Annotated in this window: 41 protein-coding genes (1 of these 41 running past the window's edge); 23 read left to right on the top strand and 18 right to left on the bottom strand. The window is 64.2% G+C overall.

From position 1 onward, the window contains the following. On the top strand, positions 1–1,023 hold the 3' portion of the coding sequence (locus H163_RS0118610; protein ID WP_026356042.1) for a maleylacetate reductase. Its footprint begins 45 nt before the window's first position; 1,023 of the gene's 1,068 nt are visible here — the last part of the coding sequence; its start codon lies off the left edge, out of view; its stop codon occupies positions 1,021–1,023. A gap of 17 nt (positions 1,024–1,040) precedes the next feature. Then, entirely contained in the window at positions 1,041–1,880 is an 840-nt protein-coding gene (locus H163_RS0118615) for an intradiol ring-cleavage dioxygenase (protein ID WP_019966131.1), read from the top strand. Positions 1,881–1,974: 94 nt separating this feature from the next. On the opposite strand, the gene H163_RS0118620 is transcribed toward H163_RS0118615, so the two are convergent. Continuing rightward, the gene (locus H163_RS0118620; RefSeq protein ID WP_019966132.1) at positions 1,975–2,541 is read right to left on the bottom strand and encodes a nuclear transport factor 2 family protein; all 567 of its coding nucleotides are present in this window, start codon (positions 2,539–2,541) and stop codon (positions 1,975–1,977) included. Between the two features lie 518 nt (positions 2,542–3,059). Between H163_RS0118620 and H163_RS0118625 the strand changes: the two genes are divergently transcribed. From H163_RS0118625 to H163_RS0118660, 8 genes are read left to right on the top strand one after another with little or no spacing between them, the layout of a single operon-like run. Next, a complete protein-coding gene (locus tag H163_RS0118625; RefSeq protein ID WP_019966133.1) occupies positions 3,060–4,223 on the top strand; it encodes an amidase in 1,164 nt (387 codons plus the stop codon). A 2-nt stretch (positions 4,224–4,225) separates the two neighbouring features. After that, positions 4,226–5,365 carry an acyl-CoA dehydrogenase family protein gene (locus H163_RS0118630; RefSeq protein WP_244296128.1) on the top strand — a complete coding sequence of 380 codons (1,140 nt, stop codon included), beginning with the start codon at positions 4,226–4,228 and terminating at the stop codon, positions 5,363–5,365. Positions 5,366–5,401: 36 nt separating this feature from the next. Then, entirely contained in the window at positions 5,402–5,767 is a 366-nt protein-coding gene (locus H163_RS0118635) for a hypothetical protein (protein WP_019966135.1), read from the top strand. 47 nt (positions 5,768–5,814) lie between these two features. Continuing rightward, complete coding sequence (locus tag H163_RS0118640; protein ID WP_019966136.1) at positions 5,815–7,077, top strand: aromatic ring-hydroxylating oxygenase subunit alpha; 1,263 nt, start codon at positions 5,815–5,817, stop codon at positions 7,075–7,077. Further along, complete coding sequence (locus H163_RS0118645) at positions 7,074–7,568, top strand: aromatic-ring-hydroxylating dioxygenase subunit beta (protein WP_019966137.1); 495 nt, start codon at positions 7,074–7,076, stop codon at positions 7,566–7,568. The genes H163_RS0118640 and H163_RS0118645 overlap by 4 nt, the downstream gene beginning before the upstream one ends. Beyond that, on the top strand, positions 7,568–8,329 hold the full coding sequence (locus H163_RS0118650) for an SDR family NAD(P)-dependent oxidoreductase (protein WP_019966138.1): 762 nt from the start codon (positions 7,568–7,570) through the stop codon (positions 8,327–8,329). The genes H163_RS0118645 and H163_RS0118650 overlap by 1 nt, the downstream gene beginning before the upstream one ends. Next, positions 8,326–9,306 carry a PDR/VanB family oxidoreductase gene (locus H163_RS0118655; RefSeq protein WP_019966139.1) on the top strand — a complete coding sequence of 327 codons (981 nt, stop codon included), beginning with the start codon at positions 8,326–8,328 and terminating at the stop codon, positions 9,304–9,306. The genes H163_RS0118650 and H163_RS0118655 overlap by 4 nt, the downstream gene beginning before the upstream one ends. Positions 9,307–9,316: 10 nt before the next feature. Further along, on the top strand, positions 9,317–9,823 hold the full coding sequence (locus H163_RS0118660; RefSeq protein WP_019966140.1) for a flavin reductase: 507 nt from the start codon (positions 9,317–9,319) through the stop codon (positions 9,821–9,823). A gap of 24 nt (positions 9,824–9,847) precedes the next feature. On the opposite strand, the gene H163_RS23195 is transcribed toward H163_RS0118660, so the two are convergent. After that, entirely contained in the window at positions 9,848–10,348 is a 501-nt protein-coding gene (locus tag H163_RS23195) for a MarR family winged helix-turn-helix transcriptional regulator (RefSeq protein WP_115336582.1), read from the bottom strand. Between the two features lie 112 nt (positions 10,349–10,460). Here H163_RS23195 and H163_RS0118670 point away from each other — a divergent pair, with 112 nt between their 5' ends. Genes H163_RS0118670 through H163_RS0118680 form a run of 3 tightly spaced genes read left to right on the top strand, consistent with a single transcriptional unit; the run spans position 10,461 to position 13,302 of the window. After that, entirely contained in the window at positions 10,461–11,483 is a 1,023-nt protein-coding gene (locus tag H163_RS0118670; protein WP_019966142.1) for a TRAP transporter substrate-binding protein, read from the top strand. Further along, complete coding sequence (locus H163_RS0118675; RefSeq protein WP_019966143.1) at positions 11,480–12,016, top strand: TRAP transporter small permease; 537 nt, start codon at positions 11,480–11,482, stop codon at positions 12,014–12,016. Before H163_RS0118670 ends, H163_RS0118675 begins: the two co-directional genes overlap by 4 nt. Then, on the top strand, positions 12,013–13,302 hold the full coding sequence (locus H163_RS0118680; RefSeq protein ID WP_019966144.1) for a TRAP transporter large permease: 1,290 nt from the start codon (positions 12,013–12,015) through the stop codon (positions 13,300–13,302). The genes H163_RS0118675 and H163_RS0118680 overlap by 4 nt, the downstream gene beginning before the upstream one ends. Positions 13,303–13,470: 168 nt before the next feature. Here H163_RS0118680 and H163_RS0118685 read toward each other — a convergent pair whose 3' ends face one another. Both H163_RS0118685 and H163_RS0118690 read right to left on the bottom strand, forming a co-directional pair. Then, complete coding sequence (locus tag H163_RS0118685; protein WP_019966145.1) at positions 13,471–14,841, bottom strand: aminotransferase class III-fold pyridoxal phosphate-dependent enzyme; 1,371 nt, start codon at positions 14,839–14,841, stop codon at positions 13,471–13,473. A 98-nt stretch (positions 14,842–14,939) separates the two neighbouring features. Beyond that, entirely contained in the window at positions 14,940–16,388 is a 1,449-nt protein-coding gene (locus H163_RS0118690; RefSeq protein WP_019966146.1) for an APC family permease, read from the bottom strand. Between the two features lie 132 nt (positions 16,389–16,520). On the opposite strand from H163_RS0118690, the gene H163_RS23200 reads away from it, so the two are divergent. Continuing rightward, on the top strand, positions 16,521–17,597 hold the full coding sequence (locus H163_RS23200) for an AraC family transcriptional regulator (protein WP_040679220.1): 1,077 nt from the start codon (positions 16,521–16,523) through the stop codon (positions 17,595–17,597). 25 nt (positions 17,598–17,622) lie between these two features. On the opposite strand, the gene H163_RS0118700 is transcribed toward H163_RS23200, so the two are convergent. The 5 genes from H163_RS0118700 to H163_RS0118720 form a co-directional block, all read right to left on the bottom strand. Beyond that, on the bottom strand, positions 17,623–18,963 hold the full coding sequence (locus H163_RS0118700; RefSeq protein WP_019966148.1) for a TRAP transporter large permease: 1,341 nt from the start codon (positions 18,961–18,963) through the stop codon (positions 17,623–17,625). After that, complete coding sequence (locus H163_RS0118705) at positions 18,953–19,468, bottom strand: TRAP transporter small permease subunit (RefSeq protein WP_019966149.1); 516 nt, start codon at positions 19,466–19,468, stop codon at positions 18,953–18,955. The genes H163_RS0118700 and H163_RS0118705 overlap by 11 nt, the downstream gene beginning before the upstream one ends. Positions 19,469–19,542: 74 nt before the next feature. Further along, the gene (locus H163_RS0118710; RefSeq protein WP_040679242.1) at positions 19,543–20,583 is read right to left on the bottom strand and encodes a TRAP transporter substrate-binding protein; all 1,041 of its coding nucleotides are present in this window, start codon (positions 20,581–20,583) and stop codon (positions 19,543–19,545) included. Between the two features lie 319 nt (positions 20,584–20,902). Then, positions 20,903–22,003 carry an NAD(P)-dependent alcohol dehydrogenase gene (locus H163_RS0118715; RefSeq protein ID WP_026356045.1) on the bottom strand — a complete coding sequence of 367 codons (1,101 nt, stop codon included), beginning with the start codon at positions 22,001–22,003 and terminating at the stop codon, positions 20,903–20,905. Positions 22,004–22,075: 72 nt separating this feature from the next. Continuing rightward, on the bottom strand, positions 22,076–23,548 hold the full coding sequence (locus H163_RS0118720; RefSeq protein WP_019966152.1) for a benzaldehyde dehydrogenase: 1,473 nt from the start codon (positions 23,546–23,548) through the stop codon (positions 22,076–22,078). A gap of 274 nt (positions 23,549–23,822) precedes the next feature. On the opposite strand from H163_RS0118720, the gene H163_RS0118725 reads away from it, so the two are divergent. Continuing rightward, on the top strand, positions 23,823–25,574 hold the full coding sequence (locus H163_RS0118725) for a sigma-54-dependent Fis family transcriptional regulator (RefSeq protein WP_019966153.1): 1,752 nt from the start codon (positions 23,823–23,825) through the stop codon (positions 25,572–25,574). Between the two features lie 42 nt (positions 25,575–25,616). On the opposite strand, the gene H163_RS0118730 is transcribed toward H163_RS0118725, so the two are convergent. From H163_RS0118730 to H163_RS0118770, 9 genes are all read right to left on the bottom strand, one after another. Further along, positions 25,617–27,320, bottom strand: a complete 1,704-nt coding sequence (locus H163_RS0118730; protein WP_019966154.1) for an ABC transporter ATP-binding protein — start codon at positions 27,318–27,320, stop codon at positions 25,617–25,619. Positions 27,321–27,333: 13 nt separating this feature from the next. Then, complete coding sequence (locus H163_RS0118735) at positions 27,334–28,266, bottom strand: ABC transporter permease (RefSeq protein WP_051105427.1); 933 nt, start codon at positions 28,264–28,266, stop codon at positions 27,334–27,336. Between the two features lie 10 nt (positions 28,267–28,276). Then, the gene (locus H163_RS0118740; protein ID WP_019966156.1) at positions 28,277–29,248 is read right to left on the bottom strand and encodes an ABC transporter permease; all 972 of its coding nucleotides are present in this window, start codon (positions 29,246–29,248) and stop codon (positions 28,277–28,279) included. 66 nt (positions 29,249–29,314) lie between these two features. Beyond that, positions 29,315–30,946, bottom strand: a complete 1,632-nt coding sequence (locus tag H163_RS0118745; protein WP_019966157.1) for an ABC transporter substrate-binding protein — start codon at positions 30,944–30,946, stop codon at positions 29,315–29,317. A gap of 132 nt (positions 30,947–31,078) precedes the next feature. Next, a complete protein-coding gene (locus H163_RS0118750; RefSeq protein WP_115336583.1) occupies positions 31,079–32,071 on the bottom strand; it encodes a sugar-binding transcriptional regulator in 993 nt (330 codons plus the stop codon). A gap of 40 nt (positions 32,072–32,111) precedes the next feature. Continuing rightward, positions 32,112–33,413 (bottom strand): acetoin dehydrogenase dihydrolipoyllysine-residue acetyltransferase subunit, encoded by a 1,302-nt coding sequence (locus H163_RS0118755; protein WP_208975439.1) that lies wholly within the window; start codon positions 33,411–33,413, stop codon positions 32,112–32,114. A 17-nt stretch (positions 33,414–33,430) separates the two neighbouring features. Next, a complete protein-coding gene (locus tag H163_RS0118760) occupies positions 33,431–34,441 on the bottom strand; it encodes an alpha-ketoacid dehydrogenase subunit beta (protein WP_019966160.1) in 1,011 nt (336 codons plus the stop codon). Beyond that, a complete protein-coding gene (locus H163_RS0118765; protein ID WP_019966161.1) occupies positions 34,438–35,481 on the bottom strand; it encodes a thiamine pyrophosphate-dependent dehydrogenase E1 component subunit alpha in 1,044 nt (347 codons plus the stop codon). Before H163_RS0118765 ends, H163_RS0118760 begins: the two co-directional genes overlap by 4 nt. A 10-nt stretch (positions 35,482–35,491) precedes the next feature. Next, on the bottom strand, positions 35,492–36,826 hold the full coding sequence (locus H163_RS0118770; RefSeq protein WP_019966162.1) for an NAD(P)H-dependent oxidoreductase: 1,335 nt from the start codon (positions 36,824–36,826) through the stop codon (positions 35,492–35,494). Between the two features lie 313 nt (positions 36,827–37,139). Between H163_RS0118770 and H163_RS0118775 the strand changes: the two genes are divergently transcribed. From H163_RS0118775 to H163_RS0118810, 8 genes are all read left to right on the top strand, one after another. Then, a complete protein-coding gene (locus tag H163_RS0118775; RefSeq protein ID WP_019966163.1) occupies positions 37,140–38,696 on the top strand; it encodes an extracellular solute-binding protein in 1,557 nt (518 codons plus the stop codon). A gap of 9 nt (positions 38,697–38,705) precedes the next feature. Further along, positions 38,706–39,647, top strand: a complete 942-nt coding sequence (locus H163_RS0118780) for a carbohydrate ABC transporter permease (protein ID WP_019966164.1) — start codon at positions 38,706–38,708, stop codon at positions 39,645–39,647. A gap of 3 nt (positions 39,648–39,650) precedes the next feature. Next, a complete protein-coding gene (locus H163_RS0118785; RefSeq protein ID WP_019966165.1) occupies positions 39,651–40,493 on the top strand; it encodes a carbohydrate ABC transporter permease in 843 nt (280 codons plus the stop codon). Between the two features lie 5 nt (positions 40,494–40,498). Further along, positions 40,499–41,548 (top strand): ABC transporter ATP-binding protein, encoded by a 1,050-nt coding sequence (locus H163_RS0118790; protein ID WP_019966166.1) that lies wholly within the window; start codon positions 40,499–40,501, stop codon positions 41,546–41,548. Positions 41,549–41,556: 8 nt separating this feature from the next. Next, positions 41,557–42,558: a carbohydrate kinase family protein gene (locus H163_RS0118795; RefSeq protein ID WP_040679222.1), complete on the top strand. Its 1,002-nt coding sequence runs from the start codon at positions 41,557–41,559 to the stop codon at positions 42,556–42,558. After that, positions 42,530–43,234 (top strand): hypothetical protein, encoded by a 705-nt coding sequence (locus H163_RS0118800; protein ID WP_019966168.1) that lies wholly within the window; start codon positions 42,530–42,532, stop codon positions 43,232–43,234. Before H163_RS0118795 ends, H163_RS0118800 begins: the two co-directional genes overlap by 29 nt. A 1-nt stretch (position 43,235) precedes the next feature. After that, positions 43,236–43,847 carry a hypothetical protein gene (locus tag H163_RS0118805; RefSeq protein ID WP_019966169.1) on the top strand — a complete coding sequence of 204 codons (612 nt, stop codon included), beginning with the start codon at positions 43,236–43,238 and terminating at the stop codon, positions 43,845–43,847. Between the two features lie 315 nt (positions 43,848–44,162). After that, positions 44,163–45,178 (top strand): ISAs1 family transposase (locus H163_RS0118810; protein ID WP_026356049.1); only part of this gene is annotated, 1,016 nt, incomplete at its 3' end.

A 45,178-nucleotide genomic window follows, 5' to 3' on the forward strand; every position in this document is an offset into this window, starting at 1 on the left:
TTCGCCGATACCGCTCTTGATCAGCTGGACGCGGAGGCCGAGCGGCTGGGGGCAAGGCGGGTGCTGGTCATCACCACCCCGCGCCAGACCGGCCTGATGGACACCATCACGGCAGCACTCGGAGACAGGGTCTGTGGCACCTTTGCAGGCGCTGCGATGCACACGCCCGTCGATATCAGCGATCTGGCCGCCGACACCGCCCGCACCCGCAAGGCCGATCTGGTGGTGGCCGCAGGCGGCGGCTCCGCCATCGGCCTGTCCAAGGCGGTGGCACTGCGCACCGGCCTGCCGCAACTCGTCATCCCCACGACTTACTCCGGCTCAGAGATGACGCCTATTCTCGGCGAGACCCGCAACGGCCAGAAGCAGACGCAGGTTTCGGCCAAGGTGCTGCCGCAGACCGTGCTCTATGACGTCAGCCTCAGCCATGTCCTGCCGGTCCGTGTCAGCATGACCAGCGGCATGAATGCCATCGCCCATGCGGTGGAAGCGCTTTATGCCCGGGACCGCAATCCGGTCATCGGCCTGCTGGCGCTCGAGGCCATCGGCGCCATGGCCGCAGCACTGCCCGCCATCCACCGCACACCTGAGGATGGCGAAGCACGGCGCAAGGCGCTTTACGGCGCGTGGCTCTGCGGCCTGTGCCTTGGCTCCGTCGGGATGGCGCTGCATCACAAGCTCTGCCACACGCTGGGCGGCAGTTTCGCCCTGCCCCATGCCGAGACGCATACGGTGCTTCTGCCCCATGCGCTGGCCTATAACGCCCCGGCCATTCCGGACGTGATGGATCAGCTGGCCGGAGTTCTGGGCAGCGATCCGGCCCGCCGCCTTCAGGACCTTGCACGCGCCACGGGCGCACCGGTCAGCCTGGCTGAGATCGGCCTGCCGGAAAGCGGCCTTGAGCGGGCGGCAGACATCACCCTTTCCAACCCCTACTGGAATCCGCGGCCGCTGGAGCGGCAGGCCATTCTGGCCCTGCTCCGGCGCGCCCATGACGGGTCCCTGCCCCGGATGGACAGCTGACAGCAAAGGAGACCGCCATGATCGACTATTTCACAGAAGACCGGTCCGCCGAGCAGGTGAACGGCCGCATTGGACCTGCCACCAGCCCGCGCCTTGCCCATGTCATGACCTCACTCGTCAACCACCTGCATGCCTTCATCAAGGATGTTGAACTCACCGAAGAGGAATGGGCCGCAGCCATCAGCTTCCTCACCCGCAGCGGCCAGATCTGCTCGGACACGCGGCAGGAGTTCATCCTGCTGTCGGATATTCTGGGCGTGTCGATGCTGGTGGACGCCATCAACCACCGCCAGCAGGAAGGCGCAACGGAGACGACCGTTTTCGGCCCCTTCCACGTGGACGGGGCGCCGGAGCGGCAGATGGGCGACAGCATCAGCCTCGACGGCAAGGGCGAAACCTGCCTCTTCGAGGGCCGGGTGCTGGATCTGGATGGCAATCCTGTCGAAGGCGCGCTGATTGACGTGTGGTCAGACAATGAAGACGGTTTCTACGACGTGCAGCAGCCCGGTGTGCAACCGCCCTTCAACAACCGCGGCATCTTCCGCACGGGCGCAGACGGGCGCTATGCCTTCCGGGGCATCCGGCCCGTCTCCTACCCGATCCCCCATGACGGGCCGGCCGGGCAGCTGCTCGACGCCCTTGGCCGCCACCCCTGGCGGCCCGCCCACATGCATTTCATGGTCACCGCACCGGGCTACCGGCGGGTGATCACCCATCTTTTCGTTTCAGGTGATCCTTATCTGGAAAGCGATGCCGTGTTCGGCGTCAAGGCCTCGCTCATCACGCCTTTCGAAAGGGTGGACCGGGACAGCGAGACATGGCACGCAGCCTATGATTTCGTGCTGCAGGCGGAGTGAGGCGCGCAAGAGCATCCTGGCCCCCAAAAAGCTGAAGCCCCGGCGGTGACCGGGGCTTCAACTCGTACTGCAGGTGCCGGAAGGAGCGGCCCGCTCAGGGCCGCATCAGCACGGACTTTGACGGATAGTCCGAGGCCCAGGTGGACGGCAGCGGGGCAACGAAGACGTTTTCCGTGCGGGTGCGGGTGATCTTCCACACCCCGTCCGGCTCCTTGCGGAAGGTGTTGTTGAGGCGCGAGGAGCGCAGCAGCGCCTTGCCGTCGGAGAACAGCCACGGCTGCATATGCACCCACTGCCCGTCTGCCGTTGTCCCGCCCTCATGCACGTGGATCTGCTCGGAGGTGAGATAGTGGCAGTTGAGGATCAGGGCCGGATCGGTCTTGCCGCCCCAGAACCCCTCGAAATGCTTGCGGATGGCCGCCGCCCCCACAGCGCGGCCGAACTGGTTGTCGTAATATTCGCCAACGCCCTCCCACACTGCATCTTCCGTATAGAGCGCCATGATCAGGCCGATGCGCTCTGCATCGCTTGTCACGCCGAACTCCGGCATGGGTGTGTCGCACAGGAACATGTAACGGGCCTGAAGGCGCCGGATATCGGCTTCCGCTTCCAGCACCTCGATCCGCCGCACCAGTGCGTCCAGCCTTGTGGTCTCAGTCATGACTTCCCCTCTTATCGTTGCAGATGAACAGGCGCATGAGCCGTCAGATGAGCCGGCACACGCCTGCGCGCTGGCGCAAGGCTTGCGCCGTCCGCCCTCAGGGTCAAGCGGTAATATTCACGTAATACAGCGCAAAAGATGAGTTTCCAGCACAGGATTACTCACTGCCGCGTGCAAAACACCTTCAAAACCAAGAACCCTTGCAAAGGCCGCAAGGGCAAGCGGTGCAGCAGACATCACCGGCGCAAAACAGACTTTCAGAATACGCAACAATTCACGTGATTTTACATGTTACGCTCTGGCTGTCTGTATTTCGTTGAAATTGCGCCGAGTGTTCATTCCGCGCCTGAAGGGAACGGCACAGCCGATAGGGCTGGCGCCGCATTTATCGTTTATCTATTTGATTTCAAATAATTTTTTTGATCTTCATCAACGATTTTACGTTGACGGCTTTCCGATTTGCGGTAATTTTACCGTATCCAGAGGGAACGGAGCCGCAAGCGCTCCGCATAGAAAAAATGACAAATGACTCTTCAGCCCTGACCGGCGGCTCGCCGGTCTTTACGGCCACGCTTGCGCTTGGCCAGACGGGTCCGCGTGTTGCAGTAAAGGACTGCATCGACATCGCGGGCACCGTGACGCGCTGCGGCTCGGCGGCCTTCGACGCGGCCCCTGCCGCCACAGTGCATGCCGATGTGGTGGCGGCCCTGCTTGATGCCGGATGCCGCATCACCGCCAAGACCAACATGCACGAGCTTGCCTACGGCATGACGGGCGTGAACGCCCGCTTCGGCACGCCGGTCAATCCGCGCTGGCCGGACATCATTCCCGGCGGCTCGTCCTCCGGCTCTGCTGCCGCCGTGGCTGGCGGGCTTGTCGACTTTGCCATCGGCACCGACACCGGCGGCTCCATCCGCCAGCCTGCGGTCTGCTGCGGCGTTATCGGCTTCAAGCCCACCTTCGGGCGGATCAGCCGCAAGGGCGCAAGCCCGGCGCAAAGCTCGCTCGACTGCATTGGCCCCTTTGCCAGAAGCATGGACCGGATCGAGCAGGCGATGGCCGCACTCGACGGCAGCTTCACGCCAACACGCCTGACGGCAGCGCCAAGGCTCGCCATCACCGGCATGGATGCCGAGCCCGGCATTCTGGCAGCACTCGCCCCGGTGATCACGCCGCAGGCGGGCGCCCTTACGGCTGTGAACCTGCCCTCACTGGAAGCCGCCTTCAAGGCGGGCATGACGGTGATCGGCCGCGAAACAGCAGCAGCCTTCGGCCATCTGGTCACGGAAGGCGCGCCGCTGGGCGCAGATGTGAGGGCTCGCATCGCCGCAGCCATGTCCATCAAGGATGACGATCTGGCCGCTGCCGAAGAGGTGCGCGCCCGGTTCACGGCCGAAGTGGATGCCGCCCTTGCCAGCCATGACGCGATCCTGACCCCGGCCCTGCCGGTGGTGCCGCCGCGCCTTTCGCAAGCGGATGATCCGCAGCGGGTTCTCCCCCTCACACGCTATCTGCGGCCGTTCAACCTGTCGGGTCATCCGGCACTGGTTCTGCCGCTCCTCACGCCGGACGGGCTGCCCGCCGGACTTCAGATCATTGGCCGCAAGCAGGGAGATGAGCAGGTCTGCGCCATCGCCCGCTGGCTTTGCGAGACCTTCAAAGACTTCCAGGTGGAGGAATGACCATGGATGCCCTTTCCCAGTCCCCTGCGGACGTGACACTCGAAAGCCTGAAGGCGGAAATCCGGTCCCGCAGGCATGAATTTCATCAGCTGCGCCATATCCCGATTGATATCGTGCGCCAGTTTCAGGCCATCGGCGTCTACCGTGCCTTCGTGCCGGAGCGTTTTGGCGGCGACGCCCTGTCTCCGGCGGCCTTCTGCCGGCTGATCGAGGAAATCGCCAGCGCCGATGCCTCGGCCGGCTGGGTCGCCAGCTTCGGCGTCTCGGCCACCTATCTGGCGGCCCTGCCGAAGGAAACCTATGCCTCCATCTACAGCAAGGACCCCAACACAGTCTTTGCAGGCGGCTTGTTCCCTCCCCAACTTGCCAAGCGCGTGCCCGGCGGGCTGGAAGTCACCGGCCGCTGGCCCTGGGGCTCCGGCGTCATGGGCGCCTCTCTGGTCGGTGCCGGCATCAAGATCGAGGGCGAGGACAGCCCGCTGCCCCGCACCGCCGTCATGCCCCGCCATGCCGTTACCGTGGACGAGACCTGGGACACGGTCGGCCTGCGTGCCACCGGCAGTCACGACATCGTCGCGAACAAGGTCGTGGTGCCGGAAGAATGGACCTTCATCCGGGGCGGCAAGCCGGAAATGGACGACCCGATCTTCCACTATCCGGCTATGGCGCTCGCAGCACAGGTGCTGGCCGTCGTCGCCCTTGGCACCGCACGTGCGGCTCTCGACTGGCTGAGCGAGGACGCCACCAAGCGCGCCTCCATCACCGGCGCACCGAGCCCTGCGGCGCGCGGCTATATCCAGACCGGCTTTGCCCGTGCGGAAGGCCTTCTGTCCGGCGCAAGGGCCGGTTTCTACGACGCCATCGAGGAAGGCTGGCAGCAGATGCTCGAAAAGGGCGAGGTTGACCGCGCCACGCACATCCGCCTGCGCCACGCCGCCTCCAAGGCCGCTGAAGACGGGGCCGAGGCCGCCCGCCTTGCCTTCGTCATGGGCGGCTCGGACGCGATGATGAGCGGCCATCCACTCGGCCGCTGCATGATCGATGCGGCCTGCGTTGCCCAGCACGCCTTCATCGGCGCAGGCAGCTGGCAGGCGGCGGGCGCCGCCCTGCTCGGCCAGCCCGTGCCCCCCGGCTACCCGTGAGACACTCACTCTCATTTCCACTGAAAGGATAAACAAATGGCTGAAGCCAAACAGATCCGCACCCTGCTCTGCATTGCCGTGCAGCAGAACTTCTTCGATCTGCCCTTCGACAAGATCGGCAGCGTCTGGACGGGCTTTGCCACGTTCATGTCGAGCGTTGCCAAGATGGACGGTGTGACCGTGCTGGGCACCATAGATGACGACGAGACCATGGTCGGCACCTCGCCCACGGGCTTCCCGTGGACCTGCTACATGCTCTGCGACTTCCCCGACCGGGATGCCGTGGTCGCGGCCTGCAACCTGTTCCGCACCATTCAGGTCGGCGACGAGAACCATCGCCTGTGGCGCTACATGCGCATCGAGGCGCGCATGGGCCGTGCGCTGCAGATCCCGGATCTGTAAGACGCCGCCAACAGGGTCAAAGCAACAAACCAGAGGAAAGAGCTCAAATGACGATCGCCGCAACACAACCGCAACCCGGTGATCTGGTCGAATTCGACCGGGTCAAGACGCCGATGTACGAGGACGAGGCGCTTTTCGAGGAAGAGCTGGAGCGCATCTTCGGCCGCACCTGGGTGTGGGTCGCCCACACCTCCGAAATCCCGGACAAGGGCTCCTTCGTCCGCTCCTGGGTTGGCCGCCAGCCGGTCATCGTCGTGCGGGACCGCAAGAACGAGATCCACGTGATGGTCAACCGCTGCCGCCACCGGGCCGCAACGGTGTGCGAGGTGAAGAAGGGCAAGACCTCTTCCTTCCAGTGCCCCTATCACGGCTGGGGCTACGGCCTCGACGGCTCCCTGCGCGGGTTGCCCTATCCGGAGCAGTATGGCGAGGACTTCGACAAGGAAGCCCACGGCCTGAAGAAGCTGCGGGTGGAAAGCTATCAGGGCATGATCTTCGCCACCTTCAACGAGGAGATCGAGCCGCTGGAAAGCTTCCTTGCCGGAGCGAAGAAGTGGATCGACCTGTTCATGAAGCAGGGCGGCGGCTTCCCCATCAAGGTACTGGGCGAACATCAGTTCACCTTCCCGGGCAACTGGAAGATCCAGCTGGAGAACACGACCGACGCCTACCACTTCCCCGTGGTGCACAAGTCCTTCCTGCAGTCGCTGGACAAGGAAGCCGAAGCCACCTTCACCTTCCTTGAGGGCGAAGGCTTCGTGGAAGACCTCGGCAACGGCCATTCGGTGATGGTGATGATGCCGGAACTCGTCGACCTCGACGACAACCTCGACGCCGCCATTCCGCAGCGCTTTGAAGCGCTGGCGCAGGAACTGCGGGACGAAGGCTATCCGGAAGATCAGGTGCGCAAGATCGTGCGTGCGGTAGGCGGTGCAGGCTTCAACCTGAACCTCTTCCCGAATGTCTCCTTCTCCCTGTCTTTCTTCCGCGTGCTGCGCCCGATCAACGTGCGCGAGACCGGCATCCGCCACGTCGCGCTCGGCATGGACGGCGGCCCGGTGGCGGCCAACCGCATGCGCCTGCGCCTGCACGAACACTTCCAGGGCCCGCTCGGCTTCGGCTCTCCCGATGATGCGGAAGTGTGGGAACGCGTCCAGCGCGGCACGCTGGGCGGTGAGGATCTGCCGATCCTCGTCAATCGCGGCCTTGTTGACGAAGTGCCCGGCGAGCACGGCCCGCGCGGCCACGTGAGCGCGGAAACCGGCATGCGCGCCGCCTACAAGATGTGGAAGAGGATGATGGACCAATGAACTCGATGAGCACCATCACATCCGCAGTGACCCTGCAGGAAATCACCGAATTCGTCTGGAACGAGGCCGAGCTGCTGGACCGCAAGGACTATGACGCCTGGCTCGCCCTGTGGGCTGGCGAAGGCCATTACATCATGCCGATCAATCCGGACGGCAATTACGAGGACGAGCTGAACCTGTGCTACGACGACGCCAAGATGCGCAAGATGCGGATCGAGCGTTTTCAGGCCGGTTTCTCCATCTCCTCCGCGCCCCCGGCCCAGACCATCCGCACCGTCTCGCGCTTCGTCATCGAGGCCCAGGACGGGGAAACGGTGACGCTGCGCTGCGCCCAGCACCTGATCGAGGACAAGTTCGGCCGCCAGCGCGTCTTTGGCGCGAACCTGCGCTATGTGCTGCTGCGCACCGAAAACGGCCTGCGCATCCGCGACAAGGTGGCAACGCTGCTCAACTCTGACGGGGAGCTGACTGCGCTCAGCTATCTGTTCTGATGGCAGCGCCGCTTCCTGAAAAGATCCAGACAGCCGTCGTGACGGGCGGGGCCACCGGTTTCGGTGCCCTTGCCGTCCGGGCCCTGCACAAGGCCGGTTTCCGCGTCGTCATCACCGACGTGGAAACCGGCCCCGCCGAAGCGCTGGCGCAGGAGCTTGACCTGGCCGGGGAGACGGCGGTCACCGGCACGCTGGACGTGACGAAGCCGGACGACTTCCAGACCATCCTCGACCGCAGCGTCGAGCGCTGGGGCTCGGTCGAGGTGCTGGTGAACAACGCCGCCCGCACCGCCGTCCAGCCCGTGCTGGAGATCGATCCGGCCGACTTCAACGCCATCATGGCGGTCAATGCGGGCGGCACCTTCACCGGCTGCCAGATCTTCGGCCGCCATTTCCGCGACCGCGGCTATGGCCGGATCATCAACATGGCCTCGCTCGCAGGCCAGAACGGCGGCACCGCCACCGGCGCGCATTATGCCGCCTCCAAGGGCGCGATCCTGACGCTGACGAAGATATTCGCACGTGATCTCGCCCCCTTCGGCGTCACCTGCAACGCCATCGCCCCCGGTCCCATGGACACGCCGATGGTGCGCTCGGTGATCACCCCGGAGAAGATGGCCGGTGCGCTGGCCAATATCCCGGTCGGGAAACTGGGGGACCCGGATTTCGTGGCCGGGCTGGTCGCCCTTCTGGCCGGCCCTGAGGCTGCATTCGTCACCGGCGCCTGCTGGGACGTCAACGGCGGGATCTACATGCGATGAATGCGATCAGTCCGAACCAGACGCTTGAGCTGACCGTCACCGGGCGGATCGAGGAACCGGGCAACATCATCCGCCTGCGGCTGGCAAGCCCGGGCGGGGAGCCCCTGCCTCCGTTCACCGCCGGCGCCCATCTCGACATCCACCTTCAGGACGGCACCCTCGACCTGTGGCGGCAGTACTCGCTCTGCTCGGACCCTGCCACGAATACGGCTTACGAAATCGGCGTGCTGAAGGACCCCAAGAGCCGCGGCGGCTCGGAAGCGGTGCACCGGCTGGCAACACCCGGTGCGCGCTTCAGGATCGAGGGGCCGCGCAATCACTTTCCGCTGGAGGAAAGCGCAACCCGCACGGTGCTTTTCGGCGGCGGCATCGGCATCACGCCGATGCTGGCCATGGCCCAGCGCCTCCATGCCCTCGGCCGGGACTTCACCCTGCATTACTGCACCCGCTCGGCCGGCATCACGGCGTTCCGCAGCATGATCGCGGCAAGCCCCTGGGCGGACCGGGTGGTCTTCCATCATGACGATGAAGACGAGGCCCAGCGCCTGCAGCTGCCGCGTGACCTGCCGGAGCCCGGCGCCGGAACGCACCTTTATGTCTGCGGGCCGCAGGGCTTCATGGACTGGGTGATTTCCAGCGCCGAGGCGATGGGCCATGCCCCGTCGCACGTGCACCGCGAGTATTTCTCCGCCGATGTGGACACCACGGGCGAGAGTTTCGAGGTGGAGGCGCGCCTGTCCGGCGTCACCGTGACGGTTGGCCCCGAAGACACGATTGCCAAGGCTCTCGCCCGCGCGGGTGTGAAGATCGAGGTGAAGTGCGAGGAAGGCGTCTGCGGCACCTGCGTGACGGATGTGCTGGAGGGCACGCCCGATCACCGCGACCAGTTTCTGACGGACGGCGAAAAGGAAGAAGGCTCGATGATCTGCGCCTGCTGCTCACGCGCCTGCACCTCGCGCCTCGTGCTCGACATCTGAGGAGGAAGTCATGACCGAGACCCCAATTCCCCCGGAAATCACAGCCTTCCGCGAAGGCATGAGCCGTCTGGGGGCCGCCGTCAATCTGGTGACGACCGATGGCCCCGCCGGGCGCCATGGCATGATCGTCTCGGCTGTCTGTTCGGTGACCGACAGCCCGCCCATGCTGCTGGCCTGCATCAACCAGAACGCCTATGCCCATGACGCCTTTCTGGCCAATGGCACGCTCTGCGTGAATGTGCTGCGGCCCGGGCACCGGGATCTGTCACGCGCCTTTACCAAATGGACAGGCGAAGACCGCTTCTCGCAGGCCGGATGGGACACGCTGGAGACGGGCGCCCCCGTTCTTCAGGGCGCGGCCGTGGCCTTCGACTGCCGGATCATCGATCGCCAGCAGAAAGGGACCCATTCCGTGCTCTTCTGTGAGGTGGCCGCAACCCGGCTGTGGACCGGTACACCGGAAGGGCTGATCTGGTTCAGCCGCGCCTTCCATCAGCTTGAAGCCGCGGCGGGGTAAGCGATGGCAGGACCGGCAGCGCGCTCAGATCTCTCCCAGACCGTCGAAGACCTTCTCCAGAAGGCCGTTGAGTGCTGCCAGCTCCTCGCCAGAGATATTGATGAAGGAAGCGGCGAGGATCTTGTCTGCTTCCATCAGGGCACGGCGGCGCATTTCGTCGCCCTTGGGCGTCAGGGTCACTTCGGTGACGCGGCCATCCGTCGGACGGACACGGGTGGTGACCAGACCATCGGACAGCATGCGCTGCACGATCTTCGTGGCGGTGTTGAGCTTGAGCACGCTGTAGTCGGCAATCTCGGAAACACTGAGGTAGCCGTCCTCGTGCAGCGACATCAGCACGCGCCAGCGCGGCATGTCGAGATCGATGGGCTTCAGGCGGCGCTCCAGCACCTGCACGTAACGCCCGTTCACACGGGAAACCCAGTAAAACGGCCAGTTCCGCTTCATCCGCTTCACAGCCTGCTCGCCCTCGTTGAGAGCGGCCTCTGCGGCCAGAGAGACGTGAGCGGTGTCGGATGCAGTCATGGCCAGTCTTTCCAAGGTTTCGAGGGGCGCAAAGCCTCCGAACAGCGGCGGTCGCAATGAGCCGATTGCCGGTTGCATGCATAACAATACACCAGAGGGGAATTAGATGAAAATGAACGTGATCACAAGTTTTGCTCTTGCCGGCGCAACGGCACTTGGCCTGATGACGGGCGTGGCCTCTGCCCAGACCGTGCTGACCCTGAACAGCTGGCTGCCGCCCAGCCACCCGCAGGTCACCCAGCTGATGCAGCCGATGGCAGAAGACATCGAGCGCGTCACGGAAGGCCGCGTCAAGGTGCAGATCCTGCCGGCGCCGCTCGCTCCCCCGCCTGCCTCCTTCGACCTTGCCAAGAATGGCGTGGCCGACATCACCTATGCCGTCAACGGCTACACGCCGGGCCGCTTCAAGACTGCCGTTCTGGGCGAGATGCCGTTCCTGGGCGACAGCGCGGAAGCCGTGTCAGTCGGCTACTGGCGCACCTATGAGAAGATGCTGAAGGACGCCAACGAATACGAGGGCGTCAAAGTTCTTGCTTTGTTCACGCACGGTCCCGGCGCCATCTTCATGAAGGGCGGCGAACTGACCACGCCGGAAGCCATTGCAGGCAAGAAGGTGCGCGTCGGCAGCACGCTGGCCCATGACCTTGCCACCGGCCTTGGCGCCGTGCCCGTGGAAGGCCCCTCCTCCAAGGCCTACGAGCTTCTGTCCCAGGGCATTGCCGACGGCATTCTCTTCCCCTTCGAATCCGTCAGCTTCTTCAACCTGATCCCGCTGCTGGATCAGGGTCTGGAGTTCCCCGGCGGGCTCTACAACACCACCATGTTCATCGTCATGAACCAGGCGAAGTTCGACAGCCTGGACCCGAAGGACCGTGAAGCCATCGAGACCGTCATCGGCGAGCCGCTGGTCCGCCGCGCCGGCAAGATGTGGGATACCGTCGATGCCGCCGGCCGCAGCGCCATGGAAGGCAAGATCACCCTGCACAAGGCAACGGCGGAAGAAGTCGAGGCCCTCAAGGTCAAGTTCCAGCCGGTGATCGACAAGCGCATCGCGGAAGTCTCCACCAGCGGCGTCGATGGCGCTGCTGCCTACGAGATGCTGAAGGCGGAAATCGCCAAGGCCGCCGCTGAATGAGCACCTGCGTCCAGAAGACGCCCGTCATCGGGGAAAGGCCTGCGCGCAGCGCGGGCCTGACCTGGTTCCGGATGGGCCTTGCAGTCATCTGTGCCGTCATGCTGACCGCCATGATGCTGCTCACCGTGGCCGATGTGGTCGGCCGCTATTTTCTTGCATCCCCCGTTCAGGGCGCCACCGAACTGACCGAAATGCTGCTTGCGGCGGTGATCTTCATCGGCCTTCCCGCCGCAACGCTGGATGATGACCATGTGACCGTGGACATGCTGACCGCCCGTCTGCCCTGGGCAGTCGAAAAGCTGCGCAGGCCCGTTGCCGCACTCGCCTCTGCCGCCATCCTGTGCGTCATCGGCTGGCGCCTTTGGACCGCGGCAGCGCAGGTCGGCTCCTATGGCGGCACCACGATCAGCCTGCAGATCCCGCTGGCACCGCTTGGCTATCTCGTTTCGATCTTCACCGGGCTTGCCGCCCTCATCCTTGTCGCCAAAGCCATTGCCTGCCTCCTTCCGGAGCAGGCTGGGAGGCCCGAATGAACCATTGGGAAGTCGGCATCCTCATCCTCTTCGCCCTTCTGGCCGCCGGAATCCCGATCAGCTTTGCGCTGGCCGCCGTCGGCACCGCCGGAACGGTCGCCATCATCGGCCTCAACCCGGCCCTCTCCCTGCTGGGCCAGACCTTCTTTGACAACAGCCGCAGCTACTCCCTGTCGATCCTTCCCCTCTTCCTGATGATGGGCAACTTCGTCGTGCAGTCGGGCATCGCGCAGGATCTCTACAACGCCGCCTATGCCTGGCTGAGGCACCGGCGCGGCGGGCTGGCGGTGGCGACCGTCTTTGCCTGCGGCGGCTTCTCGTCCGTCTGCGGCTCGTCCCTAGCCACGGCCTCGACCATGGCGAAGATCGCCCTGCCCTCCATGCGCAAGTATGGCTATCCGGACGGGCTCTCCACCGCCTCCATCGCAGCGGGCGGCACGCTGGGCATCCTCATCCCGCCGTCGGTGATCCTCGTCTTCTACGGGATCATGACCCAGCAGGACATCGGCAAGCTGTTCCTCGCCGGCATCGTACCGGGCATCATCGGCATTCTCGGCTATGCGCTTGCGGTGATCATCTCCGTGCGCATCGGCAAGCTGGATCTGCCGGTGGAACCGAAGCTGCCGCTGATGGACCGCATCCGGGCGCTGAAGGGCATCAGCGGTGCCATGCTGCTGTTCGTCTTCGTCATGGGCGGCATCTATCTGGGCGTCTTCACCCCCACCGAAAGTGCCGGCATGGGCGCGGCAGGCGCCTTCCTGCTCGTCATCATCCAGCGGCGGCTCAACCTGCGCCAGACGGTCCTGACGCTCTACGAAACCGCCAAGACCACGGCCGTGATGTTCTTCATCCTGTTCGGCGCCCTGACCTTCACCAACTATGTCAACCTCTCCGGCATGACGCAGGACATTCAGGCGCTGCTCAATTCGGTGGGCAACCATCCGATGCTGATCATCCTGATGATCACGGCCATCTACCTGCTGCTTGGCTGCGTGCTGGAAGGCCTGTCCATGATCACGCTGACCATTCCGGTGTTCTACCCGATTGTCGCGGCCTCCGGCTTCGACCTCATCTGGTTCGGCATCTATGTGGTGATCGTCACCGAGGTCAGCTACATCACCCCGCCCGTCGGCCTCAATGCCTTCGTGCTGCGGTCGGTGGTGCGCGATGTCAGCCTTGGCACCATCTTCCGGGGGCTTGGCGTCTTTGTTGCGGTGGATGTGGGCCGCATTGCCCTGATCCTCGCCTTCCCGGCCATCGTCCTCTTCGTGCCGCGGATGATGTGAGACCAACTCCCGATGAGACTTACTCATCGGGAGTTGGTTAAGCCCGTGCGGCGCCTGAGCCATTTCAAGGCGTGATGCGTCAGCATCTTAAGCCTTGGCATGATAGGCCGGAGGTGTGAAGAAAAGGCCCCGCCGGATTGCTCCGGCGGGGCCTTTCCATTTGCAGGATCAGAGTTCCTTCTCGACCTTGGCAAAGGCCTTGCCGAGGGCGGCGACCAGGATGGAGATTTCCTCCTCACCGATGACCAGCGGGGGCGAGAGGATGATGGTGGAGCCGGCCGGACGGACAATCGCGCCTTCCTGACGCGCGTAGAAGGCCACCTTCTCGGCAATGCCGTTGGACGGATCAAGCGGCGCACGGGTCTTCTTGTCGCCGACGAGATCGATGCCGGCCATCAGGCCCTTGCCGCGCACTTCACCGATGATCGAGGAGACGCCTTCCAGCGGCTTCAGGCCATCGAGCAGCACCTTGCCCATGCGGGCGGCGTTGCCCGGCAGGTCTTCCCGTTCCACGATGTCGAGCGCCGCGAGAGCTGCGGCACAGGCGAGCGGGTGGCCGGTGGAGGTGTAGCCGTGCATCAGGAAGCCGCCCGGCGTCACATCCTTGTACCAGGCCGAGGCCACGCGGCGGTTCAGCACGGTGGCGCCCAGCGGCACATAACCGGCCGAAATGCCCTTGGCGAGGCACATGATATCCGGCTTCACGCCCCAGCCGCGCGAGCCGAACATGGAGCCCGACCGGCCAAAGCCGGTGACGACCTCGTCGGCGATCAGCAGCACGCCGTAGCGGTCGCAGATCTCGCGCACCTTCGGCCAGAAGGAGGCCGGCGGCACGATCACCCCGCCCGCGCCCTGAACCGGCTCGGCGATGAAGGCAGCCACCGTCTGCGGTCCCTGATGATAGATCTCGCGCTCCAGCAGGCGGGCGATGATTTCGGAGAGCTCTTCCGGGTCTTCCGTATAGGGGTTGCGGTAGGTCCAGGGCGTGTCGATCTGGGTGCAGCCCGGCAGCAGCGGCTCGTAGGCGCCACGGTAATAGGGCGAGCCGTTGACGGACACACCGCCGAAATGCACGCCGTGATAGCCGTTCTTCATGGAGATGAACTTGTAGCGGCCCGGCTCTCCGGCAAGCTGCCAGTACTGACGGGCGAGCTTCAGCGCGGTCTCCACCGCGTCCGACCCGTTGGCACTGAAGAACACCTTGTCCATTTCTTCTTCGGCAGCCATGTCGCAGACCTTGGCCGAGAGTTCGATGGAAGGCGGCGTGGTTGTGCCGGCGAAGGACGAGTAATAGGAAATGCGGTCCATCTGGGCGATGATCGCTTCCTTCACCTCACGCCGGTTGTGACCGACGTTGACGTTCCACAGGCCGCCGAAGCCGTCCACATAGCGCTTGCCGTCAATGTCGGTGACATAGCAGCCGTCACCGGCGACGATGATCTGCGGCGGATTGGCCTGCGAGATCAGCGGATGGATCATCGGGTGGAACTGGTGCCGCGTGTTGTTCTCGCGGATGAAGTTGGACGTTTTGTCGAGCATCGTCTGCTCCTCCTTTGGATGGATTCCGTTTTCTTGCTTTTGGGGATGATGCTGCCGGGCGGACAGGCTCTGTGGCAGAACCGCCCGGCAGAAAGGGATCACTCGAAGACAACCCCGAGGTTTTTGTAGAGATCCGGCTGGCGGGTCTTGATCCGCATGGCGAAGAGGAACCCGGCCAGGCCGCAAAGGGCGATGAGAACCGGGAAGGACTGCACCAGCACGCTGTCACTGCCCGACAGAAGTTCCAGATTGCTGCTGACCAGCAGGATGGCGCCGCCAAGACCCACGACCGACAGGGCCGGCAGGATGAGCGTCACAAGGATGCTGTGCTCATGGCCATGCTGGCGGCGGAAGTAGGCGATGATGGCCAGCGACACGAGGAACTGCACCATCAGGATGCCAAGCACGGCAAGGGCCGACATCCAGGAGAACACCACCGCATAGGCATCCGCGCCGCCGATGATGAAGGCGATGAGAATGCTGGCGGCAATCGCCGACTGAAGCCAGCCTGCGGCCGCCGGAGAGCCATGCGCGGCACTGACCTTGCCGAAGATCTTCGCAATCAGCCCCTCACGGCCGAGGGCGAAGAAATAGCGGTTCAGCGTGTTGTGGAAGGACAGGACGCAGGCAAACAGCGACACGATAAGCAGGATTTCCATGGCCGTGACCGACCAGGGGCCCAGCACATCGGCAGCGGCATTGAAATACAGCGTCTCGAGGCCGGCTTCTGCCGTCTGCTGGATCACGGACGAGCCGTAATGCTGCGCGATGGCCCAGGTGGAGAAGGCATAGAAACCGGTGATCAGCAGCACCGCAGCATAGGTTGCACGCGGAATGGTCCGGTCCGGATCACGGGCTTCCTCACCGAAGATGGCGGTTGATTCAAATCCAATGAAAGAACCGATCACAAAGACCAGCGCCACGCCCAGCCCCGGCGAAAACACGACGGACGGTGCGAAATTCTCAAGGCTGAGGCCTTCCGGGCCGCCGCCGCGCAGCAGGATGCCGACATCCAGCATCAGGAGGATGGCGATTTCCAGCACCATGGCGACGCCAAGGATCTTGCCGGAGAAGGAAATGTTGCGCTGGCCGCAGAGATGGACCACCACAAGGGCCGCCAGCGACCATGCCCACCAGGGCGCTTCCAGCCCGAGCCCGGCCATGGCGCCTGCCGTGAAGACGCCGAAGAGCGCGTAGACGGCAATCTGCACCGAACTGTAGGTCACCAGCGCCATGACGGCTCCGGCGACGCCCATCGGCTTGCCAAGTCCTTGAGAAATATAGGTGTAGAAGGCACCGGCACCGCCGACATGGCGGCTCATGGCCGTGAACCCGGCCGAGAAGATGATGTAGAGAAGGCCCGCCAGCACGAAGGCACCGGGAACTCCGGCCCCGTTGCCGAAGGCGAAAGCCACCGGCGAGGCCCCCGCTACAGCCGTCAAAGGCGCGGCTGCAGCCACCACAAAGAAGACAATATGCGCCAGCCCGACCGAGTTGCGGGCAAGCCGCACCTCTCCGCCGGCGCGAGTATTCGCGTCGTTCGTCATGTTTTTACCCCTGGAAGTTCATTTTTATTCTTCAAGTATGACTGCGCGCCGCGCCAGTCCCATTGCACTATGCGTCAAACTTCCGATAATATGCGCCACATTCCCGTAAATCTGCGTAAGGGAAATTCCGGCATGGCAAGAGCGCCTAAAATAAAGTCAGTGCGTGCCTCTGTCTTGACCCCGCTGCTGAAGCACATCGCAGATCAGGGCAGCAATATACAGGAGTTCATCGCCAAATATGGCATCACCCGGACGCAGCTTTCCGACCCCTACTCGGTGCTGCCGCTGGGCCGCTATGTCACCCTGTTCGAGGCGGCTGCCGTCCATCTGAAGGATCCAGATCTGGGGTTGAAGCTGGCCATGCGGGTGCAGCCGGCGGACATGGGGCCAATGGGCGTCCTGTTTTCCCTGTCCCCCAGCATTGCGGCCGGATTCCAGCGGCTGGCGAGCCACGTGATGGCCCTGCAGAGCGGCACCCAGTCCAACATGTTCGAGGTCAATGGCGATCTGGTCTGGACCTACCGGCTGCAGGACCCGGTCATGTGGCCTCGGCGGCAGGATGCGGAATACACGCTGGCCGCCTGCGCCCAGCTGGTGCGCTCCTGCTTCTCGCCGGAGTGGAAGCCGCTGGAAGTGCATTTCGAGCATGCTGAGAGCGCCAATCCGCAGCTTTTACAGCGGATTTTCCGCGCGCCCGTGCTCTACCGGCAGGCCAGCAACCGGATCATCATGGGCCGGGATGATGCGACGCGGATCTACCGCAGCGAGGACCGGGAGCTTGTCACCATTCTGGAGCATCACCTTGCCGACCTGATCGGCGACGAAAGCGATGAAAGCCAGACGATGACCGACCGCATCCGCAACCGGATCAGCCTCTATCTTGGCCAGAAGCCGGTGACGCTGACCGCCCTTGCGGCCGAACTCAACATGTCGGCGCGCAGCCTGCAGCGGCGGCTGGCAGAAGAAGGCACCTCGCTGCGCGATCTCGTCAGGGAGCACCGCATCCAGCTGGCGGCCAATCAGCTGACACAGAAGGATGCCCGCGTCACCCAGATTGCCCACAGTCTGGGCTATGCCGACGGCACGGTCTTCTGGCGCGCCTACCGGGGCTGGAAAGGCGAACCGCCCAGCGCGGCCAAGGGGCAGCGCCGGGCGGCACAGGACGCAAGCGGCGATGACGGTGAGGAGTGGATCACCGGCGGCGCGTAGGCTTTGCCTACCCCCCCTCCCGGTGTCACTTCATGCCCGCAAGCCCCAGCACCAGTTGCGGCCAGATGAGGCAGGCGGCAAGCACCGCCATCTGCAGCAGCACGAAAGGCACCGCCGCCCGGTAGATGGTACCGATGGCCGCATCCGGAACCGTGTTCTTGAGATAGAACAGCGCCATGCCCACAGGCGGCGTCAGGAAGGACGTCTGCAGGCAGACTGCCATCAGGACCGCCACCCAGGCCGGATCATGGCCCATGGCGGTCAGCACCGGCATCACCAGCGGCGCGATGATGAGGATGATCTCCATCCAGTCGAGGAAGAAACCCAGCAGGAACAGGATGAAGAGGATCAGCAGCAGCGTGCCTTCCGGCGGCAGCGGAATGGCATGAAGGGCATCGGCAATCACCTCGTCCCCGCCATAGCCGCGCAGCACCACCGAAAAGCAGGAGGCACCGAAGATCAGCGCGAAGAGAAAGGCCGTCGTCAGCCCGCTTGCCTCACAGACTTCGACGAACCCCTTCCAGCCCAGCCGCCCGGAGCCGATGGCGAGCAGCGTTGCCCCCGCCGCGCCGATACCGGAGGCCTCCGTCGGCGAAGCAATGCCGAAGACGATGGAACCCAGCACGGCCACAACCAGCAGCAGCGGCGCCACCAGAACCCGGGCCAGCTCGCCAAAGGTCACCTTTGCCGCTTCACCGGTCTGCCCCTTGGGGGCCCTCTCCGGCCAGATCAGAGCCACGGTGACGATATAGACCACATAGGCACCGGCGAGCAGCAGGCCCGGCACAATGGCACCCTTGAAAAGGTCCCCCACCGGGATCTGCAGCTGGTCACCCATGACCACCAGCATGATCGACGGCGGAATGAGAATGCCGAGGCATCCGGTCGCGCCAATGGTGCCAAGGCTCAAACGGTCGTCATAGCCTGCCGCCCGCATAGCCGGCATGGCGATGGTGGCGAGCAGCACCACGGAAGCACCGATGATGCCGGTCGAGGCCGCCAGCACGACGCCGATCAGCACCACCGACACCGCCAGCCCGCCCGGCACCTGCCGCAACAGCCCGTGCATAGAGGTGAGCAGCTTTTCGGCAATGCCCGAGCGGTCGAGCATCAGGCCCATGAAGATGAACATGCTCATGGGAATGAGCGAATAGCTGGACAGCGTGTCGAAGGTCCGGTTGGCGACAAAGCCCAGCATGCGGATGGAGGCCATGTCCGCATCAAAGGCAAAGGCATCCAGCACGCTGCCGAGCACGGCAAAGAGCACGCCGACCCCGCCCAGCACAAAAGCCACCGGATAGCCGGAGAACATCACCACCATGAAGGTGGAGAACAGCAGGAAGACGAAAACCGCATCAACGCCCATCGGCGGACCTCCCGGGGCGGATCAGAACGGCAAGGGATTTCAGGAGCACGGAAAGCCCCTGCAGGAAGAGAAGGGCAAAGCCTGCGGCCATGACGCCCTTGATGATGTAGCGGGCCGGCAGGCCGGAGGGCATGGGCGAGCCTTCCCTGAGACGCCAGGAATATTCAAAGATCTTCCAGGAGTTCAGGGTGAGGAACCCGGCGAAGGGCAGCAGCAGGAAGAGAACGCCGAGCACTTCGGCCAGTGCCCTGCCCCGCTCTCCCATGCGCCCGTGCAGGGCATCCACCCGCACATGCATGTCGCGCTGGTAGGCCCAGGCAAGACAGCACATGACCACGACGGCATTCATGTGCCACTGCAGTTCTTCAAGCTCGATCATGCCGAGATTGAACACATAGCGCAGCAGCACATTGCCCAGAATGGTGAGCATCAGCAGCGGCTGTACCAGCGCCCCTGCAAGCCCCACCGACCGGCTAAGCCGGTCCACCAGTTCGACGAAATGCATGAGGATGGCCCCGTTGCAGTGAAGGCGGACGGGCGGCAGGCCATCTGTGCCCCGCCACCCGCGCAATCCTCGTGTTACTGACGGGCAGCCCAGGCTTCGGTCGAGGCGCGATAGGCAGACACGGACTCCCAGACGCGCTTGAAGTCGGCGTCCTTCCCGCTCTGCTCCTTCATCACCTCATCCACCTTGGCCTTGATGGCCTCCAGCACCTCCGGCGGGAACTGGCGCACCTGCACGCCCTTGGCCTCAAAGCCCTTCACCGCTTCCGCATTGGCGGTCTGGGTGGACATGACGGAGCGCAGGTTCGTCGCCTTGCAGGCTTCCTCGATGGCCGTCTTCTGGGCCTCGTCCATGCTGTCCCACTTGGCCTGATTGATGATCAGCTCGTTCATGGCTGCAGGCTGGTGCCAACCCGGCAGGTAGTAGTTCTTGGCGACGTTATCGAGCCCGACGGTAACGTCGATGGCGGGCATGGACAGCTCGGCGCCGTCGATCACGCCCTTCTCCATGCCCGGATAGATCTCACCGGTCGGCAGCAGCACGATGGAGGCGCCGAGCTTGACCATGGTCTCGCCCGCAAGCCCGGCAAAGCGCAGTTTCTTGCCGCTGAAATCAGCGACAGAATTGATCTCGAAAGAATACCAGCCGCCCGCTTCCCGCTCCATCAGGCCGCAGGGAATGGTGACGACGCCCTGCTTGGCATAGATCTCCGACCAGATCTCCCGGCCGCCGCCGTTATAGATCCAGGCCGCGTGGGTCAGCACATCCGGACCGAAGGGGATGCCGCCGAAGAGCTGCACGGCCGGGAAGCGCCCGGCCACATAGAGCGGCGAGGTGTAGCCCGCATCCAGCGAGCCCTGCTGCACGGCGTCGAAAATCTGCAGCGGCGGCACCAGCTTGCCGGCCGAATAGACCTTCACCTTGAGGCTGCCACCCGACAGGGCATTCAGCTTCTCCGCCAGATATTCGGCATTCTGGCCGCTGGCCGGCATGGTCAGGGGCCAGGCGCTCTGCAGATCCAGAGAAACGGTATCCGCCTGCGCTGGCGCGGCTGCCACAAGTGCCGTTGTCAATGCGAGGGCCGCCAGACGCGGCAGAGAACGGGTGAATTTCATGATGAACCTCTGGGCATGGGCCAGCATCGGGAGAAAATTACTTTTTTCCCGCGTGGATCTTGTTGTTTATCGATGGGATCACCTGCCGGTGAAACATGCTGCAAGGTCAGGCTTGCACTTTGATCTTCCGGAATAAATCGCGCATTCCGGAAAACTCTGTTGCAGCCAGCGCAAGAAAGCAGCGCTTGCCCCGCATCCCGCCCGCAAAGATAAGCCGGGCGGCGGAAGCGGACGCCCCAGCCAGATGCAGAAGGCCGCCTTCACGCGCATGAAGACGGCCTCAGGGTTTCATCTCACATCCAACGAAATAAACTATTCCTCACGCCATCCGCAGGACAGGCTTGATGGCAGAGCCCGTTTCGGAGGCATGGATGGCGGCGTTGATTTCGTCGAACTCATAGAAGGTGATGAGCTTGTCGAAGGGGAAAAGCCCCTTCTTGTAGAGCTCAACCAGATGCGGGATGAACACATCCGGATCGCTCTCGCCTTCCACGATTCCCATCAGCCGCCGCCCGCCGCTCATGAAATGCATCTCGTTGATCTGCAGCTCCGCCTCCGGCCCGGACGCCCCGAGAATGCCGCAGGTTCCGGCGTTGGCAAGCGCCATCACGGCCGAGCGGATGACCGGCGGCAGGCCCGTGGTGTCGAGGGCATAGTTCACGCCTGCACCGGTGAGGGCGAGGATCGCCGCCGTGGCATCTTCCGCCTTGGGATTGATGACATGGGTCGCGCCCAGTTCCTTCGCCAGTTCCAGCCTGTCCGGATTGAGATCCACCGCGATGATGGTCCGCGCTCCGGCCACCTTGGCCGCCATCACGGCGGAAAGGCCAACAGACCCGGCACCGAAGACGGCAAAGCTCTTGCCCTCTCGCACCTTCAGCGCATTCAGCACCGCTCCCGCTCCGGTCTGGATGCCGCAGGCGAGCGGCCCCAGAAGCTCCAGCGGCGCGCCCTCCGGCACCTTCACCACATTCCTTTCATTGCAGATGGCATGGCTTGCAAAGGAGGACTGGCCGAAGAAATTGCCATGCACCCGCTCGCCGTCCTTCGACAGAGCCGTCGAGCCGTCAGCGCGCGTTGCAAAGAAGTTGCGCGGGAAGAACTCGTAGCAATAGGACGGCTGATGCTCCTTGCAGGTTTCGCAGTAGCCGCAGGAGTTGAACGTCATGACCACACGGTCGCCCGGCTTCACCTTGGTAACGGCACTGCCGGTGCTGCGCACGATGCCGGCGCCTTCATGCCCCAGAACCACCGGCATCGGCGTCGGCAGCATGCCGTCCCGCACCACGATGTCGGTGTGGCACACGCCCGTGGCCACCACCTCCACCAGAATTTCATCTGCCCTCGGCTCTTCCAGATCCAGCGTTTCCAGAACGAGATCCGCCCGCGTCTCGCGCGCGACGGCTGCCTTGATTTTCATGATTGCCTCCAGCAACGGAAAGGGCCGGACACCGGCGGGCACAAGGCCAGCCAGCGTCCGGCGGAAGGGATGTCAGAACGGATAAGGCTGGGCCTGATCGCGGACGGTCACCCATTGCCACTGGGTGAATTCCTCGATGTCGGCAGGCCCGCCGATGCGGGTGCCGTTGCCCGACTTGCCGAAGCCGCCGAAGGGCGCAAAGGGCCCGCCGTTCACCGTCTGGTCGTTGATATGCAGCATGCCTGTGCGCAGCTGATTGCCGATGGCCATGGCGCGCGACGTGCTGGCCGAGAGAATGCCGGCGGACAGGCCGTAGTCATCGTCCTGCGCAATGCGGACAGCTTCCGCATCGCTGGCAAAACTCATGATGCAGGCCACCGGCCCGAACAGCTCTTCCCGGAAGGCCAGCATCTCCGGCGTGATGCCCGCCAGAACGGTTGCCGGATAAAACAGGCCATCCGCCTTGCCGCCCGCCAGAAGCCGGGCGCCCTTGGCAACCGCATCATCAACGATGTGCTGGATCGTCTCGACCTGATTGGGGGAAATGACCGGCCCCAGCGCCACCCGGCCGGAGGCAGGATCGCCCACCGGCAGATGCCGGGCCTTGGCCGCGATCTTCTCCGCCAGCGCCTCCACAATGCTTTCATGTGCAAGGACAAGACCTGTCGCCATGCAGATCTGCCCCTGATGCAGGAAGGCGCCCCAGGCGCAGTTGGAGGCGGCCACATCCACGTCCGCATCATCCAGAACGATCAGCACGTTCTTGCCGCCCAGTTCCAGCTGCACCTTCTTGAGATGGCGTCCGCAGACTTCGCCCACCTTCGAGCCACCCGCCGCCGAGCCGGTGAAGGAAATCATGGCAATGTTCGGGTCCTTGCACATGGCCTCGCCCGCATCCGCGCCGCCCGGCAGCACATGCAGGACACCGGCGGGAAGGCCAGCGTCCTCGAACAGCCGGGCGATGATGATGCCACCGGAAATGGGCGTGCGCGGGTCGGGCTTGTGCACCACCGCATTGCCCACCGCCAGCGCCGCAGCGATGGCACGCACCGACAGAACCAGCGGAAAGTTATAGGGCGAGATGACACCCACCACCCCATGCGGCAGGCGCCGGGCGTGGCTGCTGCGGCCATCCATCGTGGGCAGAACCAGCCCCATGGGCATGGTGGCCAGCGAGGCGGCATGGCGCAAGAACTGGGCGCCGTGCTCTATCTCGATGCCCGCCTTGGCCTCGATCGAGCCGCTTTCGCGCATGATCCAGGGGATCAGCTCCTGCCCGTTCTGCTCCAGAAGATCAGCAGCCCGGTTCAGGATCGCGGCACGCGCCTGCGGCAGCATGGCAGTCCAGGCCTTCTGCCCAGCAGCGGCGGCCCTTGCTGCGGCGGCAACCTCCTGCGGCCCGGCGAGGCCCGTTTCGGCAAGCACGTCTCCGGTCGCAGGCTCGCGCACGGTCAGCGTACCGGCGGCAGATGCAGACCAGCTGCCGTCAAATATGCGTCCGCTCCAGCTTCCCGGCTTCAGAAATCCGGCATGCAGCATGTTCATGATCAGGTCCTCCCTTTGGCCGGAGGCGCCGCAGTTTGCCCTGCCGCACCGCCCGTGCCGTCCTCCTCTTGGCAGCTTCCGCCGCCAGACCATCTCCTCAAATGGCCGTAGTTTCCCTTAGGCAAGCGCCGTGCCACAACGGGCCTGCGCCGGACATACGGGGCAAGCCACTGAAGAAAATGGACTTTTCAGCAAGGGACAACGGGCGGGCAGCCATGCCGCATTCCTCAGGGTTTCAGAATTTCATTGAATGATCTGTCATTTTCATAAAAACATGAAACTCATGAACACACCCGGCACCCCTGACCATCTGATTTCCCTGGCCGAAGCCTCGGCCCGCACGGGCCGGATAATCAGGCGCGGGGCCTTCAGCGAGCTGCCCACCGCCGCCCCGCCAACGCTGGATGACCTTGCACATTCGCTGCTCTTTGCTCTCGGCGACGGACGTATCTGGCTCAACGACCAGCGCATGGTGCTGATCCAGTCGCAGGTGCTGGGCGCGCTTCGGGCGGAGCTGATCGACACGCTGGGCATGGAACGGGCCAAGGCGCTGCTGATGCGCATCGGCTATCTGCAGGGCGTAAGGGCGGCGGAACTGGTGCTGGACCGCTTTGCCGGAGCCAGCATCACCCAGCTTCTGGCCGCAGGTCCACGCGTTCACACGCTGGAGGGCTTCGTCAAGGTGACGACCCGCCACTTCGAGTTCGATGCGGACAAGGGAACCTATCACGGAGAGTTCGTCTGGGAGGACTCCTCCGAGGCAGCAGAACATCACGCCAGCCATGGCCTTGCGCAGGAGCCCGTATGCTGGATGCAGACCGGCGTGCCCTCCGGCTACACCAGCCGCATTCTCGGCCACCCGGTGTTCTTCCGCGAGATCGAATGCGCCGGCATGGGCGCGCCGCACTGCCTTGTGGTGGGACGCGATGCTGCGGCTTGGGGCAAAGACGCGCCGGAGCAGGAATATTGCGGCCTGTCCTGGCGCGGGCGCAGCGCCGCCACCAGCACCAAAGGCCCGTCAGCGGAAACGGCCGCAACAGAGCCTGCTGCCCACGGCCCGAGTGGCATGGTCGGCGTCTCCGCCAGCTTCCAGCGCGCCAGCCACCTACTGGAAAAGGTCGCCGCAACCGATGCGACCGTGCTCTTCATCGGCGAATCCGGTGTGGGCAAGGAGCTGTTTTCCAGCCAGTTGCACCAGCTGGGCCGGCGCAGCAAGGCCCCCTTCATCGCCATCAACTGTGCGGCCATTCCGGACAATCTGGTGGAATCCGAACTCTTCGGCGTCGAAAAAGGCGCCTATACCGGGGCGGTTGCGGCCCGTCCCGGCTATTTCGAGCGGGCTGAGGGCGGCACGCTGTTTCTGGACGAGATCGCCTCCCTCACCTTCTCCGCACAGGGCAAACTGCTGCGCGCCATTCAGGAGCGCACCATCGAGCGGCTGGGCGGCACCCGCTCCATTCCAGTGAATGTGCGCATCGTTGCGGCCAGCAATGTGGATCTGGCGCAGGAAGTCTCTGCCGGGCGCTTCCGGCGCGACCTTTATTACCGCCTCAACGTCTGCCCCATCCACATCCCCCCGCTGCGGGAGCGGCGCGATGACATCCCCCTGCTCTGCGCCCATTTTCTGGCCCAGTTCCGGGAGAAGCACGGCAAGGCCATCACAGGCTTCAGCCGCAGCACCATGGACGCGCTGCTGGCCTATGACTTTCCCGGCAACATCCGCGAATTGCAGAACCTTGTGGAGCGCGGCGTGGTCTTTGCCGATGACAACGGCCTGATCGGCCTGCACCACGTGTTTCAGGGCAGCGAACGGCCGACAGGCCCTGTGCCGGTGCTGCGCACGACGCCCGGCACCGCCCCGCTTCCAGCCCGCAGCGAAGGGCTTGGACAGATCGAGGCACAGGAACAGGCGCTCTACAGCGATGCGCTGACGCAGGAAAAAGGCAACATCTCCGCAGCCGCCCGCCGCCTTGGCCTGACACGGGCACGGCTGGAATACCGCCTGCGCAAGCACGGGCTGATCTGAGGGCACTTGGGCCAAGGCCCGGATGCCGCTCGGCGTCTGGAGTTACAGGCTGGGCATCAGGTCCAGCAGGTGCCGGGCATAGGGGCTGGCCGGGGCGGTGAAGAGCTGTTCGGTCTCCGCTTCTTCGACGATCAGCCCCTCCTTCATCACGATCACCCGGTCGCACATCTGGCGCACCACCGGCAGGTCGTGGCTGATGAACAGCACCGTGAGATCCAGCGCATCACGCAGGTCCTTCAACAGGTTCAGGATCTGCGCCTGGATCGACACATCAAGCGCCGAGGTCGGCTCGTCGCAAATGAGAAACCGGGGCCGCGTCGCCAGCGCCCGGGCAATGGCGATGCGCTGGCGCTGGCCGCCGGAGAATTCATGCGGATACTTGTCCGCAGCCGCCGCCCCAAGCCCGACCGCCTCCAGAAGATCCGCCACGATCCTGCGCCGCTCGGCAGATGACGTGGCAAGGCCATGGTGGGTCAGCGGCTCGGCAATGATCCGGCCCGTGCTCATGCGCGGGTTGAGCGAGGAATACGGGTCCTGGAAGATCATCTGCACCTGCTGGCGCAGGGCCCTGTCTTCCGCCCGGCTCGCCGCCCCGCCCACGGTCTTGCCATCAAAGCTGATGCTCCCGGACGTGGGCCGGTAGATCTGCACCAGCATGCGGGCGAGCGAGGACTTGCCGCAACCGGACTCGCCCACCAGTCCCAGCACCTCGCCCTGCCGGATATCGAGGCTGACGCCGCGCACGGCCTCGAAATAGCGGCGGTTGGAGGGCAGCAGCGCCGCCTTCGTCTGGAAGCGCAGGCGCACATCGCGCACCTCGATGAGGGGCTTGGCGTCAGCCGCCTTCACGCCGGCCTCCCGCCCTTCCGTCAGCCACTGCAGCGCCGGGCTGTGGTCTGTGCTGAGCGGAGCGTCCTCCGCCTGCGGCGGATAGGTCAGGCGCGGAAAGCGGTCCAGCTTGCGGTCGCCGCGCGGCACGGCGCCGATGAGGCTGCGGGTATAGGGATGGGCGGGCGCATCGATGATCTGCCGCACCGGCCCGCTTTCCACCACCTCGCCCCGGTACATCACCACCACCCGGTCTGCCGTGCCGGAGATGACGCCCATGTCGTGGGTGACGAGAATGACGCCGATGCCCCGCTCCTTCACCAGCTTGCGGATGAGATCAAGGATCTGCGCCTGCACGGACACATCCAGCGCCGTCGTCGGTTCATCAGCAATGATCAGGTCAGGGTCGGAGCACAGCGCCAGCGCAATCACCACACGCTGGCGCATGCCACCGGAAAACTGATGCGGATAGGCCGCAATGCGCTCTGCCGGATTGGCGATGCCAACTTGCGCCAAGAGGCCAATGGCCTTCTCCCGCGCTTCCCCCTCGCTCATGGGCTGGTGAATGCGGATGGTCTCGATCAGCTGCGCCCCGACCGTCATAAGCGGGTTGAGGCTGGTGAGCGGGTCCTGAAAGATCATCGAGATGCGCTTGCCGCGAAGGCGCCGCATGGTCTTTTCGCTGGCCGGATCGATCGCCTCACCGTCAAAGCGGATTTCGCCTGCCGTCACCCGGCCCGGCGCTTCCAGAAGGCCCATCACGGCGCTGCCGATGGTGGACTTGCCCGCACCGGACTCGCCGACGATGCCCACGATCTCGCCGCGCCCAACCTCGAGGCTGACATTCTGCACGGCCACAAAAGTGCCGAGGGGCTGCGGGTATTCCACCCTCATGCCGGAAATGGAGAGCAAGGACATGAAAGGCCTCCAGTCAGCGCAGCTTGGGGTCGAGGACGTCACGCAGCCAGTCCCCCACGAGGTTGACCGACAGCACCAGCAGCGCCAGCGTCATGCCCGGAAACACCACCAGCCAGCGTTCACCGGAGAACAGGAAGTTGTTGCCGATGCGGATCAGCGTGCCGAGCGAGGGCTCGGAGGCCGGAATGCCGACACCGAGAAAGCTCAGCGTCGCCTCACCCAGCACCGCAACGCCGAGGTTGATGGTGGCAATCACCAGCACCGGGCCCATGACGTTGGGCAGGATGTGGCGGACGAGTATCCGCGGCGCGGAAATGCCGGTCACCTGCGCGGCCAGCACAAAGTCCTTGTTGCGCTGAACCAGCGTCGAGGCGCGCACCGTGCGGGCCACCTGCGGCCAGATCGACAGGCTGAGCGCGAAGATGATGACGAACACCGCAAGCTGATCGTGCTGTTCCGGCGGCAGGATGCCCCGGCTGACGCCATCCACCAGCAGCGCCACCATGATGGCCGGAAAGGTCATCTGGATATCGACGACACGCATCACGATGGCATCCGTCAGCCCGCCGAAATAGCCGGCCAGCAGCCCGAACAGGAGACCAAAGAAAACCGCCGCAGCCACCGAAACACCGCCCACCATCAGCGATGTGCGGGTGCCGTAAAGCAGTGCGGAAAAGAGGTCGCGGCCCTGATCGTCCGTGCCCAGCAGAAACTCCGGGCTACCGCCCTCCTGCCAGACCGGCGGCAGCAGCGAGTTGAGCAAGTCGAGCGAGGCAATGTCGAAGGGATTGTGCGGGGCAATCAGCGGCGCTGCGATGGCGGCAAGGATCATGACCCCGCCGATCAGAGCAGCCAGAACCGTCAGCGGTGAAGCCAGAAAGCGGTAGAGCACCGGGCGCCGGGCGACCCAAAGGCGCAGACCGGATGGCGTGGCAGTAGCAGGCATCCGTTTCCCCTCAGCTGGCGCTGGCGCGCAGGCGCGGATCAACCGCATAGTAAAGCAGGTCCACCACCAGGTTGACCGTCACGAAGATCACCGCCACCAGCAGCAGGTAGGTGGAGATGACAGGGATATCGACCGTCGAAATAGCCTGCAGGAACAGAAGGCCGATGCCCGGCCACTGGAACACGCTCTCGGTGATGATGCCGAAGGCGATGATCGAGCCGAATTGCAGCCCGGCAATGGTCATCACCGGCACCAGCGTGTTCTTCAGCGCGTGGCGGAAGTGGATGCGCCGCGCCGGCAGGCCACGCGCCTTGGCAAAGCGGATGAAATCCATGCGCATCACCTCCAGCATCTCTGCCCGCACGAGGCGCATGATGAAGGTGAGCTGGAAGAGGCCCAGCGTGAAGGCCGGAAGGATGATCGAGAGCCAGCCGGAGCGGGTCAGAAGCCCCGTTGTCCAGAAACCGAGATCCACCGTTTCGCCCCGGCCAAAGGTCGGCAGCAGGTTAAGCTCCACGCCGAAATAGACCATCAGCATCAGCCCGACAAAGAACGTGGGCATGGAAATCCCGGCGAGCGAAAAGATCATGATCGCCCGCGCCAGCCAGCTGTCCGGCTTCAGCCCCGCCAGCACGCCGAGCGGAATGCCCAGCGCCAGAGCCAGCGAGAAGGCAATGACGCTGAGTTCGATGGAGGCCGGAAGCCGGTCGGCGATGAGGCGGCCCACCGGCTGGCCCATCTGGTAGGACAGGCCGAACTCGCCCTGCACCACCCGGCCAATGAAATGGCCAAACTGCACCAGCACCGGATCATTCAGCCCCAGCGCCTCACGCAGCGCCGCCCGGTCGGCCAGCGTCGTTTCCTCGCTGACCAGTTGCGACACGGGATCGCCCAGATAGCGGAACATGACAAAGGCCACGAGCGCCACGACGAGCAGCACGATGCCTGCCTGAAACAGGCGGCGGAGCATGTAGAAGATCATAGCGCCCACAATCCCAAGCTTGGCTGCGGCACCGGGAGACCGGTGCCGCAGCTTCTGACAGCGAGCTTACTGCCCGATGGTCACATGACGCCAGTCGAAGACGTTGTCGGCACGCCGTTCCAGCTTCACGTTCTTGCCCGTGCCCCACGCAGCCCAGGTCTGGTGCAGCGGCACATAGGCCACGTCCTTGGTGGTGATGGTCCAGGCCTCGCGGATCAGCGCATTCCGCTTGTCCTGATCAGCTTCCTTCAGGATCTCACCCGCCAGGCGGTCCACCTCCGGGTTGCAGTAGCCGGCGAAGTTGGACTTGCCGGCGACGATCTTCGTCAGGTCATCCTTGTCCCACAGCGGCCGGTCCGGCGAGACGCGCGGGCACATGTGCAGGGAGTAGAGCGCGATGTGGCTGTCGAGGCTGGACGGGGTGGTGCCCAGCATCGCAAGGCCAAAGTCCATGTTCGGGGCGGTAATGGATTCCAGATACTTGGCACGCGGCTGAACATTCGGCTTGGCCTTGATGCCCACCTTCGCCAGCATGGAGGAAATGGCAAGGCAGGTCGCCTCATCATTCACATACATGTCGTTGGAGCACTGGTAGGTCATGGCGAAGCCATCCGGATAACCGGCTTCCGCCAGCAGCGCCTTGGCCTTTTCCGGATCATAATCCAGCCGCTTGATCTCGTCCGTGTAACCGTTGACGCCCGGCGCCACCATCAGGGCCGCAGGCGTGGTCTGGCCGCGCATGATCTTGTCACGGATGGTGTTGATGTCGATGGCCCGGTAGATGGCCTCGCGCACGCGCACATCCTTCAGCGGATTGACACCCTCAAGGCCGGAGCCCGGCAGCGTCTCCTTCCACTGGTTCATGGACAGATACATGGTGCGCACTTCCGGGCCGGCTGCAACCTGCGTATTGGGAGCGGCCTCAAGGCGCGGAATGTCCTGCACCGGAATGGGGAACACCACATCCAACTGACCGGCCAGAAGTCCTGCAACGCGGGTCGCCGGGTTCGGCACGGGGGTGTAGGTCACCTTGTCCACGTTGCCCGTCTTTGCGGCGGCACCCCACCACTGCGGATAAGCCTCAAGCACGGTGCGCACGCCCGGCTCACGCGCTGCCAGCTTGTAGGGGCCGGTGCCGTTCTCGTGCAGGGTCGCGTAGTTTTCCGTGTCCCCGCCCTTCTGCGGCGGCGCCACCTTGTTCGCCTCAGACCAGGACTTGGACATGATGTACCAGTTGGCCCAGGTGTAGTTCAGGATCGGGTTCGGTTCCTTTGTGATGAAATCAACCGTGTGATCATCCACCTTGACGATCTCGACACCTGCCGGAAGGCGGTTCTTGAAGTCGGACGAGCCGGAGCGCACGCGCTCGGCGGAGTAGATCACGTCATCTGCGGTAAAGGGGCTGCCGTCATGGAAGGTCACGCCCTTGCGCAGATGGAAGCGCCACTGGGTGGGTGACAGCATTTCCCAGCTTTCGGCCAGCGCCGGCTCAAGCTTCAGATCCGGCGTGCGGCGCACGAGGCCTTCATAGACGTTGCCCAGAAAGCCGGAGGTGAACACCTCTTCCACCGCATAGGGGTCCATGGACACCAGATCGCCCTGCGAGGCAAAGCGAAGCTCCGCCGCCTGCACATTCGCCGCAAAGGCAAATAAAACGGAAGAGGAAAGCAGAAGTGCTGCGCGTTTCGCCTGTGTCATGGCCGAACCCGTATGATTGAGATGCCCTGAGGCAACAAAGGAAGGAGCGCTATCAGTCCCAGAGGCGCCAAAGCCTGTCAAGGCAACCGGCCGCCGGAAATGCCCGCAAGAAAAATAAGGCAGTGAACATGCTCATGCTTCAAGCTGGCCGAGCAGGCGCTGTGCCGTCAGTTCATCCGTGATGACAACGTCCATGTCCAGCGCCTTCAGGGCGGCGCGCATCATCTGGGTCTTCTCGCGCCCGCCGGAAATCAGCACCTTGGACTTCACCCGGTCGAGCCGGTCGAGCGGGATGGAAATGGAGCGCTCATTCACCGGATGCGGCACGGTTCGCCCTTCCGCATCGAGGAAATGATAGAGCACGTCACCCACAGCCCCCGCCGCCACAAGGGACTGGCGCTCGGCTTCCGACACCTGCCCCAGCCGGTAGGAAGTGGTGAGCGTCGAGATACCGCCGCAGGAGAGCAGCGCCACATCGCAGGTCTCGGCCATCTGCAGAACCTGATCAAGGCCGCAATGCTCCAGCAGCGCGTGGCGGGTCTGGACGGAATCCACCAGCGCAGGTGCGGGCACGAGGAAACCTTCGGCATCGAAGAGTTCGGCAAACTGCCAGGCGAATTCCGCCGGGTTGAAGCGCTTGGCCTGCGAGATACCGCCCAGGAGCGAGATGACGCGCACGCCTTCCAGCTGCCGCCCCTCAATGAAAGGCAGCATCTGATGCAGCGTGCGGCCCCAGCCCACGCCAACAGTCATGCGGTTGGCCATGATGCCGGAGACATAGGTGCCTGCCGCAGATGCAATTGCCCGGGTCGGGTCGCCGTCAGGATCGGAGAAAGGCGCGACGATGGCCTGCCGCAGGCCGAAGCGCTCTTCCAGCTGGCGCTGCAGCTCCACCAGCGGGGCGATATCCGACTTGATGCGGATGATCACCTCGCCCCGCTTGCGGGCATCGGACAGGAGCCGCGTGATGAGAATGCGGTTCACGTCCAGCTTCTTGGCAACTTCCGACTGGGTCAGCCCCTCGACATAGTAGAGCCAGGCAGCGCGGATGCGGAGCTGGCCGTGCTGGTCGGCAGGGCCGCGCTCCCGCGCTCCGTTCGTCTGGCTGCTGAGGCTGTCGGACATGGGCATTTCCCGTTATCGATGAGGAATCTTCATCCCCCCATCATAGGTGCTGCCGCAGGATTTTGCCAATCTGATCCGGGACTTCCACTTGCGGCATGTGCCCGGCGCCCTCGATGAGGTGCAAGGCTACCTGACCACCGGCGCGCAAGGCATGCTGCCAGGGGATGATCTCATCCTGCCGGCCCCAGATGATCCGCGCCGGAACATCGAGACGGCCCAGCGCCGCGCGCAGATCAAATCCCTGCGTGCCATCGGGGAACAGCACATCGGCCAGCGCCGTTTGCGCAGCCCTGAGGGCCGCATCCTTGCGCCCGGCCATGGCGGCCTTGGCGTAGCCATCGGTGATCATGTCCGGATTGGCAACGAGGCAGCGCAACCAGGGCGCAAGGCTCTCGGCCCGCTGCGCCCGGCAGATTCCGGAGAGAACCTGACCGTTGATTTCCGCCCCAAGGCCAGCAGGCGCGATCAGCGTCAGGCTTTCCACCTGCCGGGGCCGCGTATCGGCCAGCGCCAGCGCCAGAGCGCCGCCAAGGCTGTGGCCGATCAGATGCACCTTCTCCTCGCCCGTCTGCTCCAGCGCCCGGCGCAGTTCGGCAGCGAGCGAAGCGAAGTCCGCAATGCGCAGGCGCGGCGATTTGCCATGTGAGGGCAGTTCGATCCGGATCAGCGGACGGTGCTTGAGATAGGCCTCAAGCGGCGCCCAGCTTGCTCCGTCGCTGGCAAAGCCATGGATAAGCACAACGGGAAGCCCGGTGCCGCCCTTGCTGCGGGTGATGGACAGCGGACCGGTCTGCCACTCGGGAGAAGACGGAAGCCCCGGCGAGGACATGACCGCTTCCGCAGCCACACCTGCCCTGCCCGCCTCAAGCGCCTTGCGCACATCCTCCCCCTGCACGCGGCCCTCAGGGCCGGAACCGGAGATGGCGCCAAGATCAACGCCGCCTTCGCGCGCAAGGCTGCGGGCCAGCGGCGTGGCACGCAGGCCCTTGCCCCCGCCTGCTGTTTCACCTGCAGGCACGGCAACGGGTGCAGCGGCGGGAGCAACCGCTACAGGTTCCGGCGAAGCTTCAGGCGTTTCAACAGCAGGCGCGGCGGATTGGTTAGGCGGCTCACCAACAGCTTCATCCTTGCCATAGAGCCAGGCGACCGTTGCGCCAATCGGCACATCCGTTCCTTCTGCAATGACATGATGCAGGAAGCCGGAAGCAGGCGCCTCCACTTCCATGGCGGCCTTGTCGGTTTCGATGTCGAAAAGCGGCGCGCCCTTCTCCACCCAGTCACCCGGTGCGACATGCCAGGTGGCGAGCTTGCCGCTCGCCATATCCATGTCCACCTTCGGCATGATCACTTCATTGGGCATTACACACGACCCTTCGCCAGCTTGCGGGCCGCATCCAGAATATCCGGCACCTGCGGCACAACGGCCTTTTCAAGCTCGGGATTATAGGGGATCGGGCTTTCGGCCCCGCCCAGGCGGATGATCGGCGCGTCGAGGAAGTCGAACGCATCGCTTTCGGCCACCATGGCGCTGACTTCAGCGCCAACGCCCAGCGTCTTCACGCCCTCATAGACGCAGACGAGACGGCCGGTCTTGCGTACGGAAGCCAGAACCGTTTCACGGTCCATTGGCCGCACGGTGCGCAGGTCGATCACTTCAGCGCTGATGCCTTCGGCTTCCAGCGTGGCGGCTGCCTCAAGCGCCTTGTGCACCATGATGGCGGTGGCGACGATGGTGAGGTCCTTGCCCGGACGGCGGATCGCGGCCTTGCCGATCGGCGTCGTGTAATGCCCCTCAGGCACATGCCCCTTCATCTTGTAGAGGATCTTGTGCTCGAAGATCATCACCGGGTCCGGATCTTCCAGCGCTGCCAGCAACAGGCCCTTGGCATCTTCCGGCGTCGAGGGCTGCACCACCTTCAGGCCCGGCACATGACCCAGCCAGGCCTCAAGGCTCTGGGAGTGCTGCGCCGCTGCGCCCGTGCCGGAGCCAGCCGGAAAGCGCATGACCAGCGGCACAGAAACGGCGCCACCCAGCATGTAACGCAACTTGGCCGCCTGATTGACGATCTGTTCCATGGCGAGGGCGGCAAAGTCGGAGAACTGGAACTCGAAGATGGGCCGCAGACCGGTCAGCGCCGCGCCAACAGCGACACCGGCACCGCCCAGTTCCGAGATGGGCGTATCCATCACCCGGTCTGTGCCGTATTTGTGCACAAGGTCGCCAGTCACCTGAAAGGCGCCGCCGTAGACTCCGATGTCCTCGCCCATGAGAACGACGCGGGGATCTGAGCCCAGCGCCAAATCCATGGCTTCGCGGATGGCCTCGGCATAGGAGAGTTCGCGGAGGGGGCTCGCCGGATGCGCGTTCATGCTGCGGTCTCTTCAGTGTAAACGAAACGGGTGGCCTCGGAGGCCTTTGGCGAAGGGCTCGCGGCGGCAAAGGCGATGGCATCGGCAATCTGCTGCGCCACACTGGCCTCCAGCGCCTCGATGCCTTCCTGGTTCAGGATGCCGTGATCAACCAGCATGGCGGCCATGCGCTTGATCGGGTCGCGGTCCATCCACTCGGCGATTTCTTCCTTGGTGCGGTAGCGGTTGCGGTCGGACTTGGAATGGCCGCGCCACCGGTAGGTGACGTTCTCGACCAGGCTCGGCCCCTCGCCTGCACGCGCACGGGCCACAGCCGCATCCACGGCTTCGGCAACGGCGGAGAAGTCATTCCCGTCCACGGTCACGCCCGGCATGCTGTAGGCGGCGGCGCGCTCGGAAATGTGCTTCACAGCCGTGGAGCGCTCCACCGAAGTGGACATGCCGTATTTGTTGTTCTCGCAGACGAAAACCACCGGCAGATTCCAGACTGAAGCCATGTTCAGCGCCTCGTGGAAAGCGCCCTCGTTGTTGGCGCCATCGCCGAAGAAGCAGACCGTCACAGCGCCCGTGCCCAGCCGCTTGGCCGCAAGGGCGGCACCCACGGCAATCGGCAGACCGCCACCAACAATGCCATTGGCGCCGAGATTGCCCTTGGCCACATCGGCGATGTGCATGGAGCCGCCACGGCCCCGGCAGTAGCCGGTTTCCTTGCCGAAGAACTCGGCAAACATCCGCCCCAGATCCGCGCCCTTGGCAACGCAGTGGCCATGGCCTCGGTGGTTGGAGGTGATCTTGTCCTCATCCGTCAGTGACATGGATGAACCTACGGCGGAAGCTTCCTGCCCGATCGACAGGTGCATCGTGCCGTGAATGAGGCCGCGCATGTAGCTGTCTTCCGCGCCTTCCTCGAACTTGCGGATCAGCATCATCTTGCGCAGCGCTTCCGTCAGCGCCTCGGGCGAGTAGGTGCGCAGCGCATAGGGAAGATTGGCATCGGTTGCGGGCACAGCGCCCTTTGCCTTTTCATCGGTGTTGGCCATGGCTCTGTCCTCAGGCATGCGCCGGCTCTTGCCCGTACACCATCGCATCCTGGCGGCGGCGCAGTTCGGCAATGCGGGAATTGGCAGGAAGCGCGGTGTTGTCGCTGGTGATCAGTTCGCCCTTGCGGATCGGCTGGGTGACCTTGGCCCCCGTCAGCAGACCCGCAGGAATGCCCTTGGCGGCACGGGCGCGGGAGACTTCCATGACCCAGGCGCGGTAGGTGTATTCGCCGATCTGGTCCAGCGTCTCGCCCGGCTGCAGGTCACGCTTGGCCACCGCGCAAACTTCCGCCACCGGCTTGTCGAGCGGGATCATGTCGGCCTTGCCGTAAAGCACGGCACGGGCGCAGGTCAGCGGCACTTCCAGCGAGGTAAGGTGATAGGGCCGGATGAAGCTGAAATACGGGCCATCGCCCATCTTCAGGTCCTTCATCCGCTCCCAGACTCGCGGATGCTCGGCTTCGGCAACAACGAAAACGCCCGGCGCCAGCCCCTTTCCGACGGAAAAGTCCACACGGCCAATGCCGGACAGCATGCCGCCATCCTTCTGCGGAATGAGGGTGGTTGCCAGTTCCTTCGGCCCGGCAGCGGGCCCATGCATGCCGTCACAGTCCGGGATCAGACCCGTGGCATTGGCGATGGCCGCCATCTCCACCATGGTCTTGGAGCCATCGACGAATTCCACCAGCATGCGCGCGTTCATGTGGCGCGCCTTGGCTTCCGCCGCATAGGCATCCGGCGTCGCGTCAATGTTGAGCGGGTTGTTCTTGCCCTTGCCCGCGCAGACGATGCGGTGGCCCATGGCGGAGACGAACTCGATCAGTTCCATGCAGGAGGACGGCTCGTCGCCTGCACCGAGGCTGTAGACAACGCCCAACCGGTCCGCCTCGCGCCGCAGATAGGCACCGATGGTCACGTCTGCCTCGACGTTCATCATGACCAGATGCTTGCCGCGCTCCATGGCGTTGAGGCCGATTTCCGCGCCGACAGCCGGAACGCCCGTGGCGTCGATCACCACGTCAATGAGACCCGATTCGAGAATGATGTCGGAGGACGAGGCAATGGCCGTACGGCCGGATTCGATGGCGGCATTCAGCTTGTCCACCGTGCCGGCGTCCTGGCTGTGCCCCTGCTCCTGACGGGCAATCTCCACGGCCTTGTGCGCGGCCGCCGGATTGATGTCCGCAATCGCAGCCACTTCCACGCCATCCATCATCGAGGCGCGGGTAACGATGTCCGTGCCCATTTCGCCGGAACCGATCAGTCCGATGCGGACCGGACGGCCAGATTGCGCCCTTGCAGCCAGATCGCGGGCGAGACCTGTAAGCGCGACGTTTGAAGCCATTTCATATGCCTTGGTGGGGTTGAGTTGCCGCCAGCATTGTGAACTTTCGTTCTTATGTCAACGCACTTGTTCATTCATTCGTCGCTGCAATCGCTCACAGCCGCCACCGCACTGCACAATAGATCAAGCCAGACTTTGCATCAAATCCGATTGACAAGCGTTCAAAGACGAACAATTGTTTTATAGAACATTCAAATGTTCCGGCCCAATCTCCGCAGGCAAGTGAACCGCCTGCCCAGCGCAACCTCTGCGCAACCCGGGCCGAGGAAATGCCATTGGCAATCATGGCCATCGTCATCTGGGAGGAGACTTGATGGGTATCACCGGTAAACTTTCGCGCCGTTCGTTCCTCAAGGCGGGCACTGCCGCCGCCGGCGCATCACTGATCGGCACCACATGGAGCGGCCGCCTTCTGGCGCAGGGCGCCCTGCCCGATCCGCAGAGCGTGCTCGACGATATTTCCATCTCGAAATACGTCCGCGCCGACTACCAGAAGCTCTATGGCCTGACCGACAGCAAGCCGCTGTGGGACCCGGCAAAGGACTGGATCCGAACCGTCGACTGGGAAGCGGTGCGCAAGGAATTCGCCGGCACGACCGTGCGCTTTGCCATTGGTGCTGCCGACCAGGAATCCGCCGCCGAGGGCCTTGCCCCGTTCGAGGCCCTGTCCGGCATCAAGGTGGAACTGGTGCCGATCCCGGACGACAGCTTCTATGACAAGGCCGTCGCCGAGTTCATCTCCGGCAATGCGTCCTTCGATGCGCTGCAGTTCTTCTCGCCCTGGCTGGGCGATTTTGCAGCCCCCGGCTTCCTCGCCCCGCTTGGCGACTTTGCCGAGAAGTGGAAGCTGCCGCTTGATGACTTCTATGACACCTACCGCCTGAACTACGGCTATTTCAACGGGACCATGTATGGCATCCCGTTCGACTGCGACATCCAGATGGTGCATCTGCGCAAGAAGATGGTCGAGGACGTTCTGGGCGGCCCGATCGACAGATGGACCTCCGTCCCGACCTATGACGAACTGATCCGCCTGTCCGCAGAGTTGAACAACAAGACCAAGGGCGTTGCCGGTGTCGGCATGCTGGGCGCACGCGGTTTCTGGTCCACCTACACTTGGGAGCATGTGGCGGCACAGGCCGGCATGATGCTCTTCGACGACAAGTGGGAGCCGGTCTTCAACGGCGACGCGGGCAACAAGGGCATGGATACCATCCTTGCGCTGTCCAAGAACGCCATCGAGGGCTTTGCCGGTGCAGGCTGGGGCGAAAACCGCGCCGCATGGCTTGGCGGACAGGTCGCCACCAACATCAGCTGGCAGGATTCGGGCACGCAGGCCATGCGCCCCGACCAGTCGCAGATCGTCGATGATTTCGTCACCATCTACGAGCCGCGCATTGCCGGTGGCCACTTCGCCCCGCCCAACATCGCAGGCTCGACCTCCTGCGTAGCCGCGAACAGCCAGAATGCGGAAGGCGCATTCCTGATGCTCGCCTTCCTCACCACCTCCTCGATCATGGCCATGAACGAGGCCAACGCCAATGGCGTCGCTCCGGGCTACAGGTCAGTTCTGACCAACCCGAACCTTCAGGTGGCCTCGCAGCCGGCGGAAGTGTGGAGCAAGTCGCTCGACTACGCCTGGTGCGCCCCGCGCCTGCCCGGCATGTTCGAGATGGAACAGGCCATGGGCAACGAGATCAACCGTGCCCTGACCGGCCAGATCTCCGGCAAGGAAGCTCTGGACAATGCGGCGGCTGCCGTCCGCAAGATCATGGACCGCAACGGCTTCTATGGCAGCAAGCCGCCGGTTGACTACGCCGCCGCCGCACCCGGGCTCTGGGTGGGCAAGGACAAGGCTCTGCCCTTCTGAGGACCTGCAATGACCGGCACCCACCTGCCGGCAGCCGGGGCGGCTTCTGCCGCTCCGGCCATGCCCGGCCGTACCTTCAGGCGCCGCAATCCGCGCATGCGCCAGCTTTTCCCCTACCTGCTGGTGGCTCCGGCCGTCTGCTTCCTGCTGACGATCACGCTCTATCCGGGCGCCTATGCGATCTATCAGTCTCTCTTCTATGTGAAATTCAACACCTGGACCTTTGTCGGCACCGAGAACTACCGGGACCTGCTGGGCGACCGGGAGTTCTGGGCTGCACTTGGCAACACCGTGCTGATCGGCGGCATCGCGCTGATTGCCGAATGCCTGCTGGCGCTGCTGCTGGCCTTCCACGCCTACCGTGACCCGTGGATCAAGGGCTGGCGCATCATCTTCCTGGTGCCGATGCTGTTCATGCCCTCGGCGGTGGCCTTCATCTGGAAGCTCGCCTTCATGGATGGCCGCGTCATCTCCGACCTGCTGATGCGCATCGGCCTCATCGATGGCAACATCGCCTGGACGTCCTCCATCTGGCTGTCCCGCCTGACGCTGATCGTCGCCGATATCTGGCAGTGGACGCCATTCCTCTTCATCATCTTCGTGGCCGCCCTTCAGGGGCAGGACGAGGAAGTGGAAGAAGCTGCCCGCCTTGATGGTGCCAGCTGGGGCGCGATCTTCTGGAACATTTCACTGCCAATGATGCGGCCTGTTATCGCCGTGGCAGTGATCCTGCGCGGCATCGACATCACCACGATGTTCGCCAACGTCTTCATCATGACGCAAGGCACGCCCGGCGGCGCGACGGAGACGATCAGCTATTTCATCTACCGGATCGGCTTCAAGACCTTCAACTTCGGCTACGCCTCGGCGGCCTCGGTGGTCATGCTGATTCTCACCGTCATCATCGCGCAGCTTGCCGTCAAGCGCGCCTTCCGCTCCGGGAGGGACTAGGCCATGGCCTCGCAGCGCCGCAACAAGGGCGAAAAGCTCTTCCTGCGTTATCTCATCCTCGGGGCCTGGGCCCTGTTCTGCCTCGCCCCCGTGCTCTGGTTCCTGTCCATCGGCTTCCGCCCGCGGACGGAAATCATCACACCCCAGCCGATCTACCTGCCGAGCTTCAGCCTTGATGCCTGGCACATGATCTGGCGTGACTGGCCGATGGGCCATTACCTGCGCAACTCGCTGCTGGCGATTGCCGGGTCCGTCGTCATCGATCTGGTGCTGGCCGTGCCGGCCGCCTTCTCGCTCGCCCGCTACCGCTACAAGGGGCGGGAGGACATCGGCTTCTATATCCTCTCCACCCGCATGATGGCCCCGGCCATCGTGGCGATCCCGATCTTCTTCCTGTTCAAGACGATGGGCCTGCTCAACACGGTCTGGGCGCTGATGCTGATCTATGCGGCGATCAACCTGTCGGTCGTCACCTGGATCATCCGCTCCTACATGCTCGACATCCCGAAGGAGCTGGAGGATGCGGCGCGCACGGACGGAGCCTCGGACCTGCGCATCCTGTGGGAGATCATCATCCCGGCCATCCTGCCGGGCATCATCACCGCAGGCGTCATCGCGGCCATTTTCGCGATCAACGAATTCCTCTTCACCCTTCTGATCGCCTCCACCAAGGATGCCTATACGCTCTCGGTGGCGCTCGCCAACTTCACCGGCGGATCAGACGGGGTCATCTACAACGCAATTGCCCTCGTCGCCTTCCTCGCGTTCGTTCCGGTGTTCCTGGTGGTGGCTGCCATCCAGAAGCATCTCTCGCGCGGGCTGACGATGGGCGCGGTCAAGGGATAAGCACCATGGCACGTATCGAACTCTCCGGCATCCAGAAGTCCTGGGGCAGCCTGTGGGGCGTGCGCGATGTGAACATCGACATCGCCGACAAGGAATTCATCGTCTTCCTCGGCCCCTCGGGCTGCGGCAAGACCACCACCATGCGCATGATCGCCGGGCTGGAGGACCCCAGCGAAGGCGAGATCCGCATGGATGGCGAGGTGATGAATGCCGTCGACGCCCGCGACCGTGATGTGGCCATGGTGTTCCAGGGCTATGCGCTCTACCCCAACATGAGCATCTACGAGAACATCCGCTTCCCCTTGCGCATGCGCGGCGTGCCGAAGGCCGAACATGACCGGCGCGTGCGCGAAGCTGCCGCCCTCGTGGAGCTGTCGGACTATCTCGACCGCAAGCCGGGCGCGCTCTCCGGCGGCCAGCGCCAGCGCGCAGCTCTTGCCCGTGCCATCGTGCGCCAGCCGCAGGTGTTCCTGATGGATGAGCCGCTGTCGAACCTCGACGCCAAGCTGCGGCAGGCGATGCGCGTGCAGATCAAGCACATCCAGCGCCAGCTGGCCATCACCACCGTCTACGTCACCCATGACCAGATCGAAGCCATGACGCTGGCCGACCGGATCGTCATCATGCAGAACGGCGCGATCCAGCAAACCGGCACGCCGGACGAGATCTACAACGACCCGGCCAACACCTTCGTTGCAGGGTTCATCGGCTCTCCCCCGATGAACCTGGTGCCGGGGCGGCTGGAGAACGGAACGTTCTCCGCCCCCGGCATCTCCATCCCGGACGTGCGCCTTGCCCACAGCGGGAACGTCACCCTCGGCGTGCGCCCGGAAGACTGCCACGTCACCGACAGCGGCGGGCACATGAGCGCACCAGTCTATGGCGTGGAGCCGACCGGTGACCTCACCTATCTGACGCTGAAGCCCGGCAGCCTGCTGTTCGAGGTGAAGGCCGACCGCAGCTACCGCTCGGATCTTGACCGGACGCAGGCTATCGCCTTCGATCTGTCCCGGCTGTATTTCTTTGACACGGCCAGCGGTCAGCGGCTGCGGTGAGGTGGGCCATGCTGGCAGATTACACATCCATGGGCTTCTACACGTTTGATGCCCTCTGCCGCCCGGTGAAGGAGCTTCCGGCGGGCGGCGGCACCCTGTTTGTCGAGGACTTCACGCTGGCCGTCTCCGGGGCGGCCGGCAGCGCCGCCATCGTTGCGGCCAAGCACGGGCTGAAGGTGCGCGCCGTGGGCGGCGTCGGCCAGGATGACATGGGCGACTGGGTGCTGATGAAACTCGGCCGCTTCGGCGTCGACACCAGCCTGATGCAGCGCTGCGAGGGCTTTGCCACTTCCTCTTCCATCGTCACCACCCGGCCAGATGGCGCCCGCCCCGCCCTGCACAAGCGCGGCGCCACGGCAGGCTTTTATGTGGACGATGCGCAGGCCGAAACCGTGCTCGACACGAAGATCCTGCATGTGGGCGGCGTCGGGCTGATGGACCGCATGGACAAGGGCCGCAACGCGGAGCTGATGGCGGAAGCCAAAAAGCGCGGCGTCACCACCACGCTCGACGTTTTCGCCTCAACCCGCGATGACCTGCCGCTGGTCAGGCCGCTGCTGGCGCATACGGACTATTTCATGCCCTCCGAGGAAGAAGCCCGTGCCCTTTCCGGGCTTGAGGATTTCGAGGACATTGCCAAATTCCTGCTCGATCAGGGCACCGGCGCCGTCATCCTGACCCTCGGCGCGCTGGGCGCCATGTACCGGGACAACAAGGGCATCGCCTTCGATCTTCCGGCCTATGCGATCGACGTTGTATGCACCTGCGGCTGCGGCGACTGCTTCAACGCGGGCTTTGCCACCGGGCTGCATCTCGGCCTTCCCATCGAGGACTGCGTGCGCATGGGGCAGGCAAGCTCCGCCCAGAATGCCATGGGCCTCGGCTCGCAGGCTGTTGTGAAAGATCTCGATACGACGCGGAGGTTTATGGCCAACACGGCGCTGCGCCCCTATACTTGGGCAGAAGATCAGGAGTTGCGCCATGAAGCACCCGCCCGTTCCGGGGCCTGAGGAACTCGCCCTGCCGCTCAGGGACATTCTGCGCGGCCTGCGCCAGAAGGCACCCTTGCCGAAATCGCTGCTCGAACCGGCCCTCAACCTGCTGCCGCGTGACATCCGCTCGTCGCTGAGCCGCATCGTCGAGGACGTGGCCGGTGAAAAGATTGGCCGCCTGCGGGTGCGCACGCCGGATGCCGCATCTCTGCAGCGGGCCAGCCTTGCACTGAAAGGCGGCCCCGCCGCGCCCGCCGATGTAGCAGGTGCACTCGCCTGGGGCGGCGCGGTTTTCCTCGCCGAGGCCGGTCTTTCCACTCTTCTCGTCAGCGAGACCGTGGCCGCGCTCTGCTGGCACGAGGCGCTGGATGAAAGCTTCGACAGCCCGGCCCGTGCGGCCGCATTGGTGCTGGGGCTAGACCGGCACAGTTTCATCAGCCCGGCTCCCGGCATCGTTTCTGCCGCCATCCCGGACAGCGGCATGGAACCGGCACACCTGCGCCTTGCCATGACCGCGCTTGTGGTCTGGCTGCTGGCAGAGCGCTCCGGAACGCCGGGCAGCCTCTCGGGCGAGCACGAACTGCTGCGCATCGCCCTGCTGCTCTGCGACAGCAGCAAGGACGAAATTGCGGGCGCCTTCCGTGACCGCGAGGCGCTGGGCAGCCTGCTGCAACAGCTGGCCGAGAGGATCTGACATGAGCAGCCCGCTTGCCAGTTTCGATAATTCCCGCATGCCGGTGCGCAAGGCAATCCGCCGCCTGCGCTGGTTCATCGCCTCCTTCCACGAGCATGCCGCCGGCCTGACAGGTGAGACCGGCCAGCCCTTCACCGTGGATGACGGCAAGCTGACCGCCGCCTTCATGAGCTGGTACCGCGCCTTTGAGGCGCAGAAGCACAAGGCGGATGCAGACCGGCGCGGCTACGTCACCTTCGCCGCAGGGCTGATGCTGCGCGAGCTTTTGCATTTCGGCCCGCTGACGGCCCGGCGCGGCGGGACGGCACCGGACGCACCTGCCCCGTCAGGCGGCGGTGCCCCGGCGGCCTTCTGGCCGGAAGGCCACGCCTATGTCACCTATTGCCTGGCGGTGCGCGCTGCCGTGCTGGCACAGGAATTCCACACCGAGCCGCATGAAGTGCCGGAGCTTTCGGACCTGCGCACCTGGTGGTCCTTCCGGGAGAACATCCTCGAAGACCCGGACCTTGCCATCAGCTTCCTGGAACTTTTCAGCGGCGAGCAGCCCCACTGGACCGCCTCCGCCATCTTCGCCCCGCATCCGGACACTCCAGCTTTGCCCCGGCAGCAGTAGGGACCGTATCCGTTCGCAGGCAGCGTGCGAAACAGAGAGCAATTCACCAGTCTCGCGATAAGAGTGGCTGCATTTCATATGGCCGCAGCGCCCCTCTCCCCCCTTGAGGGGGAGATGTCTGCGTCAGCAGACAGAGGGGGGTAGCAGCACCTCGATATGGCAGGATCTCTCTCATAAACGGACAGTCCGTTACCCCCCTCTGCCCCCTGCCGGGGGCATCTCCCCCTCAAGGGGCAGGGGAATCGCATATGTCGAATAAGGGGTTGTTTTACTGAGGCAAATCGATTCATGAGTTCTCCGTCCCAGGAGGTCGCGATGAGTAGATTTGCCGCTTGTTTTGAAGCTTTGCCTGATCCGCGCAGCAGCAACGTGCGCCATCCGTTGACGTCGATCCTGTTCATCGCCATCGCGGCGATCATCTGCGGGGCCGAAAGCTGTACCGACATGGAGGACTTCGGCCATTCGAAGCGCAGATGGCTGAAGTCGATCGTGCCGCTGCCCCATGGCATTCCCAGCCACGACACCTTCTCCACCGTCTTCCGCCATCTTGACACCGAGGCCTTCGAGGCGGCCTTCCGCCGTCTCACGGCCACCTTTGCCAAAGGGATCGAAGGGGTGGTGGCGATTGATGGCAAGGCCGTGCGCGGCGCCTACCGCCGCGGGGCCAAGGCAACGCCGCTGCACCTCGTCAACGTCTGGGCCGCCGGTGCCGGTCTGGTCATCGGCCAGAAGACCGCGCCAAACCGCAATGAAGTGCAAGGCGTTCTCGACGCGCTCGCGCTGCTGACGCTCGACGGAGCCACCGTCACCGCCGATGCCCTCCACTGCAGGGCTGACACAGCGCGGGCCATTCTGACCACCGGCGCTGACTATGTTCTGGCCCTCAAGGACAACCAGCCCAGCCTCCTGAAGCAGGCCAAAGCCCTCATCGAGGATGGGGACCAGACCGGCAGCATCCTGCTCGCCCCGGAAACCGCCCATGACCGGACCGAGACGCGCCGGGCCAGCGTCGTGGCCGCCACAGGCCTCGATTTCCCCGGGCTGCAGGCCGTCGGCTCCGTCGAGACCGCCTGCCGTCATGCAGATGGCACCCAGACCAGTCATGTCCGCTTCTTCCTCCTGTCCAGGATCATGCCGCCAGACGCCCTCATCGAGACCGTCAGAACCCATTGGCACATCGAAAACAAACTGCACTGGGTCCTCGACGTCCACTTCTGCGAGGACGCCGCCAGAAACCGCAAGGACAACGGCCCCCAGAACATCGCCCTCCTGCGAAAAATCGCCCTCAACGTCATCCGCTCCCATCCTGACAAGGCCTCAATCAGGCGGAA

Source organism: Pannonibacter phragmitetus DSM 14782 (genome assembly GCF_000382365.1).
Taxonomy (GTDB): domain Bacteria; phylum Pseudomonadota; class Alphaproteobacteria; order Rhizobiales; family Stappiaceae; genus Pannonibacter; species Pannonibacter phragmitetus.

Coding starts and splice junctions, on each gene's coding strand:
- H163_RS0118775 (WP_019966163.1), top strand. CDS start 37,140: ATGGGTATCACCGGTAAACTTTCGCGCCGTTCGTTCCTCAAGGCGGGC.
- H163_RS0118690 (WP_019966146.1), bottom strand. CDS start 16,388: ATGACGAACGACGCGAATACTCGCGCCGGCGGAGAGGTGCGGCTTGCC.
- H163_RS0118780 (WP_019966164.1), top strand. CDS start 38,706: ATGACCGGCACCCACCTGCCGGCAGCCGGGGCGGCTTCTGCCGCTCCG.
- H163_RS0118680 (WP_019966144.1), top strand. CDS start 12,013: ATGAACCATTGGGAAGTCGGCATCCTCATCCTCTTCGCCCTTCTGGCC.
- H163_RS0118805 (WP_019966169.1), top strand. CDS start 43,236: ATGAGCAGCCCGCTTGCCAGTTTCGATAATTCCCGCATGCCGGTGCGC.
- H163_RS0118745 (WP_019966157.1), bottom strand. CDS start 30,946: ATGACACAGGCGAAACGCGCAGCACTTCTGCTTTCCTCTTCCGTTTTA.
- H163_RS0118790 (WP_019966166.1), top strand. CDS start 40,499: ATGGCACGTATCGAACTCTCCGGCATCCAGAAGTCCTGGGGCAGCCTG.
- H163_RS0118635 (WP_019966135.1), top strand. CDS start 5,402: ATGGCTGAAGCCAAACAGATCCGCACCCTGCTCTGCATTGCCGTGCAG.
- H163_RS0118705 (WP_019966149.1), bottom strand. CDS start 19,468: ATGCATTTCGTCGAACTGGTGGACCGGCTTAGCCGGTCGGTGGGGCTT.
- H163_RS23200 (WP_040679220.1), top strand. CDS start 16,521: ATGGCAAGAGCGCCTAAAATAAAGTCAGTGCGTGCCTCTGTCTTGACC.
- H163_RS0118645 (WP_019966137.1), top strand. CDS start 7,074: ATGAACTCGATGAGCACCATCACATCCGCAGTGACCCTGCAGGAAATC.
- H163_RS0118700 (WP_019966148.1), bottom strand. CDS start 18,963: ATGGGCGTTGATGCGGTTTTCGTCTTCCTGCTGTTCTCCACCTTCATG.
- H163_RS0118770 (WP_019966162.1), bottom strand. CDS start 36,826: ATGGCTTCAAACGTCGCGCTTACAGGTCTCGCCCGCGATCTGGCTGCA.
- H163_RS0118655 (WP_019966139.1), top strand. CDS start 8,326: ATGAATGCGATCAGTCCGAACCAGACGCTTGAGCTGACCGTCACCGGG.
- H163_RS0118730 (WP_019966154.1), bottom strand. CDS start 27,320: ATGTCCTTGCTCTCCATTTCCGGCATGAGGGTGGAATACCCGCAGCCC.
- H163_RS0118750 (WP_115336583.1), bottom strand. CDS start 32,071: ATGTCCGACAGCCTCAGCAGCCAGACGAACGGAGCGCGGGAGCGCGGC.
- H163_RS0118640 (WP_019966136.1), top strand. CDS start 5,815: ATGACGATCGCCGCAACACAACCGCAACCCGGTGATCTGGTCGAATTC.
- H163_RS0118715 (WP_026356045.1), bottom strand. CDS start 22,003: ATGAAAATCAAGGCAGCCGTCGCGCGCGAGACGCGGGCGGATCTCGTT.
- H163_RS0118720 (WP_019966152.1), bottom strand. CDS start 23,548: ATGAACATGCTGCATGCCGGATTTCTGAAGCCGGGAAGCTGGAGCGGA.
- H163_RS0118740 (WP_019966156.1), bottom strand. CDS start 29,248: ATGATCTTCTACATGCTCCGCCGCCTGTTTCAGGCAGGCATCGTGCTG.
- H163_RS0118785 (WP_019966165.1), top strand. CDS start 39,651: ATGGCCTCGCAGCGCCGCAACAAGGGCGAAAAGCTCTTCCTGCGTTAT.
- H163_RS0118650 (WP_019966138.1), top strand. CDS start 7,568: ATGGCAGCGCCGCTTCCTGAAAAGATCCAGACAGCCGTCGTGACGGGC.
- H163_RS0118620 (WP_019966132.1), bottom strand. CDS start 2,541: ATGACTGAGACCACAAGGCTGGACGCACTGGTGCGGCGGATCGAGGTG.
- H163_RS0118615 (WP_019966131.1), top strand. CDS start 1,041: ATGATCGACTATTTCACAGAAGACCGGTCCGCCGAGCAGGTGAACGGC.
- H163_RS0118675 (WP_019966143.1), top strand. CDS start 11,480: ATGAGCACCTGCGTCCAGAAGACGCCCGTCATCGGGGAAAGGCCTGCG.
- H163_RS0118765 (WP_019966161.1), bottom strand. CDS start 35,481: ATGGCCAACACCGATGAAAAGGCAAAGGGCGCTGTGCCCGCAACCGAT.
- H163_RS0118625 (WP_019966133.1), top strand. CDS start 3,060: ATGACAAATGACTCTTCAGCCCTGACCGGCGGCTCGCCGGTCTTTACG.
- H163_RS0118660 (WP_019966140.1), top strand. CDS start 9,317: ATGACCGAGACCCCAATTCCCCCGGAAATCACAGCCTTCCGCGAAGGC.
- H163_RS0118755 (WP_208975439.1), bottom strand. CDS start 33,413: ATGCCGAAGGTGGACATGGATATGGCGAGCGGCAAGCTCGCCACCTGG.
- H163_RS0118725 (WP_019966153.1), top strand. CDS start 23,823: ATGAAACTCATGAACACACCCGGCACCCCTGACCATCTGATTTCCCTG.
- H163_RS23195 (WP_115336582.1), bottom strand. CDS start 10,348: ATGACTGCATCCGACACCGCTCACGTCTCTCTGGCCGCAGAGGCCGCT.
- H163_RS0118685 (WP_019966145.1), bottom strand. CDS start 14,841: ATGCTCGACAAAACGTCCAACTTCATCCGCGAGAACAACACGCGGCAC.
- H163_RS0118630 (WP_244296128.1), top strand. CDS start 4,226: ATGGATGCCCTTTCCCAGTCCCCTGCGGACGTGACACTCGAAAGCCTG.
- H163_RS0118670 (WP_019966142.1), top strand. CDS start 10,461: ATGAACGTGATCACAAGTTTTGCTCTTGCCGGCGCAACGGCACTTGGC.
- H163_RS0118795 (WP_040679222.1), top strand. CDS start 41,557: ATGCTGGCAGATTACACATCCATGGGCTTCTACACGTTTGATGCCCTC.
- H163_RS0118760 (WP_019966160.1), bottom strand. CDS start 34,441: ATGAACGCGCATCCGGCGAGCCCCCTCCGCGAACTCTCCTATGCCGAG.
- H163_RS0118710 (WP_040679242.1), bottom strand. CDS start 20,583: ATGAAATTCACCCGTTCTCTGCCGCGTCTGGCGGCCCTCGCATTGACA.
- H163_RS0118735 (WP_051105427.1), bottom strand. CDS start 28,266: ATGCCTGCTACTGCCACGCCATCCGGTCTGCGCCTTTGGGTCGCCCGG.
- H163_RS0118800 (WP_019966168.1), top strand. CDS start 42,530: ATGAAGCACCCGCCCGTTCCGGGGCCTGAGGAACTCGCCCTGCCGCTC.